The following is a 55,560-nucleotide window of genomic DNA, read 5'->3' on the forward strand; positions in this document are numbered from 1 at the left end:
TGACCGGCGGCGCGCCCTCGCATTCGGCGAGCGCCTGCGGATAGTCCGGCTGGTCGTGGAACAGGTAGCGCGCGCCGTGGCGCTTCACCGCCTCGACCTCGCGCCGCACGGCGTCTTCGCGCGCCAGCTGGTAATGCCCGCCGCCCTTCCTGGCGATGCCCGGCAAGGCCTCGACCGCCGCCTCCCCGCTGCCATAGCGGGCGAGCAGCTGTGCGAAACTCACGGGCCCGATACGCGGGGAACGCAGCAGGCGGATGCGCGCGAACGCCTCTGCCTGCGACAGCGCCCTCATTTTCCAGAGCCGACCCTGGGTTCCTCGCCCTTCACCAGCCGGGCGATGTTGGCGCGGTGGAGCCACAGGACCAGCGCCGCGATCAGCGCGAGGACCGGGACGAGGGCCTCGTATCCGAGGACAGCGGCGGCGATGGCGGCGCATAGGACCGCGGCCATCCCGGCGAGCGAACTGATCCGCAGCCCGCCGAGCACTGCCAGCCAGACGATCGCGTAGGTCAGGCCCAGCGGCCAGGCGAGCCCGAAGCATACGCCCGCATTGGTCGCCACGCCCTTGCCGCCCTTGAATTTGAGCCACACCGGGAAGCAGTGGCCGAGCACCGCGAACAGCGCGGCGGCGGGCACGGGCCCGAGGGCTGCGGCGGGCATCGCATCGGGCTGGTCGAACAGCGCGCGGGCGATTAGCACCGGGGCGAGACCCTTGGCGAGATCGAGCAACAGCGTCGCCGCCGCCAGCTTCTTGTTGCCGGTCCGCAGCACATTCGTGGCGCCGATATTGCCGCTGCCCTGCGCGCGCACATCGCCCAGCCCCGCCGCGCGGGTGAGGAGGTAGCCAAAGGGAATCGATCCGAGGAGGTAGCCGATCAGCGCGGCGAAAAGCGTGTCCATGCTGCTCCCATAGCCCGGCCGGGCCGCATGTCGAAGTCCCCTATGGACAATTGCGCCCGGATCGGTGGGAGTACCAGCAGACCGTACCTTGCGCAGCCCGTCGCGGCAGGTAAGCCTCGATTCCATGAACGGCCCGCACATCGATGCGCAGAACGCGGCAATCGCGCGCCTGACCGCCAAGGAGCGCGAGTGCCTGCGGCTCTGGCTCGAACACAAGACCGCAAAGCAGATCGCGCTCGAGCTCGGCGTCTCCCATCACGCGGTCGAGAAGCGGCTGAAAATGGCGCGCGCCAAGCTGGACGTTGCGACCTCGCTGGATGCAGCGCGCGTCTTTGCGCAGGCCGAGGGGTACAACCGGACCGTAACCGCCTCGCCGGACCTTCACCGACCCACGCCGCCTGCCCCATCGAGGCGATACCCGATCATTGCATTTGGAGGTATTGCCATGTTTCTCGTCACCGTTTTCGCTCTCGCCACTGCTCTTCAGCCCGTCGAGCCCGACCAGATCGCAGTAAATGGTAATCTCGAACGCGTTTTCGAACTGCTCGACCGCGACCGAAACGGTTTTCTCGAAAACCCCGAATCGCCTTTTGTGACCGTCGAATTTCTCGATCGGAGCGAGCTCGTCGAACGGGAGGGCATCGCGTTTCTGGGCGAAAGTTCGGACCCCACGCAGATCGATGAATTCTACGCAACCGCCGATCTGGATGCCAACGGCCGCATTTCCTTCGATGAATACGAGGCCTGGAGCGTGGAGCGCTGGGCCGAAATCGACATCGATATCTCCGACATCAAGCAAGTCGTGCGTTCGCCCGAAAGTTGACCGGCGCCGGGTCCTCGGCCATCGCCCCGTTCCGATGGCCGAACCTTCCGCCCCCCTCCTTATCTTCGATTCCGGCGTCGGTGGGCTGACCATTCTTGCCGAAGTACGCAGGCTCCTGCCCGATGCTCCGGTCATCTACGCCGCCGATTTCGCCGGCCTGCCCTATGGCACGAAGAGCGAGGCGGAGGTGGCCGCACGGGTCTGCGGCCTGCTGGGGCGGATGGCCGAACGCTACCAGCCGCGCCTGATCTGCATCGCCTGCAACACCGCCAGCACCATCGCGCTGGGTATGGTGCGCGACGTGCTCGCAATCCCGATCGTCGGCACTGTGCCCGCGATCAAGCCTGCTGCGCTCGGAACGCAGACCGGGGTCATCGGCCTGCTCGGCACTGGCGCGACCGTGCGCCAGCCCTATGTCGACCGGCTGGAGACGGAGTTCGCGCAGGACAAGCGGCTGATCCGCCACGCGGCGGACGCGCTGGTGCCGCTGGCCGAGGCGAAGATGCGGGGCGAAGCACTGGCCGACGGAGCGGTCGCGCAGGCCGTCGCGGCGCTGCGGGACCACCCCCAGGCCGCCGATCTCGACACGCTGGTCCTCGCGTGCACGCACTTCCCGCTGCTGGCGGACGAGCTGCGCGCGGTCTTCGGCCAGCACGTCCGGCTGGTCGACGGCGCGGACGGGATCGCCCGGCGGATCGCCTCGCTGACACAAGGGCAGGCCTTCGCGCGCGAACGGGGTGATTTCGCGGTCGCGACCGGCAGCACCCAGAGCCTCTCGGGGCTCACCCCCATACTCGAGCGGCACGGACTGATGCGCGCAACGCAATTCTGATTGCAATATAACCGCCACCTTTGCGAATCGCTCGCAAAGATCGCGCTGGAATTGGCGCTTTTGGCGGCCTAGATCGGCGGCATCGTGACTAGCTACGACCAGATATTCGACGCGGCGATCGATCGCCTGCACGAGGAAGGCCGGTACCGCGTCTTCATCGATATCCTGCGCAACAAGGGTGCCTACCCCAACGCGCGCTGCTTCCACGGCCATAACGGCCCGAAGCCGATCACCGTGTGGTGCTCCAACGACTATCTCGCGATGGGCCAGCACCCCAAGGTGACCGAGGCGATGGAGGAGGCCCTACACGATGTGGGCGCGGGCTCGGGCGGCACGCGCAATATCGGCGGCAACACGCATTATCATATCGAGCTGGAGGCCGAACTCGCCGACCTGCACGGCAAGGAAGCCGCGCTAATCTTCACCAGCGGTTACGTCTCCAACGACGCGACGCTCTCCACGCTGGCCAAGCTGCTGCCCGGCTGCGTGATCTTTTCGGACGAGCTCAATCACGCGAGCATGATCGCAGGGATCCGCAATTCGGGCTGCGCCAAGCGCGTCTTCCGGCACAACGACCTCGACCATCTCGAGGAACTGCTCGCCGCCGAAGATCCCGACACGCCCAAGCTGATCGCCTTCGAAAGCGTCTACTCGATGGATGGCGACGTCGCGCCGCTCCATGAGATCTGCGACCTGGCGGAAAAGCACAACGCGCTGACCTATTGCGACGAGGTCCACGCGGTCGGCATGTACGGCGCGCGCGGCGGCGGCATTTCGGAACGCGACGAGGCCGCACACCGGATCGACATCCTCGAAGGCACGCTGGGCAAGGCCTTCGGCGTGATGGGCGGCTATATTGCGGCGGACAAGCGGGTGGTCGACTGCGTTCGCAGCTACGCCCCGGGGTTCATCTTCACGACCTCGCTCAGCCCCGTGCTGGTCGCGGGTGTGCTCGCCTCGGTCAGGCACCTCAAGTCCAGCAGCGAAGAACGCGACGCGCAGCAGGCCTCTGCCGCCAAGCTCAAGGATCTGATGGCCGAGGCCGGACTGCCGGTGATGAAAAGCACCACGCATATCGTGCCGCTGATGGTGGGCGACCCGGTGAAGGCGAAGCGGATCAGCGACATCCTGCTCGCCGAATATGGCGTCTACGTACAGCCGATCAATTTCCCCACCGTGCCGCGCGGCACCGAACGCCTGCGCTTCACCCCCGGCCCCTCGCACACCGAAGCGATGATGCACGAGCTGGTCGAGGCGCTGTCCGAAATCTGGGACCGGATGGACCTGGAGCTGCGGCAGGCCGCGTGATCGCGGAAATCCGCGCTGCCGCGGAACCGAGCGGCGGTTTAACCGCTTGCCCACCATGGCAGAAATAACAAAAGTAAAGCCCGGAACCCTCACCGACTTCGGGAACGGGTTCCGGCACATCCGCGGATCGTTCAAGCTGGGCGGCATGGTCGACCTCGGCACGCATTGCGCGCTCGTCGAATTGCCCGACGGGCGCTTCGTCTTTCTCGACAGCTATACGTTGGACGAAGCGCTGAAAGCGAAGGTCGACGCGCTGACCGATGGCGGCAAGAAGGTTGCCGCGATCATCAACCTTCACCCCTTCCACACGCTGCATATCGAATGGATGGCGAAGGCTTACCCGCAGGCCAAGCTCTACGGCACGAAGCGGCATCACGAGAAATTTCCCGGACTGAAGTGGGAGAGCGATACCTGCCAGGCGAGCGCGCTCGACGGACTGTTCGGCGACGCGCTGGCCTTCTCCGTCCCCGAAGGCGTGCAGATGGTGTGCGAGGACGAGAACGTGCATTTCTCCTCGGTGCTGGCGTACCATCGCCCGAGCAAGACGATCTTCGTCGACGACACGCTGTCCTGCATCAAGGCGCCCTTCCCGCTCTCGCTGCTGCCGATGACGGGCGATCTCGGCTTCCACCCGACGCTCGCCAAGGCGCTCGAGCCCAACCCGAACGCCGCCGACGCCTTTCGCGAATGGGCGATCCACATGGGGCAGGACTGGGCCGACGCGCGCCGGGTCGCGACCGCGCATAATGCGACGATGGAGCTGGCCGCGGGCGAGTTTCCGACCAAGGTCGGCGCGGCGCTCGGCAAGGTCGCAAATGTGCTCAAGAAACACCGCAAAGTGCCGGTATCCGCATGATCCGTACCAACGAGATTTGCTTTTTTGAGAGAGGCTGACGATATAGCCGCCATGGGTCAGGCGAATCCGATAGTCAGGTGGGAAGCTCACGGGGATCAGTCATTCTGCGTCAGTGATCCCAAACCGGTCGAATGGGTCTGCCAGATGGTGGAATCGAGCCCGATCGCATCGGTCGTGTCCGATCCGCGCCGGCCGGACAATCCGCTGGTCGCGGTCAACCGCCCCTTCATGGAACTGACCGGCTACGGGCCGGAGGAAATCCTCGGCCGCAACTGCCGCTTCCTCGCCGGGGACGGGACCGAGCCGTGGCTGACGGAGAAGATCCGCCAGGGCGAGCGCGAAAAGAAACCGGTGCTGGTCGAGATCCTCAATTACAAGAAGAGCGGCGAGCCGTTCCGCAATGCGGTGCTGGTCGCGCCGATCTACGACGAGGCGAACGAGCTGCTCTATTTCCTCGGCAGCCAGGTCGAGATCGACAATGACGAGCCGCAGCTGGCCGCCAGCCGCCGCGAACGTGCCTCCGCCATGCTCCAGACGCTGTCTCCGCGCCAGTTCGAGGTGACACGCATGGTCGCGAGCGGGCTGCTCAACAAGCAGATCGCAGGCGCGCTCGGCCTGTCGGAGAAGACGGTGAAGATGCACCGCAAGCTGGTGATGGACAAGCTCGAGCTGCGCACCTCGGCGGACCTCATCCGGTTGGCCGTCGAGGCCGGCATCTAGGCGCAAGGGCGCCGCAGCTACCGCCTTTCGGGCCGCTGGGCCAAGGTCCGTATCCCTTATCCGCATGCGCGCACCTATTTCGAAGATGCCGCGCGGATACGTGTCCAACCGACTAGCTGTCCCGCCTCCGCCTCGGATGCGTCTGCCGCGCGGCATCTCACCACATCGCAGGTCTGCATTCGTCGACGAATGATGCCGCTGGTGCACTGTCCCATGGAATTGCGCCCCGGCCTCGCTACATCCGCGCGATGGAGTTCATCGAATCACGCTGGCGGGCGATCCGCCGATCGCCATGGCTGCGCCAGAATGCGCCGCTGGTGGGCGTGGTGACGATCCTGTTGGCGACCTTCGTGGCGCTGGCAGCGTCCGGAGGACCTTCCGCGCCCCCCGCAGTGGAACAGGGAACATCGATCGCGGTGCCGATCCAGGCGCTCCCCGCCACCGGGGAGGACAGCGATACGCAGCAATCCGAACTGCCGCCCGGCGATGCGCAGGCGCGCAATGCCGCGGTCGAAGTGGTCGAAGGCGGGGCAGGCACCGCCGAGCCCTTCGTCTTCGCGGGCACCGCCGCCGACCGTGCCCGCGCACGCGACTGCCTGGCATTGGCGGCGATGGCGGAGGCGGGACAGGGCGACGCCGACCAGCGCGCGGTGATGCAGGTCATCCTCAACCGCACCCGGCACCCCGGTTTCGCCAATACGGTCTGCGGAGTCGTCTACCAGGGGTCGCAGCGCCGGACGGGCTGCCAGTTCACCTTCACCTGCGACGGCTCGCTCTCACGCAGCTACTCCGACACTCAGTGGCGCGCTGCGCGCCAGCGGGCCGAGGAAGCGCTGGGGGGCAGGGTCGAGAAGGCCGTCGGCATCGCGACCCACTATCATGCCAACTACGTCTATCCGTGGTGGAGCGACGAGCTCGACAAGATCGCGGTCGTCGGCCCGCACCTGTTCTTCCGCTGGCGCGGCTTCTGGGGCACCAATCGCGCGTTCTCCGCACGCTATGGCGGGGGCGAACCTGATCCCATGGCGCTGCGCATGGTCGCGCAAGAGGTCGACCGCGAAGAGCCATCGCTGCCCAGCCTCGTCGCCGACGATGCAGCGGTGCGCAGCATTACGGCCGAGACGGTGGGTACGCGCACGCCCGATACGGCCAGCGAAAAACAGGCCTCGCCAAGCATTCCGCCTGCTGGCCCCGGCCCCGGCGCGCATTTCGTGCTGGTGAGTGCGGCGGACGATCCGGCTGCCGTGCTCGACCGCGCGCGCACGCTGTGCCCCGGATCGCGTTTCTGCCAGGTTTACGGGTGGAGCGAGGCGAGCGCCATTCCCGCCCAACTGCCGCTGCCCGACGCGGCGCGCCGCCAGCTGCGCTTCAGTTATCTCGCGCCGCGCAACGGCAATGCCGAGGCGGTGTTCTTCGATTGCCGCCTGTTCGGCCAGCCCGCCACCGGGCGCTGCCTGCCCGCCGCCCGGCCCTGATCCCAATGCCGTAGCGGATTTGCTGCGCCGTCTCGCGCGCGCTAGTCCGGCGGCACACAGGGAGAGACAGGCATGGGCGGCAATCGGGATCAAAGCTACGAAGAGGTGGTGACCGGCCGCCGCAGTATCCGCGGCTTTCTGGACAAGCCTGTCCCGCGCGAGCTGATCGAAGAGGTCATCGCACTCGCGACCCGCGCGCCATCGTCCTACAACAACCAGTGCTGGAACTTCACCGTGGTCACCGGCGCTCCGCTCGACGCGATCCGCCGGGGCAATACCGAGGGCATCCTCGCCGGCAATCCCGACACGCGCGAATTCCGCCGGCCCGAGGGCGACGCGCCCGAGCACCACCGCCGCCGCCAGATCGACGTCGCCAAGCAGCTGTTCGGCGCGATGGGGATCGAGCGGGAGGACAAGGAGCGCAGGCAGGACTGGACGCTGCGTGGCTTCCGCCAGTTCGATGCGCCCGTCTCGATCGTCGTTACCTATGATCGCGCGATCCTCGGCAGCGACATTGCCCCTTTCGATTGCGGTGCGATCACCAATGCGCTGGTCAACGCGGCATGGTCGCGCGGGCTGGGCTGCGTGATCAACTCGCAGGGGATCATGCAGAGCCCGGTGGTGCGCGAGCATGCCGGCATTCCCGAGGATCAGGTGATCATGATCTGCGTCGCGATGGGCTGGCCCGACCCGGACTTCCCCGCCAACGCGGTGGTCTCCGAACGCAAGCTGCTGGAGGAAACCGTCCGCTTCGTCGGGTTCGAGGGCTGAGGGGAGAGCCTGCCCGGCCCTCCCCCGCATCCGTTACGCCATTGCCCCGGTAGCAGCGGCGACTTCCTTCGCGCAGCGATCCACCCAGTCGCGCACCTCGGGCCCTGCGGGCAGCGCATCGCCGAACCACTGGAACGGAGAACTGAGCAGCATGTCCGCCGCGCTGAACCGCTCGCCCAGCAGCCAAGGGCCATCGCGTAGCGCGGCCGCCAGCGTTTCCAGCATGCGTTCCATGTCGCCGAGGCCGTCGGTCACGACCGGATTCTCGATGCCCGCCCATTGCAGGATCAGCAGCGGCTCCATCACGCCCTGGTAATAGGCCAGCCACGAAAGATACGCCCCGCGCCCCGCCTCGCCCGGCAGCGGGCCCAGCTTCGCCTGCGGGTACGTGTCGGTCAGGTAGAGCATGATCGCCCCGCGCTCGCGCACATGATCCTCGCCATCGACAAGGTAGGGCACCTTCTTTTCGGGGTGGGGATTGGCCGGGTCCTGCACGCCCGAGCCATCCTGACGGCGGATCGTGACCTCGTGGATGTCCACGTCCGCACCCAGCATGCGAACGAGATCGACGACAGTGTCGGAGCGGGTCTGGGGCGAGTGGTAAAGCGTCGGCATGCGATTTTCCTTTCCGTTTGCGGTTCCACAGGAATATGCCCGCCCTGCTGACAGAAAGAGGCAGCAGCGAAACTATGGCACGGCAGGACAGGCTTATGCGGCTGATGACCGCGCTCAGGCGGCTGCCCTCGCCGGTCACGGCACAGCGGCTGGCGGAAGAGACCGAGATTTCGCGGCGGCAGCTCTATCGCGATATCGCCACGCTGCGCGCAGGGGGCGTGCTGATCGATGGCGCGGCCGGCTACGGCTACACGCTGACCGAGGACCCCGCGCTGCCCCCGCAAAGCTTCTCCCGCCTCGAGACCGAGGCGCTGATGCTGGCGGTCGGCAGTCTGGACGAGCTGGGCGACGATCGGCTCGCGAAGGCGGGCCGCGACGCGATGGCGCGGATCATCGCCACCCTGCCCGACCGGCAATCGCGCCAGTCGATGCACGCAATCATGCGATCATGGCGCATGCCCGCAGAGCGCCCAGCGATCGCGGTCGATGTCGATATGCTGCGGCAGGCCTGCTGGGACGAGACAAGCGTCGTCATCGCCTATCGCGACCGGCAGGAACGCCAGTCGACGCGCGAAATTCTGCCACTGGGCCTGTCCTACAGCCCCACCACGCTGATGCTGGTCGGCTGGTGCCTGCTGCGCGAGGATTACCGCACCTTCGAGGTCGCGCGGATGGAACGGCTGGAGGCTGGCAGCACGAGCTTCCGCCCGCACCGCGTCGAGCTGCTGCGCCGATATCAGGCAATGCGGATGGCGGAGTGGGAGGCGCAAAAGGCGGCGCGGAAAGAAGCGACGCCTTGATGGGCAACCGCTACTCGCCCTCGACCGCCAGCCGAACCTGATCCCCGTCGACCTCGCCGGTCAGCACCCAGCCGAGCATCGCGTCCACCAGCGCCTTCTGTCGCGCTTTGGGCAGGTTGCGCCAGCCATGCTCCATGCCGCGCACTTCCCAGTAGGTGAAAGCGGGATTGCCCGCCGCCTCGAGATCCGCGACCAGTTGGCGGGCGCTTTCGACCGGCGTGTTTTCGAAATCGCGATCACCATGCACGATGAGGATCGACACGCGGTTGTCGATCAGCGCGGCCGACAGGCGCGTGCGCAGGCGCGAGGCCCAGGTGGCGTAGCTTTCCCCGTTCCACTTGTCGGTGCCGTTCGGACTGGCTTCGATCGCCGCGAAGTCGCTGCGCAGGTCGGCGAGGCACGCTTCGCGATCCCCGGGCATATCTTCTGGGCAGGCCCAGAAGCGTTCGAAATGCTCGGCCATCGTCAGGCCGCCGCCCATCGCGCCCAGCACCGCACGGTCGATATCGGGCCGGTAGGTGAGGATCTGCGCGGCCACGTCTCCACCGTCGGACCAGCTCCAGATGAAGATCTGCCCGTTCCACCAGTCCGCGTTCGCGCCGAGGTGCTGCAGCACGCGCAAATGGTCGAGGACGCGGTTCTGGATCGTGTAGTAGCGGTCGAAAGTGGGGGTGCATTCGGCCCCTTGCGGGGTCGTGGCTGCGACGCCCGGCTTTTCAACCATCACCCGCGCGTAAGGCACCGGATCCTCGGCGCCCGGGGCGTAATTCCCCCAGCTGCTCTCTCGCATCTGCCCCGCACAGCCCGATCCGTCGACAATCAGCAGGAGCGGTAGTTTGCCGTCGGTCGCGGGTCGGTCGACGTAGAAGGTGATCGGCCGCTCGTCCGTTGCGGGGATTGAACGCTCTTCGTGGATCAGGTCACGGGCCAGCAAAGACTGCGGCGGGGCGAAGACAAGCAACGCCAGCCACAGCCCCGTCCAGCGCATCAGCGCAGGTTGACCACGTTGTCCGTCTCCGGACGTACCCGGCGGCCATCGTAGAGGCTCAGCATGGGCTGGTCCCCGACCACGATCGCCTGCGTCGCACCGAAGCCGTTGAACTGGGTCGTCATTGCCGCGCCATAGGCACCGAGCATGCCGACTTCGATATAGTCGCCTGCAGCGATGTCGGCGGGGAGCGCGAAGGGCCCTTCCATGTAGTCCGCATCGTCGCAGGTCGGGCCGTAGAGCGAGAAATCCTCGGTCGCAGCATGCTCGTCATGGTCGAGCGCGCGGACCGGGAATTTCCAGCCGAGGTGCGCCGCATCGTAGAGCGCGCCATAGGCGCCGTCGTTGATGAACAGCTCGTTCCCGCGGCGCTTGTCCACCTTGGCGAGCAGCGAGGAATATTCCGCGCACAGCGCGCGGCCCGGTTCGCACCACAGCTCCGACGAATAGGAGACCGGGAGCGATTCGGACGCACGGAAGATCACGTCGAAATAGTCTTCGAGCGGCGGCGGCTCCATGCCCGGGTAGATGCTCGGGAAGCCTCCACCCACGTCGACGATGTCGATCACCACGCTCGATGCGACGATCGCGGCGCGCGCACGTTCGATCGCCTGCACATAGGCAAACGGCGTCATCGCCTGGCTGCCGACGTGGAAGCACACGCCCAGCCAGTCGCAATGCTGCCGGGTCTGCTGGAGCAGCACCGGCGCATCGATCAGGTCGGCGCCGAACTTGCTGGCGAGCGAAAGCTCGGAAAATTCGGAAGAGACGCGCAGGCGCACGAGCAGCTTCAGATCCCTGGCAGGCTTGCCGTCGGGCGCGCGGCAGGCGTCGACGATCTTGGCCAGCTCTTCCTCGCTGTCGAGGCTGAAGGTGCGGCAGCCGTGCTGGTGGTACGCCTCGGCGATCGCGCTCTTGGGCTTGACCGGGTGCATGAAGCACAGCTCTGCCTCGGGCAGAATGCTGCGCACCAGACGCACTTCGGCGATTGAGGCCACGTCGTAATGCGTGATCCCGTTATCCCACAGAATGCGGATCAGATCGGGCGAGGGATTCGCCTTGACCGCATAAAGCGAGCGGCCGCGAAAGCCGTCCACGAAGAAACGCGCGGCGCGCGCCGCTGCGTGCGGACGGTTGAGAATGACCGGTTCGTCGGGCGCGAGAGCGGCGACTACGGATCGAGCGTCAGGATAAGTGGCCAATTCAAGGGACCCCCAAAACGATAAAGTTTCAGAACCGGACTATCCGGGGCTGCCTTGCGGTTTTAGAGTCCCCTTGGGGCAGCGGAGGCGCGCAAATAGGCGTTTCGCACCGCGATGCAAGAGAAATCGTTACGTGCAGCATTTTGTGAATCAACGCTGTCGGGCCGATGAGTTCCGAAACGGCCCGACAGCGCCTGCCGAACCGGTCCTCCGGCGCGAGCAGGCGTGATTTCGCAGGCTATGAAAGCCGGTTGCGGAACTCCTCGTATCCGAATCGTTTGACGCAATCGAGCGCGTCGCTTTCCGAATCCCACAGCCAGATCGATGGCAGCGGCACGCCGTTGAAAGTGTTGGTCTTCACCATCGAATAATGCGCCTGGTCGAGGAAGGCGATCCGCTGCCCCGGCTCGTTCGGCACGGGCAGCGAATACTGCCCGATCACATCGCCTGCGAGACACGAGGACCCGCCGAGCCGCACCGGCGGCTCGCCCGCCTTCTCGTCCAGCATCGCGGGCCGGTACGGCGCTTCGATGACGTCGGGCATGTGGCAGGTCGCGGAGATATCGGTGATGGCGAAGGGTCCGTCGTTCTCGCCGGTATCGAGGATGGTGCCCACGAGGATTCCGGCATCGAGCGCCACGGCCTCGCCCGGTTCGAGATAGATCTCGGCGCCGGTATCCTCCTTCGCGTCGCGCAGGAACTCGATCAGCTCCTCGCGCTCGTAATCCGCCCGCGTGATGTGGTGCCCGCCGCCCATGTTGATCCATTTGAGCTGGCCGAAATACGGCTCGATCGCGTCGAACACGCGGTCCCATGTTCGGTGCAGCGGCTCGAAGCCCTGTTCGCACAGGTTGTGGAAGTGGATGCCCTCCACGCCCTCCATATGCTCCTCGGTCAGCTGGCTGAGCGGAAAGCCGAGGCGGCTGCCGGGGCTGGACGGGTCGTAGCGCGGCACCTCGCCGGTCGGGACCTGCGGGTTGATTCGAAGGCCCACGTCGAACGCCCCGCCGCTCGCCCTCGCGTGCTCCAGGATCAGCGCGGCGCGCTGCATCTGGCCGGGCGAATTGAAGATCACGTGGTCGGAAAGCCGCGCGACCTCCTCGATCTCGTCCGGCTTGTAGGCGGCGCAATAGGTGCTGATCTCGCCGTCGTAGAACTCGGATGCCAGCCGCGCTTCCCACAGGCCCGAGGTGCACACCCCGTCGAGATACTCGCCGATGATCGGTGCGGTGCTCCACATCGAGAACGCCTTCAGGGCGCTGAGCATCTTGATGTCCGCCTCGTCGCGGATCGCCGCAAGGATGCGGCAATTCTCGCGCAGCTTCGCCGCATCCACCACAAAGGCGGGGGTATCGACACGGTTGAGATCGAATTGGGCGAAGGCGCCCGGGTCGCCGGCTTTTGTTTCCATGGGTGCCAGATAGGGAACCGGTCGGGTCCTGTCATCGGTCGGTCGAACGGCTGCTGGCATCGCCGGTCCGCCTGATGCAGTATGCGTAATTACGCGGGGGGAAAACTATGCGTTTCATGCCGGTGCTATGTGCGCTGCTGCTCACGACGATGGCTCACGCCGCCGGCACATTTACCGATGCGCGCAATTTCCTCGAGGGCGAGATGGCGAAGGCGGCCATTCCGGGCGTGGCCTTTGCGCTGGTCGAGGAAGGCAGGATCGCTGCCGGGCAGCGCGGAATCAAGCGCCTCGGCAACGAAGCCCCGATCGCAGATGACACGGCCTTCCTCATCGGATCGATCTCGAAGAGTTTCACCGCGCTCGCGATCATGCAGCTGGTCGAGGCGGGAGAGATCAAGCTCGACGCGCACGTGAGCGACTATCTGGACGAGTTCGTGCCCGGCACGCGCGCGGGCAGGACCACGATCCGTCAGCTGCTAAGCCATACCAGCGGATACTCGACCTTTCAGGGCAATCGCTGGGCCGACAACGGGGGGACGGAGGACGATGCGCTCGCACGGCGCGTCACCGCCATTGCCGCGATCGATCCCGCGACCGGTCCGGGCGAGCGCTGGGAATATTCCAATATCAACTACATGCTGCTCGGCCGCATCGTCGAAGTGAAGAGCGGCCTTTCCTTCGCCGAGTATCTCGCCACGCGGATCTTCGAACCGGCAGGCATGGCGAACACCTTCGTCCCCGTAACCGCCGATGACGCGCGGCTCGCCACGGGTCACACCCCGTGGTTCACCGGCAAGCGCGCGCTGCAACGCAACCCCTCTGGCCTCGCGGGTGCGCCCGCAGGCGGCGTCGCATCGACCGCGGGAGATATCGCGACGTACCTGCAGCTGATGATGAACCGCGAAGACGATATCCTGAGCGCCCGCGGCAAGGAAGCGATGATGGAGCCTGCGAGCGAGCTTTCGCCCGCCTACGGCTTTGGCTGGTTCCTCAATCCCGCCGAGGGTATCGTCGGCCATTCGGGCTCCAATCCCGGCTACGAGAGCCTTGCGACGATGGTCCCCGCGCAGCACAAGGCGGCAGTCACGCTCACCAATGCGGGCAGCGGCTTTGCGATCGCCCACGGCTATTCGCTGCAATATGGCTTCGCCGATCGTGCCCTCGGGATAGAGGAGGACCCCGGCCTGCCCGGTCTGTGGGCCCTGCCCCTCTATCTCTACCTCGTGCTTTCGCCGCCGATCTATGTCGCCGCGATGTTATGGTCGGCCTTCCGCTCGTCCACGATCCGCCAGAAGAAGGCGAGCATCGCAGGCCGTTTCAGCCTGTGGTTCCCGCTGATGGCGACCATCGCCCAGGCGGCGATCCTGCTGCTGGCGATGCCACGTATCTTCGGCGCCCCGCTCGATGCGATCCGCGCGTTCCAGCCGGACGTCTGGTGGGCGCTCATGGCGACCGCCGTGCTGGGTGTTTTGTGGGCGGTGGCGCGGCTGGGGATCGCCTACCTCGGTGGCGACCGACCGTCCCCTGGCGTCAGCGCTTCTCCAGCAGTCTGAGGGCCTCTGCAATCGCCGGGTCGGCCCCATCGGCGGCCGTGCTGGCGGGCTCTATCGGAATATCGGCGACGTAATCCTCGCGCGGGGTGCCGTCGACATGGAACAGCGACTCGCCGCCCAGATCGACGCGCGCGCCGCTCAGCTCGAGCTGTTCGTTCCACAGCCCGCCCAGCAGGTCGCCCATGTCGGAGCCGATCGTGGTCGCGCCGGTGGCCGCGTCCATGCCGATGACGATGCCTTCGCCCATGCTGCCGGTCCAGCGACCGTGGAGCACGATGACCGGGCCGCCGAAGAAAGGCTCGCGCGGGAAGACGTATTCGACGAACTGGCGCGGCACGGTGAACTCGCGTTCGAGCGCGGGGATGCGGTGCATCTGGTAGGGGCGCACCTGATCGGTGAAGTGCCCGATGATCGAGCGGGCAACCTCCGTGTTCCCACCGCTCGGCGTCTCGCGCATGTCGAGGATGATCGCTCGCGCCCCCGCCCCGATGGCGTCCTTCATCGCTGCATCGAAGGCGGGAATCGTGTCGTTGTTGCCGAGCGAATTGAGCGGCGCAAGAACCGCCACATCGCCGCCCGTGCCGACGAAGGAGAGGTCGACGAGCTTGCGCTCGCGCAGCGAATTGGCCCAGTCGCGCGTCGAGGCCAGCTCGACGTCGCGAACCTGCCCCTGCACCGAACGGATTTTCAGCGTGCGATCGCCCTTGCGCCGCCCGTTGACCGCCAGCGTCAGCCCGTAGTCGAACTGCTCGGCGGTAGGATCGGGGAGCGCCTCGCCGAACGGACCCTGCGCGGCAGCCTTCGCCGGTTTGCCGCCAATGGCAAGCACCTCGTCCCCCGGCCGCAGCGCCGCGTCGAAGGCAGGCGAACCTCGCCGCACATCGACGATCACCGCCTTGCCGTCCGCGAACCGGGCATCAAGATCGGCGGCGGTCATCACGATCGCGTAGTCGTCATCCTCGAACGGGCCGACGATCAGGTGCGGGTCCATGAAAGTGAGCGCGGTGCGGTGCATGATCCGCCGTAGCGCCGCCTTGTCGGTGGCCTTGGCTGCCAGCGCGCGCGACCGGTCCAGCTGCGCCTCGACGTCGATGTCGTCGCGCTCGATATAGGCGTACTCGCCGCGCAGCAGCTGCTCGAACTCGTCCCACGCGGCCTCCGCGTCGAAGGCCGCTGCGCTCTGGGCGTATCCAGTCGCGGGGTCCTGCGCTGCGGCGGGAATGGCCCCGCCCACCGAGGCGAGGAGCAGACACCCGAGGGCAATCTTGCGCATGGTCTTTGAAGTCTCCGGCTGGTTCGTGCGTTCGCCGGCCAGAAGGCAGCGGCCTGCGGACGTGTCAACTCGCCGGAACCGCCCTGCCCACCGTTTGCGCTTAGAGGTTGTCGAGCTCCGCTGCGAAGGCGGCCTGCGTGGCACCGTCGAAGCAGACGAACAGGATCCGGTCGAAGGCGCCATCGTGCCGCGCCGCCTCTTCACGCACCGTCGCCACCGCGATCGGCGCGGCGCGCTCGATCGGAAAGCCATAGATGCCGGTAGAGATTGCGGGGAATGCGACAGAACGCAGCCCGTTCTCCCGCGCCAGCTCGAGCGAATTGCGGTAGCAGTCCGCCAGCAGCTCGGGCTCTCCCTTATCGCCGCCGCTCCATACGGGGCCGACGGTGTGAATGACGTGCCTTGCCGGGAGGTCGTACCCGCCGGTGATCTTCGCCTGCCCGGTTTCGCATCCGCCCAGCTGGCGGCATTCCTCCAGCAGTCGCTTGCCCGCCGCACGGTGAATCGCACCGTCGACGCCGCCTCCGCCCAGCAGGGAGGAATTGGCGGCGTTGACGATAGCGTCGACATCGAGCTGCGTGATGTCGCCCCGGTGGGTTTCGAGCACGGTACTCATCCTTGGACCGAACTGCCGAGCCGTTTTGCCAAGGCTTCGATTGCGGCATCCAGCTGATCGCGGTGCAGCTTGTAGAACACCCAGTTCTTGATCGGCATGGAGGTCACGAGTTCGGCCTCGACGAGAATCCGCATATGAGCGGTAACGGTGGGCTGCGCCAGACCCAACTTATCGACGATCCGAGCGAGGCAGACACCATCCTCCTCCAGATCGCCATCGACCTGAGGCTCGAAATGGTCTTGAGGCGCGGCCAGCCATTCCAAGATCTGGAGGCGCTTGTTGTTGGAAACTGCGCGCAGAAACGCGGTTATTGACGCGGTGGTGTCAGGCATATAGGTAGATAGCTATATAGCGATTAATCGATCGAGGTTTAAGGCATGACGAGGCCGTTTTCAACCGCAACCGATGTAGCGCGCTACGCGAGCGAAGCCAGCATCGAATACCTCGGCAGCCTCGATCAGCGCCCCGTCGACCGGCCCGACGCGCGCGACATCGCCCGTGCCGCGCTGGAGGTTGCCCTGCCCCCTGGCCCCTGCGACCCGATGCAAACGGTGGAGCGGCTTGTCGATTCCTCCCGCGGCGGCACGATCGGCACTGCGGGCGGGCGCTTCTTCGGCATGGTTGTGGGCGGAAGCCTGCCCGCCGCGATGGGCGCGCGCATGCTGAACGCGGCGTGGGACCAGTTGGCATTGTCCGACCAGACCAGCCCGATCGCCAACGTCGCCGAAGAGGTCGCCTCGCGATGGGTGCTGGATGTTCTCGGGCTGCCAGGCACGTCGTCGGTCGGTTTCGTGACGGGTGCCAGTGCTGCCAATCTTCAATGCCTGGCGGTTGCACGCCACGCCCTGCTCGCACGCAGCGGCTGGAACGTCGGCGAAGGCGGCCTGCAGGGCGCGCCGCGTCTGCGGATCGTCACTTCGGCGACGATCCACCCCACGGTGCGCAAGATGCTGAAGATCCTCGGCTTCGGCGACGCCGACATCGAAACCGTGCCGTGCCTGGACGACGGGACGGTCCAGATGGGGGCCTTCCCCCTTGTCGACGCGCGGACGATCGTCGTCATGCAGGCCGGCTGCGTCAACACGGGCGCGAGCGACCCCTTCGCCGAGATAGCCGAGCGGATCGCGGGTTCGGGTGCATGGTTCCACATCGATGGCGCGTTCGGCCTGTGGGCGGCCGCCTCGCCGAACCTGCGCGGCCTCGTTGTCGGCGCGGAGCTTGCCGACAGCTGGGCGGTCGACGCGCACAAGTGGCTCAACACGCCCTACGACTGCGGCATGGCGATCTGCGCGCACCCCGATGCCGTTCGCGACCTGCTGTCGTTCGACGCACCATACGTCCCGAACAGGGTCGGAACGCCGCAGAAGGACATGGTGATCGAGCTTTCGCGCGCGGCCCGGGGGATCGAGGTGTGGGCGGCGCTGCACAGTCTCGGCAGGGAGGGCGTTGCCGATCTGGTCGACCGCTGCTGCCGCCACGCGCGCCGCTTCGCGCAAGGGCTGGATGCGCTCGGCTTCACCTTGCTCAACGAGGTGGTCCAGAACCAGGTCGTCGCAACCTTTCCGGGGCACGAGAGGCGGATGGGGGATCTGGCCAGGGCCGTGCAGCACAGCGGCGAATGCTGGTTCGGCACGACACGCTGGCGCAACCGCGATGCCATCCGTATCAGCGTATCGAACTGGCGGACAACGGAAGCCGATGTCGACCACTCACTGGAAGCGATTGCCGCCGAGACGCGCCGGTTGGGGATCGCCCCGTGACGGCCCACCCGATCGCGAAACGACGGCGATAGGTCTTGTAAACTCCGAAAAGCCCGGGACGGGCGCGGTCAGAACCCGACCGGCCCGTCCAGCTCCTTCACGTTCCACGGCAGGCCGTGCTGGTTCAGCATGTCCATGAAGGGGTCGGGGTCGAACTGCTCCATGTTGAACACGCCGTCACCATCCCACTTGCCCTGCACCATCATGGCCGAGCCGATCATCGCGGGCACCCCGGTGGTGTAGCTGACCGCCTGGTTGCCGGTCTCCTCGTAGGCGGCTTCGTGGCTGCAGATGTTGTTGATGTAGAACGTCTTCTCGCCGCTGCCGTCGAGCGCTTCGCCGGTCGCGATGACGCCGATATTGGTCTTGCCCTTCGTGGTCTCACCAAGGCTTTCGGGCTTGGGCAGCACGGCGGCGAGGAACTGCAGCGGGATGATGTCGCGGCCCTGGTACTTGACCGGTTCGATGCTGGTCATGCCGACGGCCTGCAGCACGCTGAGGTGCTTGATGTATTCATCGCCGAAGGTCATCCAGAAGCGCGCGCGCTCCAGCTCGGGCACGAACTTCGCGAGGCTTTCCAGCTCCTCGTGATACATCATGTAGGCGTTTTTCGGCCCGACTTCCTCGAAGTCGAACTCGGTCTTCACCTGCATCGCGGGCGTTTCGACCCATTCGCCGTTTTCCCAGTGGCGCGCGGGTGCGGTCACTTCGCGGATGTTGATTTCCGGGTTGAAATTGGTCGCGAAGGCCTGCCCGTGGTCGCCGCCATTGCAGTCGAGAATGTCGAGCTGGCGGATGGTCTTCAGCTTGTGTTTCTTGAGCCACATCGTGAACACGCTCGTCACGCCCGGATCGAAGCCCGAGCCGAGCAGCGCGGTGAGCCCGGCGTCCTTGAAGCGGTCTTGATAGGCCCACTGCCAGTGGTACTCGAACTTCGCCTCGTCCTTGGGCTCGTAGTTCGCGGTGTCGAGGTAATCCACGCCCGCCTCGAGGCAGGCGTCCATGATCGGCAGGTCCTGATAGGGCAGTGCGAGGTTCACCACCAGTTTGGGCCCGATCTTCTTGATCAGGTTGACCATCGCGGGGACTTCCTCGGCATCGATCTCGTAGGTCGCGATGTCGACCCCGGTGCGATCCTTCACGCTGGCGGCGATCGCATCGCACTTCGATTTGGTGCGGCTGGCGAGATGGATATCGGTGAAAATATCCTTGTTCATCGCCATCTTGTGGACGCAGACCGAGCTCACGCCCCCTGCCCCGATCACCAGTACTGTCGACATGTGTGTTCTCCGAATGCGAATCTTTGAGCGCGCCTGTACCCAAACCCACGCGCCGGGCCAAATGATCCACACCGCATTTCGTCGAAGCGCGCTTTCCTAAAGACCCAGCATGGTTTTATGGCACCGACGCGTGAGGTCGGCCGTTAAGGCACCTGAATCGACTCCCCCTTCGAGGAACATCATCATGCCTGCGACCGATAATGCCATCGCCAATTCCGGTACTTTCAAGCTGGGTGACCGCACCGTGCACCGGATGGGCTACGGCGCGATGCAGCTGGCCGGGCCGCACGTGTTCGGCCCGCCGAAGGACCGCGATGGTGCGATTGCCGTGCTGAAGGAGGCGATGGCGCTGGGCATCGATCATATCGACACCAGCGATTTCTACGGCCCGCACGTGACCAACCGGATCATTCGCGAAGCGCTCGCGCCTTATCCCGACAGCCTCACCATCGTCACCAAACTGGGCGCGAAGCGGGACGACGAAGGCGGGTGGCTCCCCTGGAACGATCCCGAGGCGCTGGAGCAGGGGCTGCGCGACAATCTGGAGAACCTAGAGCTCGAGGCGATGGAGGTCGTCAACGTCCGTATCATGGGTTCCGGCGAGGGAGGCATCGAGCCGACCGGGGAGAGCATCGCCCGCTTCGTCGAACCTGTAGCCCGGCTTCAGCAAGAGGGGCTGGTGCGGCACATTGGAGTCAGCACCGTCACCCGCTCCCAGGTTGAAGAAGCGCGCAGCATCTGCCCGATCGTATGCGTGCAGAACATGTACAATCTCGCGAACCGCGACGACGACGAACTGATCGACTGGCTCGCGGACGAAAGCATCGCCTACGTCCCCTATTTCCCGCTGGGCGGCTTCGATCCGCTTCAGTCGAAAGCGCTGGACGAGGTTGCGAGCGATCTCGGCGCTACCTCCATGCAGGTGGCGCTCGCGTGGCTCTTGCAGCGCTCGCCCAATATCCTGCTGATCCCTGGCACCAGTTCGGTCGAGCACCTTCGCCAGAACGTCGCCGCGGCCAATCTTGAGCTGCCCGGCGAGGCCATTGAAAAGCTCGACAGGATCGGCGGATGAAACAGCGTAGATTTTTCTCCCCTGGACACTGTGTCAGGTGTGTCAGGAGGCGCGCGCCTTGACCCGCAAACCCGCAGCAGACGGCGTTCGCGCCGCCGCCGAGAGCATCGCGCAAATTTTGCAACCCACGCCGCTGCTGCCGGTCGAGATCGGCGGCGTGAGGTGCTGGGTGAAGGCCGAGAGCCTGCAACCCATCGGCGCATTCAAGATCCGTGGCGGCTGGTGGCGGCTGTCCAACCTCACCGAGGATGAACGCGCACGCGGCGTGGTTGCGGTCTCCAGCGGCAACCATGCGCAGGGCGTGGCCTGGGCGGCCAAGAAGCTCGGTATCGACGCAACTATCGTGATGCCGCGCGATGCGCCCAAGGTGAAACTGGAAGCGACGCGCGCGCTGGGCGCTGAAATCGTTCTCTACGAACGGCCCGGCGAAGACCGCGAGGAAGTCGCGTCGCGCGAGGTCGAGGCACGTGGCGCGGTCTTCGTCCATGCCTTCAACGATGCGTGGGTGATCGAAGGCCAGGGCTCTGCCGGGATCGAGATTGCGCAGCAGCTCGGCAAGCAGCCGCCACTCATCCTCGTGTGCTGCGGTGGCGGCGGCCTGACGGCAGGCCTCTCCCTCGCCTGCCCCGAGAGCACCATTGCGCCCGTCGAGCCAGCAGGCTGGGACATGGTCGCACGGGGCATCACCGCAGGCAGCCCGCAGCGCGTCGGCCCCGATGCGCCGCCCACGATCTGCGACGCGCTGCGTCCCGATGCGACCGGGCAGATCGTGATCGACACGCTGTCACGGGAACGCACGCGCCCGCTGACCGTCGATGATGCAGAGGTGCGTGCCGCGCAGCGCTTTGCCTTTGCGAAACTGGGGCTTGTCGCAGAGCCCGGAGGCGCAGCGGCCCTTGCGGCAGCCCTAGCCGGTAAGCTAGCGCTGCCTGCCGATACCGTCATCATGCTGACCGGACGCAATGTGGACCCCACGGCTTTTGCCGCGACCATCGCTCCCGGCGCAGCCTGAACACCGCAACCGGAGAAAGACCCGCCATGGCGCAAGCCGAAGCCCACATCATCGACCGCTCGGTGGTCCGTAAAAGCTCAGGGCTCAAGGACACTCTGCTCGACAAGGCCTTCGCCACAGCCTTTCGCGGCCTCGTCTATGCACAGATCTGGGAAGACCCGGTGGTCGACATGGAAGGCCTGCAGATCGACGAGAACAGCCGCGTGCTGTGCATCGCCAGCGGCAGCTGCAACGCGCTGAGCTACCTCACCGCCAACCCCGAAGCGATCACTGCGGTCGACCTCAACCGCGCGCATATCGCACTGGGGCGCCTCAAGATCGCGGCGATCAACGCGCTGCCCAGCTACGACCTTTTCCGCCGCTTCTTCGCACATTCGGATTACAAGGAAAATGTGGCGATCTACAAGGATCGCATCGCGCCGCTGCTCGACGACGAAAGCCGCAAGTACTGGGAAGGCCGCGACATTCGCGGCCGTCGCCGGATCACGCAGTTCCAGCGCGGGATCTACAAGCAGGGCCTGCTCGGCAATTTCATCGGCATGGCGCACCTTTTCGCCAAGCTCTACGGCGTGGACCTGCGCAAGGTGCTCGAAGCGCCCACGGTGGAACAGCAGCGCGAGGTTTTCGAGGCCGAGCTCGCGCCGGTGTTCGACAAGAAGTTCGTGCGTTGGGTGACCAACCAGCCCGCCTCGCTCTTCGGCCTCGGCATTCCCCCTGCGCAATACGACGCGCTGGCGGGCGACGAGAAGATGGCCGAAGTGCTACGCAAGCGGCTGGAGAAGCTCGCCTGCGATTTCGACGTGAAGGACAACTACTTCGCCTGGCAGGCCTTCAATCGCGGCTATTCGAAGGACGAGGACGCGCCGCTCCCCCCTTATCTGCAGCGCGAGAACTACGCGAACCTGCGCGAGCGTGTGGCGAAGCTGAGCGTGCAGCGCGCCAACCTGTCCGAATTCCTCTCCTCCCAGCCCGCGATGAGCCTCGACCGCTACGTCTTCCTCGACGCGCAGGACTGGATGGACGACCACCAGCTGACCAACCTGTGGCGCGAAGTCACGCGTACTGCGCGCAAGGGTGCCCGGGTGCTGTTCCGCACGGCTGCCGAGCCGAGCCTGCTGCCGGGCCGGGTGCCGAACGAAATCCTCGACCAGTGGACATACCACGAGGAACTGTCGAAGGACCTGACCGAGCGCGACCGCAGCTCGATCTACGGCGGCGTCCACCTCTACGAGCTCGCGTAATGGCAGCGGGGGGGCACAAGGACGGGAAAGCGCACGATCACGCGGCGCTGATGGATTCGATCTATCGCGGCCAGAAGTACATCTACGATTTCACGCGCAAATATTACCTCTTCGGGCGCGACGACCTGATCCGGGGGCTGGACTGCGCGCCCGGCGACGGCGTGCTTGAAATCGCCTGCGGTACCGGCCGCAACCTCGCCAAGGTGCAGCAGGCGTACCCCGGCACGAAGCTGTTCGGGATCGATATTTCGGCGGAAATGCTCAAGAGCGCGGCGGCCAAGCTCGGCACGGCTGCGATCCTCGCGCCGGGCGACGCGCGCCAGTTCGATGCGCGCGCGATGCTGGGCCGCCCGACCTTCGAGCGCGTGATCCTGTCCTATTCGGTCTCCATGATCCCCGACTGGGAGCGCGCCTTGCGCCACGCGGCAACGCTGGTCGCGCCGGGCGGATCGCTGCACGTGGTCGATTTCGGCAGCTACAGCGCGCGCGACACGCTCGGCGCGCGTATCCTCAGGTGGTGGCTGAAGCAGTTCCACGTTTCGCCCCGGCTCGATCTGCCCGACGTGGCCGAAAGCCTTGGCAAGGAGCCGGGCTGGCGCCGCGAGGGGCGCGACGGAATGGGCGGATACTACCGGCTCGAACGGCTCTATCGCGACAATGATGCGGTGCCCGGGCCAGTGGCGGGATCGGTGGCCGGGGCACTGGATTGACAGGCCCCATGCTCACCGCCACCCTCCGGGCGATATTTCAGGGGGATTGAATGCAGGCTCAAATACTCGCACCGGCAGCGGTGCTCGTCGCATGGTCGCTGATCATGCTGTTCTGGATGGCGGCGACCCGCCTTCCGGCAATGGGCAAGGCGGGTAGCGGCCTGAAGGATGCCAAACGCGGGGGACGCGGGCAGGATCTCGAAGGCGTCATCGACGACCGGATCAACTGGAAGGCGCATAACTACGCCCACCTGATGGAACAGCCGACGCTGTTCTACGCCACGGTCGTGATCCTCGCCATCACCGGCCCCAGCCCGCTCGCGATCCTGATGGCGTGGATCTATGTGGCCCTGCGGATCGTGCATTCGATCTGGCAGGCGACCGTCAATATCGTGGCCGTGCGTTTCCTGCTCTTCATCGCCTCGACCATCGCGCTGATCGTGCTCGCGATTCAGGCGCTCGTCGCAACTCTGGGAGGCCCGGCATGATCGGAATGTCCATCCTGCAACCCCTCGTCGCGCTGATGATCTGGACCATGATCATGTGGGCGTGGATGTACGCGACGCGCATCCCCGCCATGCACGCGAACAGGGATATCGACACTAGGCACCTGCGCGGCGGGAAGGACCTCGATTTCGATCGCCTCCTGCCCGACCGAGTCCAGTGGAAGGCGCACAACTACAACCACCTGCACGAACAGCCGACGGTGTTCTACGCGGTCGGCATCGTGCTCGCAATCATCGGTGCGGGCGACGGGATTCCGGCGCTGCTGGCGTGGATCTATACCGGCCTGCGGATCATCCACACGCTGGTCCAGGTCACCGCGAACCGCGTGATGGTGCGTTTCGTGCTGTTCGCGATGTCCAGCCTCGTACTGATCGCGCTGATCGGCATTGCGGCGGCGCGGGTGTTCGGGGTCGAAACAGGCGGTAGCGAAAACCTGCTCGGTTCGGTCTAGCAAGCGATGCCCGGCTAATTCTCCCCTCCCCATGGGGAGGGGCCGGGGGTTGGGGTACCAGCCACCAACCTGGATACACCCCCACCCAGCCTCCCCCTCAAGGGGGAGGAGCTTTCGGCTCACTCAGCCGCTTCGGCTTCCTCGACATGGCCGTCGAGCTCGATCTCGAGGCCTGAGAGGAACCGTTCCGCATCCAGCGCGGCCATGCAGCCGGTGCCCGCCGCGGTCACCGCCTGGCGATAGGTGTGGTCCATCACGTCGCCGCACGCGAACACGCCGGGGATCTCGGTCCGCGGAGTGCCCGGCTCGACGATCAGGTAGCCGCCATCGTCGGTCGGCAGCTGGCCGGTAAACAGCTCGGTCGCCGGGGCATGGCCGATCGCGACGAAAGCCCCGTCGACTTCCATCGTCGATTCCTCGCCGGTCACGGTGTCCTTGAGGACGAGATGATGCAGCGCGCCGTTATCGCCCGCCTCAAACCGCTCCACCGTCTTGTTCCACATCGGGGTGATCTTGTCGGACTTGAACAGCCGATCCTGCAGGATCTTCTCGCTGCGCAGCTCGTCGCGGCGGTGGATCAGCGTCACGTCGTCCGAATGGTTGGTGAGATACAGCGCTTCCTCGACCGCGGTGTTGCCGCCGCCGATCACCGCGACCTTCTTGCCGCGGTAGAAGAAGCCGTCGCACGTCGCGCAGGCGGACACGCCCTTGCCGCCCAGCTCCTGCTCGCCCGGCACCCCGAGCCACTTGGCCGAAGCGCCGGTCGCGATCACCACGGTGTCGCCGATATACTCGTCGCCACTGTCGCCCACCGCGCGGAACGGCGATCCGTTCTTCAGGTCGATCTCGACGATCGTGTCCCAGTGCATCTTCGTACCGACATGCTCCGCCTGCGCGCGCATCTGTTCCATCAGCCACGGGCCCTGGATCACGTCGGCGAAGCCGGGGTAGTTCTCCACGTCGGTGGTGATGGTCAGCTGGCCGCCGGGCTGCAGGCCCTGAACCATCACCGGCTCGAGCATGGCGCGCGCGCCATAAATGGCCGCGCTATAGCCCGCCGGGCCGGAACCGATGATGAGCATCTTGGTGCGGTGCGTCGCCATGTGCGAAGCTCTCCTGTCCGTCTGAAGTCTTGGGTTGCAAGTATGGGGATCGCGGCCCCCAGAGTCACGCCCGGCTCTTACACGACGAAGCGCTGGTTCAACCGCTCCCGCAGCGCGTCATCCACACCAATCGCCTGTCCAAGGAAGGAGTCGAGCGAACCCCATCCTTCGTCGACGACCTCAACGAAGCGATGGAAATAGGCCTCGCGCACTTCCATCAGTTCCTTCACCGCCGCCCGGTCGAGCGGTCCGCCCAGCCGCGCCTCGATCCCGGGAAGCGATTGCCGCTCGAGAATGTCGTAGGTCGGCGCATCATTGGTGTGGAGGAACTCGGTCAGCATGTCTGCCCGCGACACGCCGAGGATGTGATGCAGCAGCGCCGCCGCGATCCCGGTCCGGTCCTTGCCCGCGAAGCAGTGGACCAGGCTCGCCCCGTCGCGCTGCGCCAGCGCGTTGAGGTACTGCCCGAAGATCGTCTGCATCGCCGCGTTGTGCGGCATGCGGCTATAGACCTTGAGCATGCGGCCATGCGCACTCTCGGCGGTCAGTTTGATCGGCTCATCGGGTTCGTGCGGCGGGCGCGAGCTGGTCTCGCCATCGTAGAACACGACCTCGCCATCCCACATGTCCGGCCGGCGGCACGGATGCCGCTCGCGCTCGGCATTGCCGCGCAGGTCGATCACCGTGCGGATGCCCAAATCGGCGAAGGTCCGCAGGTCCGCCTCGCTCGCCTCGAAATGCTGGCCTGAACGGAACAGCACCCCGGTCTGCACCCGCCCTCCCCCTTGCGTCGGGTAGCCGCCGTAGTCGCGGAAATTGTGGATGCCCTCGGTCGCGTAGAAGGTGGGTGTTTCGGTCATGCCCGATCGGGTGGCAGGAGCCGCGCCGGCGCGCAACCGGTGACGACGAATTGCAAACCGCAACCCTTGCCAAATCGGCGCGATTGCTCGAACCGATGGGGCAAAGGTTGAAGGGATCGAGGAGAGCAGCATGGCAGACTACCAGACCATTCGCGTCGAGCAGGCGGACGGGGTCGTCACCCTGACGCTGAACAAGCCGGACAAGATGAATGCCATGTCGCCCGAAATGGTGAACGAGATGATGTCGGCGTTCGACGCGCTGCCGGGCATGGGAGCGCGCGCACTGCTCATCACCGGCGAAGGCCGCGGCTTCAGCTCGGGCGCGGACCTCAGCGGGCGCAGCCTTGGCGGCGGCGGATCGAGGCCCGGCGACGCCTCGCGCCGGTCGCTGCAGACCAGTTTCAACCCGCTGATGCTCGCGCTCGCAGGGCTCGACATCCCCGTGGTGACGGCCGTCAACGGTGCGGCGGCGGGGATCGGCTGCACGCTGGCGCTCTCGGGCGACCTGATCGTGGCGGGCAAGTCCGCCTATTTCCTGCAGGCCTTCGTCAATATCGGGCTGGTGCCCGATGGCGGCGCGACCTGGGTGTTGCCGAAGGCGGCGGGCATTCCGGCGGCGATGGAAGCAATGCTGCTGGGCGAGCGCATCCCGGCGGACCGCGCCTACGAGCTGGGCATGGTCAACCGCTGCGTCGAGGACGATGCGGTGATGGACGAGGCGCGCGCGCTCGCCGAAAAGCTGGCGAATGGCCCGACCGTGGCGATGGGTCAGATCCGGCGGCTGGTGCGGGGCGCGCAATCGGGCAGCCTGTCCGATGCGATGAATGCCGAGGCCGAAGCCCAGCGGATCGCGGGCAACAGCGAGGATTTCATCGAGGGCGTGACCGCCTTCCTCGGCAAGCGCGAGGCGCAGTTCAAGGGGAAGTAGCGGTCGCTACTCGCCGACGAGCGAGAGGAGCCCGCGCGCCTGTTTCAGGTGCGGGATGTCGATCATCTCGCCATCGAGCTGGAGCGCGCCCGAATTCGGGTTCGCCTCGAACAGCGCGACGATCCTGCGCGCCCTCGCCAGGTCTTCCTCCGAGGGCGTGAACGCCCGGTTGATCGGCCCGATTTGCGCCGGATGGATGCACATCATGCCGCGAAAGCCCAGGGTGCGGGCGGCCTGCGCGGTGCGGTGCATCCGGTCTTCGTCGCGGAAATTGGGGTCGATCGTCTCGATCGGTGCGACGCCGGCCGCACTCGCCCCGGCGAGGCACAGGGTGCGCGCCAGCGCGAAGGGTTCGAGCAAGTCGCCATTCTCTGTCCGGTTCGCCGAGGCCCCGAAGGCGGCGGCGAGGTCTTCCGCGCCCCAGGTCAGCGCGTCGAGGCGGGGCACGCCCGCGTAATCGCCGAGGCGGAAGAGTGCGGGCGCGGTTTCGGTCGCGACGACGATCAAGCGGATCGTCTGCGCCTCGATGCCGGATGCGGCTTCCAGCGCGGTGAGATAGTGGCCCAGCAGCCGCGTTTCGTCCGGGGTCGCCTTGGGCAGCATGATCCCGTCCGGGCGATGCTTCACGATCGCGACGAGGTCGTCGAGCGCATGCGCCGTATCCATGGGATTGACTCGCACCCATAGCGGCTTTGCCCGGCCCTGGCCTGAAAGTGCCTCCGCCACGTGATCGCGCGCGGCTGGCTTGGCGCTTTCGGCGACCGAATCCTCGAGGTCGAGGATGATCAGGTCAGCCTCGGAGTCCAGCGCCTTTTCCAGCTTGCGCGGCGAAGCCCCCGGCACGAAAAGGAGCGAGCGGGCCGCCCACGGGCGGATATCGGCAGAGCGCGCGCTGGCGCTGGCATCGGAAGTCATCATCGCGTCCGCTCTAGCGGCAAGTCGAACCGCTCACCAGAGCAAGCGATCAGGATGTGCTCACACGAGCAAGAGCGGCTTCGATGTCGTGCCGGTCGCGCTCCACCTCGGCGCAGGCCACGGCATGTTCGCACAGCTCCCGTGCCTTTTCCCGCAGGAAAGACACCAGTCCCGAATTCCCGTCGCAAAGCGCGACGATGCGCCCGTAATTGGCGATCATGCGGATCGCGACCGAGGGATAGTCGGCCGCCGCTTGCCGGAAGGCGTCGAGCGGATCGTCGAACAGGCCCCTGAAATCCTGGCCCGGCAGTTCGAAACCGGGGTGAGCGCTGGAAACCGGCATCTGCCCCTCGTCGACCCAGTTCGCTCCATGTCGCAGCATCACCTGGGTCAGTGCATCGGCCGCGGCGAGCGCGGTGTAGAAATCGTTGACCGCGGGCGAGAGTGCCCGCGCAGCAATCTCCACCAGAAGCCGGATCTGGAATACCGATCCCTGGCTGTCGCTCCGGAAAGGCCCGATCGGGATCGACTTGCGCACCTCTTCGGGCGAGGAAAGCTCGCGCTCGAACAGGGCCAGCGGCTCGCCCTCCAGCACGTGCTGCCCAGGCGCGACGCAGATGCGCATCGCCCCCGCATGATCGGCCAGATGCCCGCCGAGATATTCGAGGTCGACGCCTTCGACGTAGCCGTGACGCGGCGCCGCGATCTGTTGCGCGAAATCGCCCGCGAAAGCTTCGCGCCCAACGACCTCGAAGGCGCTGACCGACGCATCTGTCGCCAGCGCGTCGATCGCCTTGTCGACGAACATGGTGCGCCCGAGGTCGTGCAGCGCAACCGCCAGCATCGCCACATTGACGCCGAGGAGCGCGATCGTCAGCGCGACCGTGACCAGCGGCGTCTCGGCTAGGTCGGCCTCGCTGTCGATCGCCGCAAGGGCCAGCACCGCGAAGACGAGGCTGAATGAAAGGCCGCCGATCGACACCCTGACCAGCCGGCGTCCCAGCCAACGATCAATCAGGCGCACGCCCAAATTGCCGGCAGCAATGGTGAGGACGATCAGCGAGATCGAGAAATAGAGCGTGATGAAGGCAGCATCTATTCCGGCGACGATGCCGACCACTTCCTGCGCCGCATCCGAAGTCTGCACTGGCGCGAGGTCGCGATCGAGCAGCCAAGCGGTCGCTCCTGCACGGTCGGCGACGAGCGACAGTGCGATCGCGCACGGCGCCGCGAGCACGGCGCACAGCGCAAGGAACCAGTAGTTCGCCAGCAGGCGGTGGGCGATCCAGCCGGCCAGTCCGGTGGAGGGTCCGATCGATGTTTCTGGCTTGCGCAAGTGGAGGAGTCCCCGCCGGTGTGAGTTCTGATCAAGATCAGAACCGCGCTCGTCCCAAATGGTTCACCCTGCGGCTCTTTATCCGTGGCGATGATGAAGGCGAGTGGCACGACGACCCCGGATCGAGCGCGCCGCGCCGCTTCGAAGCACTGCCCCGCCAAAGACAGGACGCGAAACCGTGCATCTCCTAGAAGACCGCGTGCTCGCCCCGCTCGGCGGTCGCTTCGCTGCGCAGCAGGCGCCGATAGTAATCGAATAATGTTTCGGAGCCCGTCGAAGGCGTCGCATCGGCATCGTAGCGGCCGGTTTCGGGGTCCAGCACGAGCATCGACTCGGTCGCGTAGTAGCGCCCGATGCGCGCGAGTTCGGCCTTGGCGCGCAAGGCAGGTACGAAGCGTCCCGCAGTGGCGAGCGCGAGGATGATCGCGTCGAGCAGCGCAACCGGAACCTGCCTGAAGCGCGGCGTTTGGCCAAGCATCGCGAACAGTTGCTCGCCCTGCATGCGCGGCGTGATCGCCTCTCCCGGGCCGCCGATAGCCAGGATGCGGTTGCGCCGCTCCGGATTGTCGATGCAATCGGCCAGATAGGCGGCGAGGTCATCGTCGCTGATCGGCTTGCAGGCGGTCAAGGTGCCGTCGCCGAACATCACGAACCGCTTGCCCTGCCGGACCCGTTCGACCTGACCCGAGAGCGACTTGAAGAAGGCGGTGGGCCGCACGATCGTATAGTCGATACCGGACTCGATCAGCTTCGTCTCGAACGCCAGCTTCGTCCTCTGAAACTCCAGTTTCGGCTTCTGGACGCAGATCGCGGATAGAAGAATCATGTGCGGTATGCCCGCCGCCTTCGCCTCTTTCAGCGCACCCACATGGGCGTCGTGGTCGATCCGCCAGGCGTCCTCGGGTGCCCCCGTCCGCGATGCGAGGCACGAAAGCACGACGTCGAACCGCTCTCCACGGATGCCGTCGCGCGCAAGCGAAGCCGGGTCCGTGACGTCGCAGAGCCGAAGCTCCGCTCCGTCGAGGTCGGCACCGACGCAAGGATCGGGAGCGCGTCTGACCAGACAGACGACATCGTGCCCGCGCGCGACCAGTACCCGCGCCGTCGCGCGCCCGATCGTGCCCGTCCCTCCCAGGACGAGTATGCGGCGCGGTGCTCGATCGGTCATCATCGCAACAGATTAGGTGACATCGCGACCAGGCGCGAGGGATAGCTCCGACAGCCCCAATTCAGGCTGCGAAATATTTCGCAAGCCATGGCGGCATTAATAGCGTATAGGCGCCGCAACCTCGCCGAGCGGACAGCGTTCGTCGATTCCCCCGTTCCGCACAGCTGATGACCAAGTCCAGCCGCCTGGGTCGCCCAGCGCGCGTGCATTGCTTCCCAAGGTTCCGACATGAATTTTTCCGACCTCCCTGACACCCTGCAGACCGCGCTCACCGAACGCGGCTATTCCGAGCCGACCGATGTGCAGGCAGCCGTCCTCGAACCCGAAGCGAATGGCCGCGATCTCGTGGTCTCGGCGCAGACAGGCTCGGGCAAGACGGTTGCCTTCGGCCTGGCCGTCGCGCGCCAGCTGCTCGACGATAACGGCAAGGTCCCCTTCGCCATTGCCCCGCTCGCGCTGGTCATCACCCCCACCCGCGAACTCGCGCTGCAGGTCAGCCGCGAGCTTACCTGGCTCTACGCCCCGGCGGGCGGACGCGTCGCGACCTGCGTTGGTGGGATGAACCCCTCGGCCGAGCGCAAGACGCTTCGCTCGGGTGCGACCATCGTGGTCGGCACCCCGGGCCGCCTGCGCGATCATCTGGAGCGCGGTGCGCTGGACCTGTCGGCGCTCAAGGCCGTGACGCTCGACGAAGCGGACGAGATGCTCGACATGGGTTTCCGCGAAGAGCTGGAGACGATCCTCGACGCGACGCCGGAAGGCCGCCGGACGCTGCTGTTCTCCGCCACGATGCCCAAGCCGATCGAGGCGCTGGCCCGTCGCTATCAGAGCAACGCGCTGCGCATCTCCACCGTCAGCGCCGATCGCGGCCATGGCGACATTTCCTACGAAGCGGTCGTCGTCTCTCCGCCCGAGGTGGAAAACGCGGTCGTCAACCTGCTGCGCTTTCACGAGGCCGAAACCGCGATCCTGTTCTGCGGGACGCGCGAAAAGGTCCGCCATCTTCATGCGACCTTGCAGGAACGCGGCTTTGCGGTCGTCTCGCTCTCGGGCGAGAACTCGCAGTCGGAGCGCAACCAGGCGCTGCAGGCACTGCGCGATCGGCGTGCGCGCGTGTGCGTCGCCACCGATGTCGCGGCGCGCGGGATCGACCTGCCCACGCTGAGCCTGGTGGTCCATGTCGAGATTCCGCGCGACGCGGAGACGCTGCAGCACCGCTCGGGCCGCACGGGCCGCGCGGGCCGCAAGGGCACCGCCGTCCTGGTAGTCCCCTTCTCGCGCCGCCGCCGGGTGGAGCAGATGCTGCGCAATGCGAAGATCGACGCCAAGTGGACCGATGCGCCCGACCGCGAGGCGATCAGGGCCAAGGATCGCGATCGGTTGATGCAGACCCTGCTGACCGCGGTCGAGCCCGACGAAGGCGACAGCGATCTGGTCGATGCGCTGCTCGCGCAGCGCACTCCGCGCGAGCTCGCGAGCATGCTGGTGGCCTCACACCGCGCCAAGATGCCCGAGCCCGAGGATCTGATCGCGAATACGCCCGAGGCGCGCCGCAATGCAAAGGCGGAGAAGCACCGCCCCGGGTTCGAGGACACGGTCTGGTTCAAGATGGACATCGGTCGCCGCCGCAATGCCGACCCGCGCTGGATCCTGCCGCTGCTGTGCCGCCGCGGGCACATTACCCGCAACGAAGTCGGTGCCATCCGGATCGGCCCGGACGAGACCTATTTCCAGATTCCGCGCGCGATAGCGGACAAGTTCTCCGCCGCGCTGGCCCGTACTGCGGGTGACGGCAATGATGGCGACGAAGTCCGCATCGAAGCCTCGGCCACCGCGCCGCGCGATGCGGCGCGCGCCAATCGCAAGAGCCCGCCTCCGGGTCGCCGCGACGGCAGGCCCAAGCCCCACCGCAAGAACAATGACGCAGGCGCCAGGCCCGGCCCGAAAGGCAAGGGACCCCCGAAGAAAGCGAAAAACAAGCACGACTAGTCGCGGAAGGGGCCTCGATTGCGCCGCCCTCCGGCCTGGATCTGCGCGGGGGCGTCGGTGTCGCTTGCACTGCGGTGAACGCGCTCTAGGTTGCGCGGCGCACTCAGGCAGCAGGATCCAGGCATGAAATCGACGCTTCTTCTCCTCACGACCGCCCTTCTTTCGAGCACCGCGCTGGCGCAGGCACCCGCGCCGCAAAGTCAGCCCGATCCGGTCGAGGAGACCGAAGCGACCGAGGACGAGAATCTGCGTCCGCTCACCGGGCAGGACACGTTGCCCGAACAGTCGCCCGAGGACGGTCCTACGGGAGAGTCGATCGCCGCCGAAGATGACGAGGAAGATTGGGACGTCAACGCTCCGCCGGGGGTGCCGATCACGCAGGTGCCGATCCGCACCAGCGAAGGCACCTGGGTCGATGTCGACGTGTCCCCCGACGGGCGTCTGGTTGCCTTCAATGTGCTGGGCGATATCTACACGATCCCGATCGACGGCGGGACGCCGACCCGGATTGCGGAAGGCCTCGCCTGGGAGGTCCAGCCGAGGTTCTCCCCCGATGGCACGCGGATCGCGTTCACGTCGGATCGCGGCGGCGGCGACAATATCTGGATCATGAATGTCGACGGATCGGACAAGCGCCAGCTGACGAAGGAGGATTTCCGCCTCGTCCATCAGCCGACCTGGTCGCCCGACGGACAGTTCATCGCCGCCAAGAAGCACTTCACGACCGGGCGTTCGCTCGGCACTGGCGAGGTCTGGCTCTACCATGTCTCGGGCGGAAGCGGCGTTGCGCTGGTCGAACGCCCCAATCCGCAGCACCAGAAAGAGCTCGGCGAGCCGATCTACGCGCCCGACGGCAACGCGATCTACTACACGCGCAACGTCACGCCCGGCCCGATCTTCGAATATGCGCAGGATTCGAACACCGAGCTGTTCAATATCGAACGCTACGATCTCACGAGCGGTGAAACGACCACCGCGGTCGGCGGTCTGGGCGGCGCGGTTCGCCCCACCCCCTCGCCCGATGGCACCAAGATCGCCTTCGTCCGTCGCGAGAACACGCGCTCGAAGCTCTATGTGCGCGACCTCGAAAGCGGCGCGGAGCGCAAGATCTACGACGATCTCGATCAGGACGTGCAGGAGACCTGGGCGGTCACGGGTGTCTATCCCAACATGGACTGGACGCCGGACAGCCAGTCGATCGTGTTCTGGGCCGGCGGAAAGATCTGGCGCGTCGATGCGGACGGATCGAACGCGCGCGAGATTCCCTTCGCGATCGACGATACGCGCGGCCTCGCCGACGCGCCCCACCCGGTCATCCCCGTCCAGCAAGCCAGCGTCGAAGTGACCATGCCGCGCTTCGCGGAGGTCTCCCCCGACGGCCGCACGGTCGTTTTCGAAAGCCTGGGGCGTCTCTACACCATGCCCGCCGGCGGCGGGACCATGCGCCGCCTGACGAGCTCGCAGGACGGCATGGAGCTCTACCCCAGCTGGTCGCGCGACGGATCGCGCATTGCCTTCGTGCGCTGGACCGACGACGGCCTCGGCCAGATCCGCACGGTGGGAGCGAACGGCCGGGGCGAGCGTGCGGTCACCGACAGGCCGGGCCATTACGCCCGCCCGGAATTCTCGCCCGACGGATCGACCATCGTGTTCGAACGCGGCACGGGCGGCTACCTGACCGCGCCGGAATACAGCGACAATCCCGGTGTCTACCGCGTCGCCGCCAGTGGCGGAGCGCAGACGCTGGTCAGCCGGTCGGGATCGAACCCGCATTTCGGTGCGGCAAGCGACCGCATCTTCATGACCGCGTCACAGGACGGCTCCCAGCAGCTCGTCTCCGTCGACCTCAACGGCGAGGCGCGACGGGTCCATGCAAGCGGCGAGCTGGTGACCGGTTATGCCGTTTCGCCCTCGGGCAAGTTCTTCGCCTTCACCGAGAACTTCGACGCCTTCGCCATGCCGCTGATGCCGGGCGGGCAGTCGGTGACCATTTCGGCCGGGGCGAAGAATCTGCCGGTGGTCGAACTGTCGGATTCGGCGGCGGACTACGTCCACTGGTCGAGCGGGGGCGAGCGGGTTCACTGGTCGCTCGGGCCCACACTCTATACCGCCACGCTGGGAGCACTCTTCCCGTCGGCCCCGCCAGCCGAGGGTGAGGACCGTCCGGCCTATCAGCCTCCGCAGACGGGCGTTTCGATGCTAAGAACGGAACCCGCCGCAATCGCCACGGGCAGTCTCGCGATCACCGGCGCGAAAGTCGTGACGATGGCCGACGATGATGGCGGGATCGTCGAGAACGCGACGATCCTGGTCCAGGACGGCCGCATCGCCGCCATCGGGCCGACCGCCGCGATGACCTACCCGGCGGGCACGCCCACGATCGACGCGAGGGGCAAGACGATCCTGCCCGGCTTTATCGATGCCCACGCGCACGGCCCCACGGGCGATGGCGAACTGGTGCCGGAGCAGAACTGGAGCCTTATCCAGAATCTGGCGCTGGGTACGACGACGATCCATGATCCTTCGAGCGGATCGACCTTCTTCGTCGCCGAAGATCTGCAGCGCACCGGTCGCCTGCTGGCCCCGCGCCTCTTCAGCACGGGACGGATCATCTACGGCGCGCGTGCGCCCGGCGCCTACGCACAGATCGACACGCTGGAGGACGCGCTCGACCATGTCCGTCGCCTGAAGGCGGAAGGTGCGCCCAGCGTGAAGAACTACAACCAGCCACGGCGCGAACAGCGCCAGATGGTGGTCGAGGCCGCGCGGCGGGAGAACATGCTCGTCGTGGCCGAAGGCGGCTCGCTCTTCGGCATGGACCTGAACCTCATCGCCGACGGCAACTCGACGCTGGAGCACAACATCCCCGTCATGCGCATCTACGACGATGTGCTGCAGTTCTTCGGCCAGTCGGACACCAATTACACCCCCACGCTGGTGGTCGGTTACGGCGGGCTGGCAGGCGATCCCTACTGGCGTCAGGCGACCGACGTGTTCGCGCAGCCGCTGCTCCAGGCCCATACGCCGCCAGCAATCCTGCGCGCGGGCAATGCCCGGCGCACGACCGCACCCGAAGGCGATTTCATCGACGACGATGTTGCGCGCGAGGCGAAGCGGATCGCCGATACTGGCGTACTCGTCTCGATCGGGGCGCATGGCCAGCAGGCCGGGATCGGCACCCACTGGGAGATTTGGTCCTTCGTGCGCGGCGGGATGAGCGAGCTGGAAGCGCTGCAGGCGGCGACCATCGTGCCCGCAAAGTCGCTCGGCATGGACCGCGAGATCGGCTCGCTCGAACCGGGCAAGCTCGCCGATCTGGTCATTCTCGATGGCGATCCGCTGGAAAATATCCGCAACACCGAACGCGTCGATACTGTGGTGCTGGGCGGACGCGCCTATGATGCGGCCACCATGAACGAGATCGTGACGGGCGACGCCCAGCGCGCACCCTACTGGTGGGAATAGCGAGAGACATGTGCCGGGGGCGCGGAGCCATACGCCGCGCCCTCGCCGCCAAGTCAGCCTAGAACGCGACGGTCACCGATCCTCCGAAGGTCCGCGGGTCGGAGCGGAAGGTGTTGTAACCAATGAAGCCGTAGCCCGAGACCGCGTAATCGCGATTCGTGAGGTTGCGGCCCCAGATGCTCACCTCGATCCCGGATCGCTCGAACGCGAGGCTGGCCCGGCTTGAAAGCGTGAGCACATCGCCCTGGCTGCGTTCCGCCAAGCCCGATGGGTCGAGATAGAAGCGGCTGCGGAAGTTGGCATTCGTGCTGAGTGCAAGCGCGACGTCACGGCTGACCCGCGTTTGATAGCGCACCCGGGCATTGGCCGAGAGATCCGGTGCGAAGGGAAGCGGCTGGCCGTCGTACAGGTCCGCATTGCCGCCGATGGCGCTCTCCTGCCGGATGCGCGCGCGGTTCCAGACCCCTCCGAGCTCGAGATCGAGGCCTCTGACGGGCGTCCAGCCCAGCTGCGCCTCGAGACCGTAGGACCGCGCGGCATCGAGGTTGGAGAGCGAGTTGGAGACGATGGTCGAACCGTCGGGCAGAGCGAACTCGACGAAGATCCTCGCCTGCGGATCCTGATAATCGCTGTGGAAGCCCGCGAACGAATAGCGCAGCGTGGCCGCCTTGCCCTTCACCCCGGCCTCGATCGTCGTGACGGTCTCCGCGGCGAAAAGCCCCTCGTCGGCGTAATGCAGCGCGTTGTTCGCGATTTCGCCATTGAAGCCGCCCGACTTGTAGCCATTGGCGATCGAGACGTAGGCGTTTGCGCCGCCAAGATCGTAGCTCAGCGCCGCATTGCCGCTCAGCCGGGTCGTCTCGATGACATTGCTACCCTTCGCGGGGCCCAGGCCATCGCGATCGTTGAAGGCACGCACCCCGTCGCGGAAGATGTGCACGCCCTCGCCCTGCCCGCGAATATCCTCGTAGGTCAGGCGCAGCCCGGCGGTAAGCGTCAGCCGCTCCGCCAGTTCGAGCGTGTTGTAGGTGAACGCGGCGAGCGACACGCGCTCCTGCGCAATATCTGTCACCAGCGTCGCAGCGGGCGCATCGCTCGCCGGGGTGGGCCCTACCCGTCCGGGGGCGCCGACGTAGTTGCACGAGCCGACCACCGTCTGCGGATCGAGCTCGCCGCACCAGATCGTGTAGCGCTGGCTGAAATCCTCCAGCGAAGCCGCGACACCCAGCAGCACCGACCCGCCGGTAAACTGCCGGCTCAGCCGCGCTTCCTCTGAGAACTGGGCGAAGTCGCGCGCATAGGAGAGATTGGCGTTCGACGAGGGATCGCCGAAAGGCGCTGCGGTACCGTCGAAATCGAACCCGTAGTTCTGGCGATAGCCTTCGAATGCGGTGAGCGAGAACAGCTCCCACTCACCCAGCGGCAGCGTCGTTTCGGCCGAGACGCCGTAGAAGGCGTTGTCGCTGTCCTGCACGCCGTCGCCAGCCGACTCGATCTTGTGCTTGCCCAGATCGAGCGAGGAGTTGCGCGGCATCGGGTTGATGCCCTTGTCCTGCTCGTAATGGCCGCGCAGCAGCATGCTGGCCCCGGCCCGGTCGAGCAGTGCCGAAAGGCGCAGGCCGAACTCGTCGGTCTCACCGCCCGCCTCGGCGGGGCCTGCGACATTCTCCAACACTGGCGAACGGCTGACATAGGTGGTCGCAAGGCGCGCATACGCTCCATCCGCGATGCGACCGCCGACAGCCGCATCGACATCGATGCGGTCGAAATTGCCATAGCCCAGCCGCGCGTAATTAGCGTCCTCGGCATCGGGTCTCCGGGTGATGAAGTTGACGGCACCTGCCGACGCATTGCGCCCATACAGCGTCCCTTGCGGACCCTTGAGCACCTCCACCCGCGCCAGGTCGTAGAGCAGCGCGCTGGTCTGCACGTTGGTCGCCTTGAAAACGCCGTCGGCGTAGACGGCAGCGGCGGTCGGCGTCAGCGCCTGATGGTCGACCGCGCCGATACCGCGGATCTGGAACGCGACCTGTGTGCCGTTCGCGACCGCCGCTTCGACCCCGGGCAGCAGTTCGGCAAGGTCTTCGGCGCCGGTAAAGCCCTGCGCCTGATCGAGCGCGTCTTCATCGAGCAGCAGGACCGATCCGGGAACACGCTCGATCGGGAGCGGCTGCCGCGTGGCCGTGACGACGATGACCTCGTCGTCTGCGGGCACCTGTCCGACTGCCCCCTGCGCGATAGCCGTGCCGGGGATCGCGCAAGCGGCCAGCGAGATGACCGCGCAACCGGAGGATTTCATTCAGGATCTCATCGATGGAAACGCGCCGGGCAGGTGACGCCCGGGCGCACTAGGCGCTGACTTCGGGCGGCGGAATATCGCGCTGCCAGTTCTCCACACCCGCCCTTAGAGCGATGCGCCATGCCCTTCGTTCGTAGCAGCACCGGGAGGGATTATCGGGACGGCCACAAAACCGCCCCTCAGGGCCTCACTTGCGTTTCCGGGAAGACGAGCCGGTCGTCATCAGGTCGGGCTTTGGCGGCGGCTTCCACTCCGGCGGAGGAACCGGGCGCTGTCTGCTCGTGCCGAGGCCCATCGCGCCGGGCCGCTGGCGGACCAGACCCGAAGTGTCGGCCCCTGCGGCGTCCGCGGCATCGGCCCCGCCCCGCAGGAGATTGATCTGATCACGAAGTCGCCGCGCCTCCTCGAAATCGAGCGCATTCGCGGCGGCTTCCATTTCGCGCTGCAGGTCTTCCATCGTCTTGTCCATCACCCTTCAACGCATCGGTCCGGGTTTCGGTGCCAGCGCGTCGGGGCAGGATGCGCTGGCGATCGGATCGGATGCCGCCATGCTGTGTCATCCAATAACCGGACGCGAAAATGGTAGCGGAGGAGGGACTCGAACCCCCGACACGCGGATTATGATTCCGCTGCTCTAACCACCTGAGCTACTCCGCCCCAAGTCTTGCCACGCAGATGCGCGACACAGGGCCTGCCGGAGCGGTTGCTCGACGGCAGGCGGCGCTCTTAGGGCGCGCGCTCGTGGCGGTCAAGCCGCCACTTCACACACCGTCAGGCGCGCGCCTTGCCCCGAAAATTCACGTCGTCCACTAAGCCCCAAGGACCGCCTTCGTAGCGGTGGATGCCAAGCCCGCGAAAGCGGAACGGGCGCTCGCTTACCTGAGGCGCGAGCTGCGCTTGCAGCGCCTTCGCCTCGGCCTTCGAAACCTTGTTCTGAACCGTCACATGGAGCCGCTTGCCGCCCGAATCCTGCTCGGTCAGCATGCCGTGGAAATGTTCGGCGATCATCGCGCGAAGCCGCAGTATGCCATCGCTCTCGATCCGGATCGCGGTTCCGCCGCCCAGCGACATGACGCCCGTGATCCTCGCATCGACGGGCGCAAACTCCTTGGCGAGCTGGCGCACCTGCGCAATGACCTCGGCCTCGCAAAAGCCGGGCAGTGCATGGAACAGCGTGACGTGTGCGGCCAGATAATTGCGTTCCGGCGGGAAATGCGCGTTGCGAAGACCCGTGGCCCAACCCTGAAGGTCATCCGGAAGCTGCGCCGTCAGGATCAGCGGTGAATCGCCCATCCGGCGTCGCTACATCTCGCCGCGTTCGCGGCGCAGCTTGTACCACTCGGCCACGTTCTCGTTATGCTCGGCCAGAGTCTCGGCGAACACATGCCCGCCCGTGCCGTCGGCCACCATGTACAGGGCTTCGGTCTCTTCCGGGTTGAGCACCGCCGCGATCGCTTCGCGACCCGGATTGGTGATCGGCCCTTCGGGCAGCCCGGTGCGGGTATAGGTGTTGTAGCCGTTCACCGCCGCGATTTCGGACTGGCGGATGCGGCGCCCCAGCGGTTTGCCCTTCGTGATCGGATAGATGATGGTCGGGTCGGCCTGCAGCAGCATGCCTTCCTTGACCCTGTTCGAATAGAGCCCTGCGACCATCCGGCGTTCGCGGGCCACGCCGGTTTCCTTCTCGACGATCGAGGCCAGCGTGACCGCTTCCTCGATCGAATCGACCGCGATGTCGTCGCCGCGGCGTGGCCAGGCTTCGGCAAGGTAGTTGCGCATGGCCGCCTGCATCCGCGCGAGCACCGCCGCGCGGTCCTCCCCCCGTTCGAAGGAATAGGTATCGGGCAGCACGCTGCCTTCCTTCGGCACGGGGATTTCGCCGGTCAGGAGGTCTTCGGCCATCAGCGTCTCGAACACGAGGATCGACGGCATGCCTTCGGGAATGGTGACGAAACGCCGAATCACCTCGCCATGCTGGAGCGTGTCGAGGATCGCCGCCGGGCTGGAGCCACCTTCGATGAGGAACTCCCCGGCCTTGATCGGATCGCCGCTGCCCAGCAGCTTGGCGCGTAGCAGGAAGGCCTCCTGCTCGCCGATCAGCCCCTCTTGCTCAAGATCGCCCGCGACCGATGTCAGCGTCGAGCCAGAGCGAACGATGAAGGATGTCTCCTCCTCCGAAGGGCCGGGGCCATACCACCCCCAGGCGAACCAGCCGCCCGCCACCGCAACAGCTATCAGCAACAGGGCGGCGAGCGCGCGGATCATCAGTCGGGCTTCTTCATCACAAGGCTGGCATTGGTGCCGCCGAAGCCGAAGCTGTTGTTGAGCACGGCCTTCACTTCGCGCTTTTTCGCGGTGTGCGGCACGAGGTCGACACCTTCTGTGCCGTCGTCCGGATCGTCGAGGTTGAGCGTGGGCGGCACGATCTGGTCGCGCATCGCGAGGATGCAGAAGATGCTCTCGACAGCGCCTGCACCGCCGAGGAGGTGGCCAATGGCGGACTTGGTGCTCGACATGGACGCACCGCCCAGATCGTCGCCGAATACGCGCTTGGCCGCGGCGAGTTCGATCGTGTCGGCCATGGTCGAGGTGCCATGGGCGTTGATGTAGTCGATATCGGAAGGTTCGAGCCCGGCCTTGCGCAGCGCCATCCGCATTGAGAGTTCCGCCCCCTTGCCTTCCGGATGCGGGGCCGTGACGTGGTAGGCATCGCCCGACAGGCCGTAGCCGACCACTTCGGCGTAGATTTTCGCACCGCGCGCCTTGGCGTGCTCGTATTCCTCGAGCACCACAACGCCCGCGCCCTCGCCCAGCACGAAGCCTTCGCGATTGCGATCATAGGGGCGGCTCGCCTGCTCGGGACGGTCGTTGTAACCGGTGTTGAGCGCGCGTGCCTGCGCGAAGCCGGCAATGCCGAGCGGGTTGATGGTCGATTCCGCACCGCCCGCCAGCATGATGTCGGCATCGTCGTCGCGGATCATCCGCGCGGCGTCACCGATCGAGTGCGCACCGGTAGAACAGGCGGTGACCACGGCGTGGTTAGGGCCCATCAGGCCGTAGCGGATAGAGACCTGGCCGCTGATGAGGTTGATAATGCGTCCGTGGACGAAGTGCGGGCTGACCCGGCCCGGCCCACGCTCGTGCAGGTTGACCGATTCAGATTCGATCCCCGGAAGGCCGCCGATGCCCGCGCCGATCGAGACCCCGGTGCGCTCCTTGGTCGCCTGGTCCATCTCGGTAAGGCCCGCATCTTCCATCGCCTGCCCTGCCGCATCGAGTCCGTAGACGATGAAGGGGTCGACCTGACGCTGGATCTTGGGATCGACGCGCTTGTCGGGGTCGAAGCCCCACTCGTGATCCTTGCCCTTCACCTCGCAGGCGATGGTCGCCTTCTGGTTGGACGCATCGAAGCGGGTAATCGGCCCCGCTCCGCTCTTGCCTGCAATGAGGTTTTCCCAAGAGGTCTCGACATTACCGCCCAGCGGGGTGACGAGGCCAAGTCCGGTTACGACGACGCGGCGCATTCACTTCTCCATAAACGAAATCAGGCCCGGCCCGCTGTCCGGGTCGGGCCTGTAAGATCGGGCGACGTTGATCGCCGCCAGAGCGGATCGGGCTTAGCCCTTGTGCTCTTCGATATATTTGGTCGCATCGCCGACAGTGCTGATCTTTTCAGCCGCATCGTCGGGGATTTCGACACCGAATTCTTCTTCGAACGCCATCACGAGTTCGACGATATCGAGGCTGTCCGCGCCCAGATCGTCGATGAAGCTGGCATCCTGCGTGACCTTGTCGGCTTCCACGCCCAGGTGTTCTACGACAATCTTTTGTACGCGGTCGGCAGTATCGCTCATTACCTATGCCCTCTCGACATCTTGCTGTTGCTAATCGCTGAACGCCCTATCCAAGCGGTTGATCCCGCGCAAGGGGGGTAGGACGCGCAGTTTCACAAAGCCTGTCGACCAATGGGCCGGGGCCAAGCCGCCCTGCACCGCCCTGCCGCGCAAACCAACGCCCGGCTAGTAGGTCTCGCGGCTTTCAAGCTGGCGTTCGGCCACGATGGTCTGGTCGATCCTGCGAAGACCGGCCTGTGCCTCGTCGTCGGAAGTCTTGTCTGCCAGCGCTTCCAGATAGTACCTCTCGGCCGTCGCGAAATCGCCCGCCTGCTCGGCGCATAGCCCAAGATTGAACAGCAGGGAGGGATGCGTGCCGATGGCAGGCTCGAGCGCGGCAAAGGCGTCGCATGCTGCGCGTTCGTCCTGCTTGGTCAGCCGCACAGCCTCGCGAAAGGCCCCGGAAGCATCGCCGGACATCCCCTTGCGACGCTCCATGATCCGGATATCCTCGATCGCCTGCACCGGCGCGAGCGCGCGGCGGACGTCGTCGGCAGCAGCGGCCAGTCCGATGTCCACGACGGGCGCGACTAGCGGCTCGTCGTCGTAGCCGGGACAATAGCTCAGCACTTCGTTGCGCGAGAGCAGGCTCGACCACAGGATGGTGCCATCGGCCGACCTCAGATTGGCGCGCGGGCGAATATCGACCGCCAGCCGCAGGCAGGAGAGGTCCACCTTTTCGCGGCGCAGGCACTGGCCCTTGTCGTCTTCTTCCACGCACAGCTTGCGGCGCTCCGAGAACTCGGATTCGGTGACCCGCACCCGCGCATCGCCGTCGAGAATTGCATCGGCGCTGTCCGCCTGTGAGCGGTGGACCAGCGTGAAAAAAGGCTGCCCGTCGATCGCGGCGTCGATCAGACGGTGCTCGATGCGATTCGCGAAATCCCTTCCCTCGCGCCCTGCAAAGTGATCGATTGCGATGGTGTGCATGGCCGCGGCCTCGTTGCTGGCCGCCGGATAGATCGTCTCTATCCGCAACGTCTCGGCCTGCGCATTTGCGCCAGCGACAAGCATGACCCCCATCACGGCACGCTTCAGCATCGTCATCGCTCCCTGTCTGTGACAGAGATCAAGCACGATAAACCTGTCGCGAGGATGAGCGGCCGCCGGAGCGGCCGTTCAGCGGTCGTATCCGCTCAGGCGTCGCCTGCGCGATCGACGCGGGTCGCCTCGGGGGCGTCGGGTTTCGGCTGTTCGACCGTGCGGATCGAAAGCTCACGCAGCTGCTTGGGGCTGACGATCGACGGCGCGCCCATCATCAGGTCCTGCGCGCGCTGGTTCATCGGGAAGGCGATGACTTCGCGGATGTTCGGCTCGTCCGCCAACAGCATCACGATCCGGTCGATCCCCGGTGCCGAGCCACCGTGCGGCGGTGCGCCCAGCTTGAACGCCTCGATCATGCCGCTGAAGTTCGCGTCGACGTCTTCCTTCGAATAGCCTGCCAGCTCGAACGCCTTGTACATGATGTCCGGACGGTGGTTACGAATGGCGCCGCTGGACAGCTCGTAGCCGTTGCACACGATGTCGTACTGCCACGCCTTGATGTCGAGCGGGTCCTGGTTCTCCAGCGCGTCCATCTCGCCCTGCGGCATCGAGAACGGGTTGTGGCTGAAATCGACACGCTTCAGGTCTTCGTCGTGTTCGAACATCGGGAAGTCGACGATCCAGCAGAACTTGAAGCAGCCCTGCTCGATCAGTTCGAGCTGCTCGCCAACACGCGTGCGCGCCGCTCCGGCCAGCTTCTCAGCCTCCCTGGGCTTGCCAGCCGCGAAGAACAGGCCGTCGTTCTCGCCCAGACCCAGCTCGTCATAGAGCTTGGCCATTTCCTCGGGCCCATGGTTCTTGGCGATCGGACCGCCGAACTCGCCGCCCTTGCGGGTCACGTAGCCGAGGCCCGAATAGCCTTCGCGCCGCGCCCAGTCGTTCATCTCGTCGAAGAACTTGCGGCTCTTCTCGTTGGTGTTCGGCGCAGGGATCGCACGCACGATGCCGCCACCGCCGACGATCTTCTCGAAAATGCCGAAGCCGGACTTTTCGAAGTGATGCGTCACATCGGTGATGATGATCGGGTTGCGCAGGTCCGGCTTGTCGCTGCCGTACTTGAGCATCGCCTCGGCATAGGGAATGCGCGGGAATTCGCCCGCAGGCGTCACGCTCTTGCCGCCCGAGAATTCCTCGAACACGCCTGCCAGAACCGGCTCGATCGCCTGGAAGACGTCTTCCTGCGTCACGAAGCTCATCTCGAAGTCGAGCTGGTAGAATTCGGGGCTGCGGTCGGCGCGCAGGTCTTCGTCGCGGAAACACGGCGCGATCTGGAAATAGCGGTCGAAGCCGGCGACCATCAGCAGCTGCTTGAACATCTGCGGCGCCTGCGGAAGCGCGTAGAAGCGGCCCGGGTGCAGGCGGCTGGGCACGAGGTAATCGCGCGCGCCTTCGGGCGACGATGCGCCGAGGATCGGCGTCTGGAATTCGGAGAAGCCCTGGTCGATCATGCGCTTGCGCAGCGAGGTGATCACGCGGTTGCGCAGCATGATGTTGTTGTGAACCCGCTCGCGCCGCAGGTCGACGAAGCGGTACTTGAGGCGGATATCCTCGGGATATTCCTGCTCGCCAGCGACCGGCAGCGGCAGTTCTTCCGCCATCGACTGGACCGTGGCGGACTTGGCGAAGACCTCGATATCGCCGGTCGGCAGGTTGGCGTTGCGCGTTTCCTGCGAACGCGCCTTCACGACGCCGTCGATCGTGATGACGCTTTCCGACTTCAGCGAATCCAGCAGGGCCAGCGCCTCGCTATCCTCGTCCGCCACGATCTGCGTGATGCCGTAATGGTCGCGCAGGTCGATGAACAGGACACCGCCATGGTCGCGCTTCCGGTGCACCCAGCCCGACAGGCGAACGGTATCGCCGACATGATCCTCGCGAAGCTGTGCGCAAGTATGGGTACGGTAGGCGTGCATCTTGGAAACTTTCCGGTTCGGGGATTAGGCGCTAGGGGCGACACCGCGGATGGTCGGCATATGCCCGATTGCTTGCACGCGCTAACAGGCGATGGACCCCGATTTGTCAAGGCGAGGCTTTGGCAGGCAGGGTCCGTTTCGATGGGGCCACACCGGTCCGGGGGCGGTACTCCGCCCGACCGTTTGAAAGACGATACATGAAAATTCACGACCTGATTACCACCACCGACAAGCTCGCCGAACTGTGCGAACGCCTTGGCAAGGGCGACTTCGTCTGCGTCGACACAGAGTTCATGCGGGAAAACACCTATTGGCCAGAGCTTTGCCTGATCCAGATCGGGGACGAGAACGAAGCCGCGGCGATCGACCCGCTGGCCGACGGGATCGACCTTAAACCCCTGCTCGACCTGCTGACCGAGAACGAAGACGTGCTGAAGGTCTTCCACGCCGGCAGCCAGGACGTGGAAATCTTCTACAACCTCACCGGCAAGACCCCGCACCCGATCTTCGACACGCAGATCGCGATGATGGCAATCAGCCAGTCCGAACAGATCGGCTATGCCAATCTGGTGGAACACTGGCTCGACAAGACGATCGACAAGGGCGCGCGTTTTACCGACTGGAGCCGTCGCCCGCTGACCGATCGCCAGCTGGAATACGCGATCGGCGACGTGACCTATCTCGCGACGATCTTTCCGAAGATCCTCAAGAAACTGATCAAGACTGACCGTGGCGCGTGGCTCAACGCCGAGATGGACAAGCTCGCCGATCCCGAAAACTACGCGATCGAGCCCGACAAGTCGTGGAAGCGCATCCGCGCGCAGGGCCGCAATCCGCAGGTGCTCGGACGGCTGAAAGCGCTCGCCGCATGGCGCGAAGGCGAGGCGCAGCACAAGAATATCCCGCGCGGGCGGATCATGCGCGACGAAACGCTGGCCGACATCGCCGCGCATCCGCCCAAGAAGCAGGGTGACCTCGCCAAGGTGCGCGGGCTTTCGAATGCGTGGAAGGACAACGAGATCGGCAACCGGCTGATGGAGGTCCTCGAAGAAGCCGAGCCGCTTCCCTCGAACGAAATGCCCGAGCGCAACAATCGCGGAGCGCCGCTGGGCAAGGAAGGCGCGCTGGTCGCCGACCTACTCAAGCTGCTGCTGAAGATCCGCGCGCGAGAGATCGATGTCGCGTCGCGGCTGCTGACCAAGTCGGACGAACTCGAACAACTGGCCGCCGGCGTACGCGACCTGCCGATCCTGCAAGGGTGGCGGCGCGAGGTCTTCGGCCGCGACGCGCTGGACCTGGTCGAGGGCAAGCTCGCCTTCGCGGTCGAGAAGGGCAGGCTCAAGATGACGCATATCGACGAGGTCGAGGGCTAGCCTTCCATGAGCACCTACCTCCCGACCATCCGCCAGCTCCAATACCTCGTATCCCTGCACGAGCATGGCCATTTCGGGCGCGCGGCGGAGGCCAGCTTCGTTTCCCAGTCGACGCTGTCCGCAGGGATTCGCGAGCTGGAGACGCTGCTCGACGTGACGCTGGTCGAACGTAGCCGCCGGGTCGTTCGCTTTACCCCGCTCGGCCAGCAGGTGGTCGAGAAGGCCCACGCGCTGCTGCGGCAGGCCGAAGACCTCTCGGACCTCGTGCGCGCCGCAGGCCAGCCTCTGACCGGGACCCTGCGGATGAGCGTGATCCCGACGATCGCGCCGTTCCTGCTCCCGAGGATACTCCCGCGCCTGCGCGCAGAGCGCCCCGACCTGAACCTGTTCCTGCGCGAGGAGACCAGCAGCGATGCGGTGGAATCGCTGCATCATGGCCGGGTCGATTGCGTGCTGCTCGCACTCCCCTTTCCCACGGGAGATGTCGAACAGGCGCTGATCGGCGAGGATCGCTTCTTCGTCGCCTATCCCGGCGACGAGCCACGCGAGGTGCCCGAAGAGATCCGCCCCGGGATGATCGAGGACGGGCGCCTGCTGCTGCTGGAGGACGGCCATTGCCTGAAAGAGCATGCGCTGGCCGCCTGCAACCGGCCCGAACTGCGCGCCGCGACCAGCATGATCGCCACCTCGCTCCACACGCTGGTGCAGATGGTCGATAACGGGCTGGGCGTCACGATGCTGCCGGAAATGGCGCTCGAGGCGGGCATTCTCAAAGGCACGAGCGTCATCGCCCGGCCGCTCGATTCCCCGGCGGCGACTCGTGATATTGCATTGATTTGGCGGAAGAACTCGCCACGGGCCAACGACTTCGAACTGCTGGCAGACGAGTTGCGCGCAGGCTGATAGCCTTGACGAATCCCTGGAGCAAAGCCGGATTTCACAAGAAAACCCGAGACACAGAACGGGTTTCTGTGTCAGTCTGCCTTCCGGCGGCGGCAAAGACCCGTCGCCAGCTTGGTGCAAGATGCACAGCGATCGATAGATGATCGGCGGCGCGAAACAAGCTGGGGAACAATTTTGACGGGGATTAATCCGGATATCCGGCAGGGCGCACGCCCTACCTTCAACCCCCACGCCTTCGAAGAGGAGGTGCCCCGTAATATCGTCGCCGATATTGCTTCGCGCCCGCCTCTGCGCCCCCACGTCATCACTTTCGCCAACGAAAAAGGCGGTGTGGGCAAGTCGACCCTGGCCTTTCACGTCACCGTGGCGCTGGCCCATGCCGGGCACAAGGTCGTCGCGATCGACCTCGACCGCCGTCAACGCACGCTCGAGCGCGGGCTGACCTATCGCGGAGGCACCGCAGGGAACCTCGGCATTGCGCTGCCCTGCCCGCAATACGCGGTTCTCGACCACCCGAGCACGGCCTCGCTCTATCAGACGATCAACCGGCTGGGCGGCGATGCCGATTTCGTGATCCTCGATGCAGCGGGCGCGGATTCCCCGATCTTCCGCCGTGTCGTCGCCATGGCCGATACGCTGGTCACCCCGATCAACGCCTCGTTTCTCGATCTGGAACTGCTCGGCCACCTCAACCCGGTGAGCGGCATTCCCGAAAGCGCCGGGTGCTTCGGCCAGAGCGTCTTGGCCTTGCGCGAGGAAAAATTCTCACGCGGGCTCGGGCGCATCGAATGGGTCGTGGTCAAGAACCGGGTCCGCACCGCCGAGAAACGCCATCTGCACCGGGTCGACGACGCGCTCCAGCGCCTGTCGATCAGCCACGATTTCCGGATCGCCAGCGGATTGAGCGAGCGCGTCGCCTTCCGCGAACTGTTCCAGTTCGGACTGACCCATCTCGATCTCGAAATGATACCCGGCATGGTCCGCCCGCAGTCCAGCAGCCGGGACGAAATTACGGCCCTGATTGCGGACTTGAGCTTGCAGGCGGAGGCGCGTGGCTCCGGGAATGGCAGCACACGCCCGAGCGCACGCGTGCTAAAACGCACCCGGGAGGATTATCGCGCGGCACTGCACGCAGCGTTGTAGCGGCGGGCTCGGCCGAACGGCCATGCCGGAGTGCCCCCAAAGCTAGACCAGTCGCTCAGCCGGCGGCGCGTGGCGGGTTGGACAGCCTGATCTGGTTGCGACCGCCTTCCTTGGCGAGATAGAGCGCGCGATCGGCAGCGGCCAAAGCCTCTCGCGGGTCGTCGAATTGCGAAACGTCTGCGATCCCGGCCGAGAATGTCACGATGCCGAAGGGCTTGTCGGTCCGGCGATTGATCATCCGCCGTTGGGCGAGATCCCGCCTGGCGCAGTCGAGCCGCTCGAAAGCTTCCTCAATCCCGACGCCGCGAAAGAGCATCACGAATTCCTCGCCGCCATGCCGCGCAAGGAAGCAATCCCTGCCGCAAAGCGCAGCAAGCGACTTGCCGATTTCGGTGATGATCCGATCGCCCGCTTCGTGGCCGTGCGTATCGTTGATCGCCTTGAAGCGGTCGATATCGCAAAAGGCCACGCTCAACGGTTCACATGCGGTCGCCGCCCGCGCGTGATCGGTTTTGAAGGCTTCCTCGAACGCGCGGCGGTTGGGCAATCCGGTAAGGTAGTCGATCTCCGCATCGCGGCGCGCCCGATTGAGGTTTTCACGAAGCCGCGCGGTTTCCTTCTCGCTGGCCCGCAATTCTTCCTCGGTCTCGCGCGAGCGGGCGAGCATCGCCTTGGCGAAATCCGCGAGGTTGGACAGCAATTGGTCGGTCGAGGGCGCCTCGTTCAGATCGTCGACCCGCCGTTCCAGTTCGTCGCCATATTCGGACGTCGCGCGCCGCATGGTCTTGGTCGCCTGCGTGAGCGCTTCGATCCCGCGTTCGAGCTCCCTCGCCAGGTCCTGCACCGATCGGTCGCGCTTGCGCGCGGTGACCGCGGCGGTTTCTTCCAGCCACGATTGCGTGATCGGCAGGCCGCTCTCCTTGCGTGCCTGGACACCGCGCTGCAGCCCGGGGTTGAGGCCCTGGCACGCCTCGAAGGCGGCATTCAGATTGAAGGGCGTGACCTCCAGATCGTGGTCGATCAGGAAGGCGCGAATATCGTTGAGAAAGCGGCGGCGCGCGCGCTTTTCCGATCGCGAGCTCGCCCTTGCGGAACCGTCGTCCTCGTTCACGGTCGCCAGACGCGGGCGGAAGAAGCCCGCGCGGTCAAATACATGTGCCGAGGCCGGCGTTTCGTCAAAAGCGGGTTGCGTTGCCATGACCCGCAAATAATCACACGAATCTTTCTTTCAGGATAAAGCGCGCGGAATTATTTTTCAGGTGTCCATGTGGGTCAGGCCGACCTTCAGGTAGCCCCAGCCGGTAACGCAAGTCAGCACTGCAGCCACCCACAGCGATGCGAGACCCAGCCAGCGGACCGGTTCGATCTCCGGCACTGCGCCCGCGAAAATCAGTAGGCCGAGCGCGATCATCTGCAGCGTCGTCTTCCACTTGGCGAGACGCGTGACCGGCACCGAAACCTGGATACCGCCGAGAAATTCCCGCAGGCCCGACACGATGATTTCGCGCATCAGGATGATGAGACCCGCGATCACGTGCGCGTCGCCCACGATCGGCCCGGTCAGCCCGCCTTTCGCGGTCAGGATCAGGATCACTGCCGCGACCATGATCTTGTCCGCGATCGGATCGAGGAACTGCCCCAGCTTCGACACCGTGCCCTGCGTGCGCGCCAACATCCCGTCGAAATAATCGGTTACCGCCGCAGCGATATAGAGCACCAGCCCCACCGCGTAGCCAAAGGTCCAGTCGGGCCACCACAGGAACAATACCAGCAGGGGCACCGCGAAGATTCGCGACAGCGTCAGGAGGTTCGGGAGTGTCAGCATTTCGTCTCGAACGCGCCTAGCCCACTGGCGGGTCCAGAAAAACCCTCTACCGCCCTTTGCGTGAAGGGGCGGCTTGCCCTAACGGATTGGCGAAGCGGCGCGACGACGCGCCCCGGAGTGCTTGTATGACCACGTTGAGACTGCTCAGGCGGCAGCGGTTCCTCCCGCTGTTCTGCACCCAGTTGCTCAACGCTTTCAACGACAACCTCTACAAGACAGCGATGGTCCTGTTCGTGGTCTACGCGGTGTACAACGATCCGGACGCGGAAACCCGGTTCAGCGCCATCGCCTCGGCCCTGTTCATCGCACCTTTCATCCTCGTATCCGCCATCGCAGGCCAGCTTGCGGACATGCGGGACAAGGCGAAGATCATCCGAACGGTAAAACTGTGCGAGATCGGGCTGATGAGCCTGGGCGCAGTCGGCCTCTTCCTCGCCTGGCAGGGGCTTCTCATCCATAGTCTGGCCATTCCGCTGATGCTGTTCGCGCTGTTTCTCGCCGGGCTGCAATCGACGTTCCTCGGGCCGATCAAATATGCGATTCTGCCGCAGCATCTGCGCAAGGAAGAGGTCCTTGCCGGCACCGGGCTGGTCGAAGCGGGTACCTATCTCGCGATCCTTCTGGGCACGATCATCGCAGGCTGGATCCCGGTAGAAGCGGCGATCGTCCTGATTATCGTGACGGCGATGATCGGTTATGCGAGCAGCCGGAAAATTCCGACGGCCCCCGCCCTGGGCGAGATCGAACCGATCGACTGGAACATCCTGCGCTCCTCGCTTGCGCTGGTACGATCGGCAAAGAAAGATCGCGTCATCTATCTCGCGATCATTTCCATCAGTGTGTTCTGGATGGTGGGCGCGATCCTATTCATCCAGTTCCCCCCGCTGGCCAAGAACGTGATCCATGCGAGCAAGGAAGTCGCGACCCTGTTCATCGTCATGTTCTCGATCGGGATCGCGATCGGATCGGTCATCATCAACCACCTGCTCGCGGGCGAAGTATCCGCACGCTATGGCCCGGCGGCGGTGGTTGTGATGGGTTTCTTCATCGTCCTGTTCTACATTTTCGTGCAGCAATGGCCGACGGATTTCGAAGGCGCCTTCCTGACGGTGCCCGAATTCCTCGCCTACCCGCTGGCGTGGATATTGATGGGCATCCTGCTGCTGGTCGCCGTTGCCGGAGGGGTCTTCGTGGTGCCGCTCTACGCCTTCCTCACCACGCGCGTTTCGGGCGACCGGGCCTCGCGTACCATCGCCGCGACCAATATGATCAGCTCGCTGTTCATGGTCGGCGGCGCGGTCCTGGCGATCCTCATGACCGCGGCGGGCCTGCCGATCACCGAACAGGTGCTGGCAAGCGTGGTTCTGTGCCTGGTCACGAGCTGGGTGGCGCGCAGGCTTCATGCCGAAGAGCACCTGCCGACCGTGCACCAGGCCTGAAAACCGCTTTTCAGAATATGAAGACGAGCGCTCCGGTCAGGCAGACCGCATAGGCGCCGAGGAAACCCAGCCAGTCGCTTTTCGCCCAGCCCCAGCGCGTCCGGTGCAGCATCCGGTCGCGTCGCAGGTCGGGCCGCACCATCAGCGAAGCGCGGAAAGGATGGCGGGCGGACTCGTCGGTCAGAACAAGGGAGCGTCTCATGTCGGAGAGGCTTAACCTTTTGGTAAGGATTGGCGAGCGCCCGCTGCGTTGCGTCCGCGAGTGGGACAATGGCCAGCCGGCAAGCTTAACGCCCCACTTGCCGTGCCGTCGCCAATTGCCCGACGCGCATCTGCGTTCTAGGGCGCTTTTCATGGCTCACAGCACCACTCCCCAGGCCGCGCGCCTGCTCGTCGATTGCCTGGCCGAACAGGGCTGCGATCGTATCTTCACCGTTCCCGGCGAAAGCTTCCTGCCCGTGCTCGACGGGCTGGTCGATCAGGCGCAGATCGATGTCGTCACGTGCCGGCAGGAAGGGGGCGCTGCTTTCATGGCCTGCGCCGACGGGGCCATGACGCAGCGCCCCGGCGTGGCCTTCGTCACCCGCGGTCCCGGCGCGACCAACGCCAGCATCGGCGTGCATGTGGCGCAGCAGGACAGCCAGCCGATGATCCTCTTCGTCGGCGACGTGGCGCGCGACATGCGCGATCGCGAGGGCTTTCAGGAGATCGATTTCCCGGCCTTCTTCGGCCCGATCGCCAAGTGGGCCGCGCGGATCGACCGGGCGGACCGCATTCCGGAATACATCGCCCGCGCCTATGCCACCGCCATATCGGGCAGGCCCGGGCCGGTGGTGCTCGCCCTGCCCGAGGACATGCTTTACGACGAGACGTCGGCGGTGCCGCGCGCGCGGGTCGAGCGGCCCGCTCAGGCGCCCTGCCCCGATGCGATGCAGGCGATGATGGCGCTGATTTCCGATGCCGCCGCACCGCTCGCGATCATCGGCGGCGCGGGCTGGAACGCCAAGGCGCGCGAGCATTTCCAGCTGTTTGCCGAGCGTTTGGGCCTGCCGGTGGCGACGGCATTCCGGCGGCAGGATGCGATCTCGCCCTCATCCCCGGTCTATGCAGGCAACCTCGGCTACGGCCCCAACCCCAAGCTGGTCGAGCGCACCAAAGCGGCCGACCTGCTGCTGGTGGTCGGCGCGCGGCTGGGCGAGGCGACGACCGATGGCTACACCGTGCCCCCGCTGACCGACAAGGATCGGACGCTCATCCACGTCCACCCGGACCCGGCCGAAATCGGCAGCGTGTACCCTGCAGACCTCGCGATCTGCGCCAGCATGGACGAATTTGCGGAGAGCGCGGCGCTATGGGCGGGCGAGGATCCGCTGCCCTTCGACGCGGGTGCACAAGCGCACACAGAATGGACCGAGTGGTCCACAGCGACACCTAGCGACAGCTACCCGCTCGATCTCGCGGCCTGCGTGCAGTTCATGCGCGACACGCTCCCCGCAGATACGATCATCTGCAACGGCGCGGGCAATTTCGCCGGGTGGTGGCATCGCTACTGGCGCTATAATGGCTATCCTAGCCAGCTCGCCCCGACCTGCGGTGCGATGGGCTACGGCGTCCCCGCGGCGGTCGCGGCGGCGATGCGTTTTCCCGAGCGGATGGTTGTCGCAGTGGCCGGCGACGGCGATTTTCTGATGAACGGGCAGGAACTGGCGAGTGCGGCGCAGGCCGGGTGCGACCTGCTGGCGATCGTGGTCGACAATTCGGGCTACGGGACGATCCGCATGCACCAGGAGCGCGAATTTCCCGAGCGGGTCTCCGCCACAAGACTCGCCAACCCCGATTTTGCGGCGCTGGCCACCAGCTTCGGCGCGTGGAGCGCCACCGCTAGGACGACCGAGGAATTCAGGGATGCGCTGGTCGCGGCCGAGGGGCGCAGCGGGCTGCGGCTGATCCATGCAGTGATCGATATCGAACAGCTGGCCGCCAGCGGGGCCAGCATCAGCGGACTGCGCGCAAAAGCGGGCTGATACGAAAAAGGGCGGCGCCAATGGCACCGCCCTTCTTCATTTGTGTTCAGCCGAGACGATCAGATGTCGTCGCCGAGAGCGCCCTGGACTTCGCCCTTGGCCTGCTGGGCCTTGCCCTTGGCTTCCTGGCCGCGGCCTTCGGCGCGCGTTTCGGGGTCGTTCGACTGCTGCTTGGCTTCGCCGACGGCTTCGTTGACGTTGCCTTTGACCTTGCTCTTAAGTTCACCCATGTCCGTTCTCCGTTTCATTGCGTCGGCATCAGCGCCGATGTGTAAAAGAAACCGAGGAACAGGGACTTATGTTCCTATGTTGCGCAGCGAAAGCGCCCAAGCGAGTGTTTCGTGCGATCAGCGCTTGGTCATGCCTCCGTCGACGACATATTCCGCTGCGCTGACGTAGCTTGCGGCGTCCGAAAGCAGGAACAGCGCCACGTCGGCGACCTCGCGCGACTCGCCCATGCGACCGAGCGGAACCTGGTTCACGACCTGCTCCTTGAACTTCTCCTGCTGCTCGTCGGGCATCCCCGTGCGGTTGATGAAGTTGGTCGCGATCGGACCGGGGCAGACCGAGTTCACGCGGATATTGCGATCCGCCAGTGCGCTCGCCCATGAGCGGGCAAGCGAGGCGCATGCCGCCTTGGTCGCCGCATAGACCGCACCCTGCGCCTGCCCGAGATAGGGCGCGACCGAAGACGACAGCAGCACCGCGCCGCCACCGTTCAGCATGCCGATCAGTTGCGCCATCTGGAGCACCGGCCCGCGAACATTGGTGTTCATCATCGCGTCGAAGAAGTCGGCGTCGTTCGCGTCGTTCTCCTGAAACTTGCCGTAGCCCGCGTTGAGCCACAACAGGTCGAGCGAGCCGAAATGCCCTTCGATCTCTTCGCCGAGAACCTTCGCTGCAGCCGGATCGGCGGCGTCGTTCTTGAGCACCAGCGACCCCTCGGGCAGCGCATCGCGCGCATCCTCGAGGTGGTCGTCGCTGTGCCCAGTCACTGCGACGCGCCCGCCTTCGGCCGCGATGACCTTGGCGGCTTCCAGCCCGAAACCGCTGGTGCCGCCCGTGATGAGCGCTTTCTTTCCTTCGAAACGATTGGCCATTGCCTGATCTCCTGTCTGATTCTTCGTTCAGACCATCAATCGGCGAGCGGCGAGGCGCGTTCCGCTGAGCAGGGGGTGACTTTGGGCGGTAGTCAGATCCCCGCCATCTCGAGGATGACCGACCATTCCTCGGGCATGACCTCGCATACGGAAAGGCGCGAGAGCTTCACCAGCTGCATTTCGGCCAGCTGCGGTTCGGCCTTGATCGCCTTCAGCGTCACGACATGGGGCAGCTTGGTCCTGGGCTTGACGCGCACCGCCGCCCACTTGCCGCTTTCGTCGGTCGGGTCGGTCATGCCGGCTTCGCTGATTTCGACGATCCCGACGATCTCGCGCCCAATATTCGAATGGTAGAAGAACGCCTGATCGCCCACCTCCATCGCGGCGAGATTGTTCTTCGCCTGGTGGTTGCGGACGCCGTCCCAAACACCCTCGCCATCCTTTTCGAGGTCGTCCCAGCCGTAGACGTCGGGTTCGGATTTCATCAGCCAGTAGCGCAAGGGGTCGATCTCCAATTATTCGTGCGGTCAAAAGTTGATGTCGCGCCCGATGGCCCGGAAAGATCCTGGACGCAATCGCTGGGCCAAGTGTCCGTAATCTTTACGCTTTGCAAACAGTTAGGGCCCTACCTGCAGGGTCACGTACCCTTATTTACCCGATTTTC

Annotated in this window: 53 protein-coding genes and 1 tRNA gene (1 of these 54 only partly in view); 24 read left to right on the forward strand and 30 right to left on the reverse strand. The window is 65.6% G+C overall.

The genetic code is table 11. The features are described from left to right. Positions 1–292: the beginning of a DNA-processing protein DprA gene (gene dprA / locus DL238_RS11910; protein WP_115492463.1), read on the reverse strand. 806 nt of this gene lie to the left of the window's left edge; only the first 292 of its 1,098 coding nucleotides appear in the window; the start codon lies at positions 290–292; its stop codon lies off the left edge, out of view. Further along, positions 289–900, reverse strand: a complete 612-nt coding sequence (gene plsY / locus DL238_RS11915; protein WP_115492464.1) for a glycerol-3-phosphate 1-O-acyltransferase PlsY — start codon at positions 898–900, stop codon at positions 289–291. The genes dprA and plsY overlap by 4 nt, the downstream gene beginning before the upstream one ends. A 124-nt stretch (positions 901–1,024) precedes the next feature. Between plsY and DL238_RS11920 the strand changes: the two genes are divergently transcribed. The 7 genes from DL238_RS11920 (at position 1,025) to DL238_RS11950 (ending at position 7,685) form a co-directional block, all read left to right on the forward strand. Continuing rightward, the gene (locus DL238_RS11920; protein WP_115492465.1) at positions 1,025–1,723 is read left to right on the forward strand and encodes an EF-hand domain-containing protein; all 699 of its coding nucleotides are present in this window, start codon (positions 1,025–1,027) and stop codon (positions 1,721–1,723) included. A gap of 34 nt (positions 1,724–1,757) precedes the next feature. After that, entirely contained in the window at positions 1,758–2,555 is a 798-nt protein-coding gene (gene murI, locus DL238_RS11925; RefSeq protein WP_115492466.1) for a glutamate racemase, read from the forward strand. A gap of 84 nt (positions 2,556–2,639) precedes the next feature. Next, positions 2,640–3,863, forward strand: coding sequence for a 5-aminolevulinate synthase (hemA, locus tag DL238_RS11930; RefSeq protein ID WP_115492467.1), 1,224 nt, complete (start codon positions 2,640–2,642; stop codon positions 3,861–3,863). Between the two features lie 55 nt (positions 3,864–3,918). Beyond that, complete coding sequence (locus DL238_RS11935; protein WP_115492468.1) at positions 3,919–4,719, forward strand: hypothetical protein; 801 nt, start codon at positions 3,919–3,921, stop codon at positions 4,717–4,719. Positions 4,720–4,863: 144 nt separating this feature from the next. Continuing rightward, positions 4,864–5,439 carry a LuxR C-terminal-related transcriptional regulator gene (locus DL238_RS11940; RefSeq protein ID WP_234031059.1) on the forward strand — a complete coding sequence of 192 codons (576 nt, stop codon included), beginning with the start codon at positions 4,864–4,866 and terminating at the stop codon, positions 5,437–5,439. A gap of 248 nt (positions 5,440–5,687) precedes the next feature. After that, a complete protein-coding gene (locus tag DL238_RS11945) occupies positions 5,688–6,914 on the forward strand; it encodes a cell wall hydrolase (RefSeq protein WP_115492470.1) in 1,227 nt (408 codons plus the stop codon). Between the two features lie 72 nt (positions 6,915–6,986). After that, entirely contained in the window at positions 6,987–7,685 is a 699-nt protein-coding gene (locus tag DL238_RS11950; protein WP_115492471.1) for a nitroreductase, read from the forward strand. A 33-nt stretch (positions 7,686–7,718) separates the two neighbouring features. On the opposite strand, the gene DL238_RS11955 is transcribed toward DL238_RS11950, so the two are convergent. Then, positions 7,719–8,300: a glutathione S-transferase family protein gene (locus DL238_RS11955; RefSeq protein ID WP_115492472.1), complete on the reverse strand. Its 582-nt coding sequence runs from the start codon at positions 8,298–8,300 to the stop codon at positions 7,719–7,721. Between the two features lie 74 nt (positions 8,301–8,374). Here DL238_RS11955 and DL238_RS11960 point away from each other — a divergent pair, with 74 nt between their 5' ends. After that, entirely contained in the window at positions 8,375–9,100 is a 726-nt protein-coding gene (locus DL238_RS11960; RefSeq protein ID WP_115492473.1) for a helix-turn-helix transcriptional regulator, read from the forward strand. 10 nt (positions 9,101–9,110) lie between these two features. On the opposite strand, the gene DL238_RS11965 is transcribed toward DL238_RS11960, so the two are convergent. From DL238_RS11965 to DL238_RS11975, 3 genes are all read right to left on the reverse strand, one after another. Then, on the reverse strand, positions 9,111–10,088 hold the full coding sequence (locus DL238_RS11965; protein WP_115492474.1) for an alpha/beta hydrolase family protein: 978 nt from the start codon (positions 10,086–10,088) through the stop codon (positions 9,111–9,113). Beyond that, the gene (locus DL238_RS11970; RefSeq protein WP_115492475.1) at positions 10,088–11,290 is read right to left on the reverse strand and encodes a type III PLP-dependent enzyme; all 1,203 of its coding nucleotides are present in this window, start codon (positions 11,288–11,290) and stop codon (positions 10,088–10,090) included. The genes DL238_RS11965 and DL238_RS11970 overlap by 1 nt, the downstream gene beginning before the upstream one ends. A 238-nt stretch (positions 11,291–11,528) precedes the next feature. Then, complete coding sequence (locus DL238_RS11975; protein ID WP_115492476.1) at positions 11,529–12,701, reverse strand: carboxynorspermidine decarboxylase; 1,173 nt, start codon at positions 12,699–12,701, stop codon at positions 11,529–11,531. A 107-nt stretch (positions 12,702–12,808) separates the two neighbouring features. Here DL238_RS11975 and DL238_RS11980 point away from each other — a divergent pair, with 107 nt between their 5' ends. Then, a complete protein-coding gene (locus DL238_RS11980; RefSeq protein WP_199798046.1) occupies positions 12,809–14,254 on the forward strand; it encodes a serine hydrolase domain-containing protein in 1,446 nt (481 codons plus the stop codon). On the opposite strand, the gene DL238_RS11985 is transcribed toward DL238_RS11980, so the two are convergent. The 3 genes from DL238_RS11985 to DL238_RS11995 form a co-directional block, all read right to left on the reverse strand. Further along, complete coding sequence (locus DL238_RS11985; protein WP_115492477.1) at positions 14,232–15,527, reverse strand: S41 family peptidase; 1,296 nt, start codon at positions 15,525–15,527, stop codon at positions 14,232–14,234. The genes DL238_RS11980 and DL238_RS11985 overlap by 23 nt on opposite strands. 100 nt (positions 15,528–15,627) lie before the next feature. Then, on the reverse strand, positions 15,628–16,143 hold the full coding sequence (locus DL238_RS11990; protein ID WP_115492478.1) for an O-acetyl-ADP-ribose deacetylase: 516 nt from the start codon (positions 16,141–16,143) through the stop codon (positions 15,628–15,630). Beyond that, complete coding sequence (locus DL238_RS11995; RefSeq protein WP_115492479.1) at positions 16,140–16,475, reverse strand: ArsR/SmtB family transcription factor; 336 nt, start codon at positions 16,473–16,475, stop codon at positions 16,140–16,142. Before DL238_RS11995 ends, DL238_RS11990 begins: the two co-directional genes overlap by 4 nt. Positions 16,476–16,520: 45 nt before the next feature. Between DL238_RS11995 and DL238_RS12000 the strand changes: the two genes are divergently transcribed. Further along, complete coding sequence (locus tag DL238_RS12000) at positions 16,521–17,903, forward strand: pyridoxal phosphate-dependent decarboxylase family protein (RefSeq protein ID WP_115492480.1); 1,383 nt, start codon at positions 16,521–16,523, stop codon at positions 17,901–17,903. 68 nt (positions 17,904–17,971) lie between these two features. On the opposite strand, the gene DL238_RS12005 is transcribed toward DL238_RS12000, so the two are convergent. After that, a complete protein-coding gene (locus tag DL238_RS12005; RefSeq protein WP_115492481.1) occupies positions 17,972–19,183 on the reverse strand; it encodes a saccharopine dehydrogenase family protein in 1,212 nt (403 codons plus the stop codon). A gap of 184 nt (positions 19,184–19,367) precedes the next feature. Here DL238_RS12005 and DL238_RS12010 point away from each other — a divergent pair, with 184 nt between their 5' ends. Genes DL238_RS12010 through DL238_RS12035 form a run of 6 tightly spaced genes read left to right on the forward strand, consistent with a single transcriptional unit; the run spans position 19,368 to position 24,176 of the window. Continuing rightward, positions 19,368–20,255 carry an aldo/keto reductase family oxidoreductase gene (locus DL238_RS12010; protein ID WP_115492482.1) on the forward strand — a complete coding sequence of 296 codons (888 nt, stop codon included), beginning with the start codon at positions 19,368–19,370 and terminating at the stop codon, positions 20,253–20,255. Between the two features lie 58 nt (positions 20,256–20,313). Next, positions 20,314–21,267 (forward strand): threonine ammonia-lyase, encoded by a 954-nt coding sequence (locus tag DL238_RS12015; RefSeq protein WP_115492483.1) that lies wholly within the window; start codon positions 20,314–20,316, stop codon positions 21,265–21,267. Positions 21,268–21,293: 26 nt separating this feature from the next. Further along, positions 21,294–22,508, forward strand: a complete 1,215-nt coding sequence (locus DL238_RS12020; protein WP_115492484.1) for a DUF3419 family protein — start codon at positions 21,294–21,296, stop codon at positions 22,506–22,508. Then, positions 22,508–23,218: a class I SAM-dependent methyltransferase gene (locus tag DL238_RS12025; protein WP_115492485.1), complete on the forward strand. Its 711-nt coding sequence runs from the start codon at positions 22,508–22,510 to the stop codon at positions 23,216–23,218. The genes DL238_RS12020 and DL238_RS12025 overlap by 1 nt, the downstream gene beginning before the upstream one ends. A 50-nt stretch (positions 23,219–23,268) precedes the next feature. Further along, complete coding sequence (locus tag DL238_RS12030) at positions 23,269–23,706, forward strand: MAPEG family protein (RefSeq protein ID WP_115492486.1); 438 nt, start codon at positions 23,269–23,271, stop codon at positions 23,704–23,706. Continuing rightward, complete coding sequence (locus DL238_RS12035) at positions 23,703–24,176, forward strand: MAPEG family protein (protein WP_115492487.1); 474 nt, start codon at positions 23,703–23,705, stop codon at positions 24,174–24,176. Before DL238_RS12030 ends, DL238_RS12035 begins: the two co-directional genes overlap by 4 nt. 119 nt (positions 24,177–24,295) lie before the next feature. Here DL238_RS12035 and trxB read toward each other — a convergent pair whose 3' ends face one another. Together trxB and DL238_RS12045 are read right to left on the reverse strand one after the other, a co-directional pair. Further along, positions 24,296–25,279, reverse strand: a complete 984-nt coding sequence (gene trxB, locus DL238_RS12040) for a thioredoxin-disulfide reductase (protein ID WP_115492488.1) — start codon at positions 25,277–25,279, stop codon at positions 24,296–24,298. A 77-nt stretch (positions 25,280–25,356) separates the two neighbouring features. After that, a complete protein-coding gene (locus DL238_RS12045; RefSeq protein WP_115492489.1) occupies positions 25,357–26,139 on the reverse strand; it encodes a tyrosine-protein phosphatase in 783 nt (260 codons plus the stop codon). A gap of 130 nt (positions 26,140–26,269) precedes the next feature. Here DL238_RS12045 and DL238_RS12050 point away from each other — a divergent pair, with 130 nt between their 5' ends. Then, complete coding sequence (locus tag DL238_RS12050) at positions 26,270–27,067, forward strand: enoyl-CoA hydratase-related protein (RefSeq protein WP_115492490.1); 798 nt, start codon at positions 26,270–26,272, stop codon at positions 27,065–27,067. Between the two features lie 6 nt (positions 27,068–27,073). Here DL238_RS12050 and DL238_RS12055 read toward each other — a convergent pair whose 3' ends face one another. From DL238_RS12055 to DL238_RS12065, 3 genes are all read right to left on the reverse strand, one after another. Continuing rightward, on the reverse strand, positions 27,074–27,985 hold the full coding sequence (locus DL238_RS12055; RefSeq protein WP_407640846.1) for an HpcH/HpaI aldolase/citrate lyase family protein: 912 nt from the start codon (positions 27,983–27,985) through the stop codon (positions 27,074–27,076). Between the two features lie 46 nt (positions 27,986–28,031). Further along, positions 28,032–29,318, reverse strand: a complete 1,287-nt coding sequence (locus DL238_RS12060) for a DUF2254 family protein (RefSeq protein WP_181883904.1) — start codon at positions 29,316–29,318, stop codon at positions 28,032–28,034. A gap of 187 nt (positions 29,319–29,505) precedes the next feature. Further along, positions 29,506–30,489, reverse strand: a complete 984-nt coding sequence (locus DL238_RS12065; RefSeq protein ID WP_234031060.1) for an NAD(P)H-binding protein — start codon at positions 30,487–30,489, stop codon at positions 29,506–29,508. Between the two features lie 225 nt (positions 30,490–30,714). Between DL238_RS12065 and DL238_RS12070 the strand changes: the two genes are divergently transcribed. Further along, the gene (locus DL238_RS12070; protein ID WP_115492493.1) at positions 30,715–32,475 is read left to right on the forward strand and encodes a DEAD/DEAH box helicase; all 1,761 of its coding nucleotides are present in this window, start codon (positions 30,715–30,717) and stop codon (positions 32,473–32,475) included. Between the two features lie 123 nt (positions 32,476–32,598). Beyond that, positions 32,599–35,940, forward strand: a complete 3,342-nt coding sequence (locus DL238_RS12075) for an amidohydrolase family protein (protein WP_115492494.1) — start codon at positions 32,599–32,601, stop codon at positions 35,938–35,940. A 58-nt stretch (positions 35,941–35,998) separates the two neighbouring features. Here the strand turns inward: DL238_RS12075 and DL238_RS12080 are convergent, their stop codons facing one another. The 9 genes from DL238_RS12080 to aspS form a co-directional block, all read right to left on the reverse strand. After that, positions 35,999–38,239, reverse strand: a complete 2,241-nt coding sequence (locus DL238_RS12080; protein WP_115492495.1) for a TonB-dependent receptor — start codon at positions 38,237–38,239, stop codon at positions 35,999–36,001. A gap of 187 nt (positions 38,240–38,426) precedes the next feature. Next, positions 38,427–38,708 carry a UvrB/UvrC motif-containing protein gene (locus DL238_RS12085; RefSeq protein ID WP_115492496.1) on the reverse strand — a complete coding sequence of 94 codons (282 nt, stop codon included), beginning with the start codon at positions 38,706–38,708 and terminating at the stop codon, positions 38,427–38,429. Positions 38,709–38,819: 111 nt separating this feature from the next. Further along, a tRNA-Met gene (locus tag DL238_RS12090) sits at positions 38,820–38,896 on the reverse strand. Positions 38,897–39,010: 114 nt separating this feature from the next. Next, positions 39,011–39,532, reverse strand: coding sequence for a 2'-5' RNA ligase family protein (locus DL238_RS12095; protein WP_115492497.1), 522 nt, complete (start codon positions 39,530–39,532; stop codon positions 39,011–39,013). Positions 39,533–39,541: 9 nt separating this feature from the next. Then, positions 39,542–40,504 (reverse strand): endolytic transglycosylase MltG, encoded by a 963-nt coding sequence (gene mltG, locus DL238_RS12100; RefSeq protein ID WP_115492498.1) that lies wholly within the window; start codon positions 40,502–40,504, stop codon positions 39,542–39,544. Next, the gene (fabF, locus tag DL238_RS12105) at positions 40,504–41,763 is read right to left on the reverse strand and encodes a beta-ketoacyl-ACP synthase II (RefSeq protein ID WP_115492499.1); all 1,260 of its coding nucleotides are present in this window, start codon (positions 41,761–41,763) and stop codon (positions 40,504–40,506) included. The genes mltG and fabF overlap by 1 nt, the downstream gene beginning before the upstream one ends. Before the next feature lie 93 nt (positions 41,764–41,856). Continuing rightward, a complete protein-coding gene (locus DL238_RS12110; RefSeq protein WP_010412439.1) occupies positions 41,857–42,093 on the reverse strand; it encodes an acyl carrier protein in 237 nt (78 codons plus the stop codon). A 165-nt stretch (positions 42,094–42,258) separates the two neighbouring features. Then, the gene (locus DL238_RS12115) at positions 42,259–43,173 is read right to left on the reverse strand and encodes a tetratricopeptide repeat protein (RefSeq protein ID WP_147291016.1); all 915 of its coding nucleotides are present in this window, start codon (positions 43,171–43,173) and stop codon (positions 42,259–42,261) included. Between the two features lie 95 nt (positions 43,174–43,268). Then, positions 43,269–45,089 (reverse strand): aspartate--tRNA ligase, encoded by a 1,821-nt coding sequence (aspS, locus tag DL238_RS12120; RefSeq protein ID WP_115492501.1) that lies wholly within the window; start codon positions 45,087–45,089, stop codon positions 43,269–43,271. A 197-nt stretch (positions 45,090–45,286) separates the two neighbouring features. Between aspS and rnd the strand changes: the two genes are divergently transcribed. The 3 genes from rnd (at position 45,287) to DL238_RS12135 (ending at position 48,508) form a co-directional block, all read left to right on the forward strand. Beyond that, positions 45,287–46,462 (forward strand): ribonuclease D, encoded by a 1,176-nt coding sequence (gene rnd / locus DL238_RS12125; RefSeq protein ID WP_115492502.1) that lies wholly within the window; start codon positions 45,287–45,289, stop codon positions 46,460–46,462. Positions 46,463–46,468: 6 nt separating this feature from the next. Further along, positions 46,469–47,365 (forward strand): hydrogen peroxide-inducible genes activator, encoded by an 897-nt coding sequence (locus DL238_RS12130; protein ID WP_115492503.1) that lies wholly within the window; start codon positions 46,469–46,471, stop codon positions 47,363–47,365. A gap of 174 nt (positions 47,366–47,539) precedes the next feature. Further along, positions 47,540–48,508 (forward strand): division plane positioning ATPase MipZ, encoded by a 969-nt coding sequence (locus DL238_RS12135; RefSeq protein WP_199801314.1) that lies wholly within the window; start codon positions 47,540–47,542, stop codon positions 48,506–48,508. A 55-nt stretch (positions 48,509–48,563) separates the two neighbouring features. Here DL238_RS12135 and DL238_RS12140 read toward each other — a convergent pair whose 3' ends face one another. Together DL238_RS12140 and pgsA are read right to left on the reverse strand one after the other, a co-directional pair. Continuing rightward, positions 48,564–49,619 carry a GGDEF domain-containing protein gene (locus DL238_RS12140; RefSeq protein WP_234031061.1) on the reverse strand — a complete coding sequence of 352 codons (1,056 nt, stop codon included), beginning with the start codon at positions 49,617–49,619 and terminating at the stop codon, positions 48,564–48,566. A 144-nt stretch (positions 49,620–49,763) separates the two neighbouring features. After that, positions 49,764–50,333: a CDP-diacylglycerol--glycerol-3-phosphate 3-phosphatidyltransferase gene (pgsA, locus tag DL238_RS12145; RefSeq protein WP_115492505.1), complete on the reverse strand. Its 570-nt coding sequence runs from the start codon at positions 50,331–50,333 to the stop codon at positions 49,764–49,766. A 125-nt stretch (positions 50,334–50,458) separates the two neighbouring features. Between pgsA and DL238_RS12150 the strand changes: the two genes are divergently transcribed. Further along, positions 50,459–51,772 (forward strand): MFS transporter, encoded by a 1,314-nt coding sequence (locus tag DL238_RS12150; RefSeq protein WP_115492506.1) that lies wholly within the window; start codon positions 50,459–50,461, stop codon positions 51,770–51,772. A 10-nt stretch (positions 51,773–51,782) separates the two neighbouring features. On the opposite strand, the gene DL238_RS12155 is transcribed toward DL238_RS12150, so the two are convergent. Next, entirely contained in the window at positions 51,783–51,974 is a 192-nt protein-coding gene (locus tag DL238_RS12155; protein WP_115492507.1) for a hypothetical protein, read from the reverse strand. A 151-nt stretch (positions 51,975–52,125) separates the two neighbouring features. On the opposite strand from DL238_RS12155, the gene DL238_RS12160 reads away from it, so the two are divergent. Next, positions 52,126–53,796 carry a thiamine pyrophosphate-binding protein gene (locus DL238_RS12160; RefSeq protein ID WP_115492508.1) on the forward strand — a complete coding sequence of 557 codons (1,671 nt, stop codon included), beginning with the start codon at positions 52,126–52,128 and terminating at the stop codon, positions 53,794–53,796. A 59-nt stretch (positions 53,797–53,855) separates the two neighbouring features. On the opposite strand, the gene DL238_RS12165 is transcribed toward DL238_RS12160, so the two are convergent. The 3 genes from DL238_RS12165 to DL238_RS12175 form a co-directional block, all read right to left on the reverse strand. Next, entirely contained in the window at positions 53,856–54,026 is a 171-nt protein-coding gene (locus tag DL238_RS12165; RefSeq protein ID WP_115492509.1) for a CsbD family protein, read from the reverse strand. Between the two features lie 117 nt (positions 54,027–54,143). Next, a complete protein-coding gene (locus tag DL238_RS12170) occupies positions 54,144–54,896 on the reverse strand; it encodes an SDR family oxidoreductase (protein ID WP_115492510.1) in 753 nt (250 codons plus the stop codon). Between the two features lie 92 nt (positions 54,897–54,988). Beyond that, a complete protein-coding gene (locus DL238_RS12175) occupies positions 54,989–55,381 on the reverse strand; it encodes an EVE domain-containing protein (protein ID WP_115492907.1) in 393 nt (130 codons plus the stop codon). Positions 55,382–55,560: the final 179 nt, after the last annotated feature.

It is taken from the genome of Alteriqipengyuania lutimaris, assembly GCF_003363135.1.
GTDB lineage: Bacteria > Pseudomonadota > Alphaproteobacteria > Sphingomonadales > Sphingomonadaceae > Alteriqipengyuania > Alteriqipengyuania lutimaris.

What these genes read in the sequence shown, in the direction of transcription:
- plsY (WP_115492464.1), bottom strand. Translation starts at nt 900, where the DNA reads ATGGACACGCTTTTCGCCGCGCTGATCGGCTACCTCCTCGGATCGATT.
- DL238_RS11920 (WP_115492465.1), top strand. Translation starts at nt 1,025, where the DNA reads ATGAACGGCCCGCACATCGATGCGCAGAACGCGGCAATCGCGCGCCTG.
- murI (WP_115492466.1), top strand. Translation starts at nt 1,758, where the DNA reads ATGGCCGAACCTTCCGCCCCCCTCCTTATCTTCGATTCCGGCGTCGGT.
- DL238_RS11935 (WP_115492468.1), top strand. Translation starts at nt 3,919, where the DNA reads ATGGCAGAAATAACAAAAGTAAAGCCCGGAACCCTCACCGACTTCGGG.
- DL238_RS11940 (WP_234031059.1), top strand. Translation starts at nt 4,864, where the DNA reads ATGGTGGAATCGAGCCCGATCGCATCGGTCGTGTCCGATCCGCGCCGG.
- DL238_RS11945 (WP_115492470.1), top strand. Translation starts at nt 5,688, where the DNA reads ATGGAGTTCATCGAATCACGCTGGCGGGCGATCCGCCGATCGCCATGG.
- DL238_RS11950 (WP_115492471.1), top strand. Translation starts at nt 6,987, where the DNA reads ATGGGCGGCAATCGGGATCAAAGCTACGAAGAGGTGGTGACCGGCCGC.
- DL238_RS11955 (WP_115492472.1), bottom strand. Translation starts at nt 8,300, where the DNA reads ATGCCGACGCTTTACCACTCGCCCCAGACCCGCTCCGACACTGTCGTC.
- DL238_RS11960 (WP_115492473.1), top strand. Translation starts at nt 8,375, where the DNA reads ATGGCACGGCAGGACAGGCTTATGCGGCTGATGACCGCGCTCAGGCGG.
- DL238_RS11965 (WP_115492474.1), bottom strand. Translation starts at nt 10,088, where the DNA reads ATGCGCTGGACGGGGCTGTGGCTGGCGTTGCTTGTCTTCGCCCCGCCG.
- DL238_RS11975 (WP_115492476.1), bottom strand. Translation starts at nt 12,701, where the DNA reads ATGGAAACAAAAGCCGGCGACCCGGGCGCCTTCGCCCAATTCGATCTC.
- DL238_RS11980 (WP_199798046.1), top strand. Translation starts at nt 12,809, where the DNA reads ATGCGTTTCATGCCGGTGCTATGTGCGCTGCTGCTCACGACGATGGCT.
- DL238_RS11985 (WP_115492477.1), bottom strand. Translation starts at nt 15,527, where the DNA reads ATGCGCAAGATTGCCCTCGGGTGTCTGCTCCTCGCCTCGGTGGGCGGG.
- DL238_RS11990 (WP_115492478.1), bottom strand. Translation starts at nt 16,143, where the DNA reads ATGAGTACCGTGCTCGAAACCCACCGGGGCGACATCACGCAGCTCGAT.
- DL238_RS11995 (WP_115492479.1), bottom strand. Translation starts at nt 16,475, where the DNA reads ATGCCTGACACCACCGCGTCAATAACCGCGTTTCTGCGCGCAGTTTCC.
- DL238_RS12000 (WP_115492480.1), top strand. Translation starts at nt 16,521, where the DNA reads ATGACGAGGCCGTTTTCAACCGCAACCGATGTAGCGCGCTACGCGAGC.
- DL238_RS12005 (WP_115492481.1), bottom strand. Translation starts at nt 19,183, where the DNA reads ATGTCGACAGTACTGGTGATCGGGGCAGGGGGCGTGAGCTCGGTCTGC.
- DL238_RS12010 (WP_115492482.1), top strand. Translation starts at nt 19,368, where the DNA reads ATGCCTGCGACCGATAATGCCATCGCCAATTCCGGTACTTTCAAGCTG.
- DL238_RS12020 (WP_115492484.1), top strand. Translation starts at nt 21,294, where the DNA reads ATGGCGCAAGCCGAAGCCCACATCATCGACCGCTCGGTGGTCCGTAAA.
- DL238_RS12025 (WP_115492485.1), top strand. Translation starts at nt 22,508, where the DNA reads ATGGCAGCGGGGGGGCACAAGGACGGGAAAGCGCACGATCACGCGGCG.
- DL238_RS12030 (WP_115492486.1), top strand. Translation starts at nt 23,269, where the DNA reads ATGCAGGCTCAAATACTCGCACCGGCAGCGGTGCTCGTCGCATGGTCG.
- DL238_RS12035 (WP_115492487.1), top strand. Translation starts at nt 23,703, where the DNA reads ATGATCGGAATGTCCATCCTGCAACCCCTCGTCGCGCTGATGATCTGG.
- trxB (WP_115492488.1), bottom strand. Translation starts at nt 25,279, where the DNA reads ATGGCGACGCACCGCACCAAGATGCTCATCATCGGTTCCGGCCCGGCG.
- DL238_RS12045 (WP_115492489.1), bottom strand. Translation starts at nt 26,139, where the DNA reads ATGACCGAAACACCCACCTTCTACGCGACCGAGGGCATCCACAATTTC.
- DL238_RS12050 (WP_115492490.1), top strand. Translation starts at nt 26,270, where the DNA reads ATGGCAGACTACCAGACCATTCGCGTCGAGCAGGCGGACGGGGTCGTC.
- DL238_RS12055 (WP_407640846.1), bottom strand. Translation starts at nt 27,985, where the DNA reads ATGATGACTTCCGATGCCAGCGCCAGCGCGCGCTCTGCCGATATCCGC.
- DL238_RS12065 (WP_234031060.1), bottom strand. Translation starts at nt 30,489, where the DNA reads ATGATGACCGATCGAGCACCGCGCCGCATACTCGTCCTGGGAGGGACG.
- DL238_RS12070 (WP_115492493.1), top strand. Translation starts at nt 30,715, where the DNA reads ATGAATTTTTCCGACCTCCCTGACACCCTGCAGACCGCGCTCACCGAA.
- DL238_RS12075 (WP_115492494.1), top strand. Translation starts at nt 32,599, where the DNA reads ATGAAATCGACGCTTCTTCTCCTCACGACCGCCCTTCTTTCGAGCACC.
- DL238_RS12080 (WP_115492495.1), bottom strand. Translation starts at nt 38,239, where the DNA reads ATGAAATCCTCCGGTTGCGCGGTCATCTCGCTGGCCGCTTGCGCGATC.
- DL238_RS12085 (WP_115492496.1), bottom strand. Translation starts at nt 38,708, where the DNA reads ATGGACAAGACGATGGAAGACCTGCAGCGCGAAATGGAAGCCGCCGCG.
- DL238_RS12095 (WP_115492497.1), bottom strand. Translation starts at nt 39,532, where the DNA reads ATGGGCGATTCACCGCTGATCCTGACGGCGCAGCTTCCGGATGACCTT.
- mltG (WP_115492498.1), bottom strand. Translation starts at nt 40,504, where the DNA reads ATGATCCGCGCGCTCGCCGCCCTGTTGCTGATAGCTGTTGCGGTGGCG.
- fabF (WP_115492499.1), bottom strand. Translation starts at nt 41,763, where the DNA reads ATGCGCCGCGTCGTCGTAACCGGACTTGGCCTCGTCACCCCGCTGGGC.
- DL238_RS12110 (WP_010412439.1), bottom strand. Translation starts at nt 42,093, where the DNA reads ATGAGCGATACTGCCGACCGCGTACAAAAGATTGTCGTAGAACACCTG.
- DL238_RS12115 (WP_147291016.1), bottom strand. Translation starts at nt 43,173, where the DNA reads ATGCTGAAGCGTGCCGTGATGGGGGTCATGCTTGTCGCTGGCGCAAAT.
- aspS (WP_115492501.1), bottom strand. Translation starts at nt 45,089, where the DNA reads ATGCACGCCTACCGTACCCATACTTGCGCACAGCTTCGCGAGGATCAT.
- rnd (WP_115492502.1), top strand. Translation starts at nt 45,287, where the DNA reads ATGAAAATTCACGACCTGATTACCACCACCGACAAGCTCGCCGAACTG.
- DL238_RS12130 (WP_115492503.1), top strand. Translation starts at nt 46,469, where the DNA reads ATGAGCACCTACCTCCCGACCATCCGCCAGCTCCAATACCTCGTATCC.
- pgsA (WP_115492505.1), bottom strand. Translation starts at nt 50,333, where the DNA reads ATGCTGACACTCCCGAACCTCCTGACGCTGTCGCGAATCTTCGCGGTG.
- DL238_RS12150 (WP_115492506.1), top strand. Translation starts at nt 50,459, where the DNA reads ATGACCACGTTGAGACTGCTCAGGCGGCAGCGGTTCCTCCCGCTGTTC.
- DL238_RS12155 (WP_115492507.1), bottom strand. Translation starts at nt 51,974, where the DNA reads ATGAGACGCTCCCTTGTTCTGACCGACGAGTCCGCCCGCCATCCTTTC.
- DL238_RS12160 (WP_115492508.1), top strand. Translation starts at nt 52,126, where the DNA reads ATGGCTCACAGCACCACTCCCCAGGCCGCGCGCCTGCTCGTCGATTGC.
- DL238_RS12165 (WP_115492509.1), bottom strand. Translation starts at nt 54,026, where the DNA reads ATGGGTGAACTTAAGAGCAAGGTCAAAGGCAACGTCAACGAAGCCGTC.
- DL238_RS12170 (WP_115492510.1), bottom strand. Translation starts at nt 54,896, where the DNA reads ATGGCCAATCGTTTCGAAGGAAAGAAAGCGCTCATCACGGGCGGCACC.
- DL238_RS12175 (WP_115492907.1), bottom strand. Translation starts at nt 55,381, where the DNA reads ATGAAATCCGAACCCGACGTCTACGGCTGGGACGACCTCGAAAAGGAT.